At 33.1% G+C, this 48,720-nt stretch carries 45 protein-coding genes (1 of these 45 running past the window's edge); 19 read left to right on the forward strand and 26 right to left on the reverse strand.

Annotated features, from left to right (window positions below; all coding sequences use genetic code 11):
- From AC3WQX_RS07545 to AC3WQX_RS07555, 3 genes are all read right to left on the reverse strand, one after another.
- Nucleotides 1-285, reverse strand: the 5' end (the start) of a protein-coding gene (locus AC3WQX_RS07545; protein ID WP_002432695.1) for an amino acid ABC transporter permease. The gene continues 435 nt to the left of window position 1, outside the view; the window shows 285 of its 720 coding nt (coding positions 1-285); the start codon lies at nt 283-285; the stop codon falls past the left edge of the window.
- Nucleotides 266-1,057 carry a transporter substrate-binding domain-containing protein gene (locus tag AC3WQX_RS07550; RefSeq protein ID WP_023351194.1) on the reverse strand — a complete coding sequence of 264 codons (792 nt, stop codon included), beginning with the start codon at nt 1,055-1,057 and terminating at the stop codon, nt 266-268. The genes AC3WQX_RS07545 and AC3WQX_RS07550 overlap by 20 nt, the downstream gene beginning before the upstream one ends.
- A 129-nt stretch (nt 1,058-1,186) precedes the next feature.
- Nucleotides 1,187-2,629 (reverse strand): MDR family MFS transporter, encoded by a 1,443-nt coding sequence (locus tag AC3WQX_RS07555; RefSeq protein ID WP_002432632.1) that lies wholly within the window; start codon nt 2,627-2,629, stop codon nt 1,187-1,189.
- Nucleotides 2,630-2,823: 194 nt separating this feature from the next.
- On the opposite strand from AC3WQX_RS07555, the gene AC3WQX_RS07560 reads away from it, so the two are divergent.
- Complete coding sequence (locus AC3WQX_RS07560) at nt 2,824-2,928, forward strand: putative metal homeostasis protein (RefSeq protein ID WP_000762708.1); 105 nt, start codon at nt 2,824-2,826, stop codon at nt 2,926-2,928.
- A gap of 185 nt (nt 2,929-3,113) precedes the next feature.
- Here AC3WQX_RS07560 and AC3WQX_RS07565 read toward each other — a convergent pair whose 3' ends face one another.
- Complete coding sequence (locus AC3WQX_RS07565; RefSeq protein ID WP_002432310.1) at nt 3,114-3,800, reverse strand: 2,3-diphosphoglycerate-dependent phosphoglycerate mutase; 687 nt, start codon at nt 3,798-3,800, stop codon at nt 3,114-3,116.
- 407 nt (nt 3,801-4,207) lie between these two features.
- Here AC3WQX_RS07565 and AC3WQX_RS07570 point away from each other — a divergent pair, with 407 nt between their 5' ends.
- Entirely contained in the window at nt 4,208-4,618 is a 411-nt protein-coding gene (locus AC3WQX_RS07570) for an aggregation-promoting factor C-terminal-like domain-containing protein (RefSeq protein ID WP_002432800.1), read from the forward strand.
- 201 nt (nt 4,619-4,819) lie between these two features.
- Here the strand turns inward: AC3WQX_RS07570 and AC3WQX_RS07575 are convergent, their stop codons facing one another.
- The 3 genes from AC3WQX_RS07575 to AC3WQX_RS07585 form a co-directional block, all read right to left on the reverse strand.
- Nucleotides 4,820-5,713 carry a cation diffusion facilitator family transporter gene (locus tag AC3WQX_RS07575; RefSeq protein WP_064212210.1) on the reverse strand — a complete coding sequence of 298 codons (894 nt, stop codon included), beginning with the start codon at nt 5,711-5,713 and terminating at the stop codon, nt 4,820-4,822.
- A 232-nt stretch (nt 5,714-5,945) separates the two neighbouring features.
- Nucleotides 5,946-6,326 carry a GtrA family protein gene (locus AC3WQX_RS07580; RefSeq protein WP_023351191.1) on the reverse strand — a complete coding sequence of 127 codons (381 nt, stop codon included), beginning with the start codon at nt 6,324-6,326 and terminating at the stop codon, nt 5,946-5,948.
- Nucleotides 6,327-6,342: 16 nt separating this feature from the next.
- Nucleotides 6,343-7,830 carry a DUF6056 family protein gene (locus AC3WQX_RS07585; protein ID WP_049428419.1) on the reverse strand — a complete coding sequence of 496 codons (1,488 nt, stop codon included), beginning with the start codon at nt 7,828-7,830 and terminating at the stop codon, nt 6,343-6,345.
- A gap of 179 nt (nt 7,831-8,009) precedes the next feature.
- Between AC3WQX_RS07585 and AC3WQX_RS07590 the strand changes: the two genes are divergently transcribed.
- From AC3WQX_RS07590 to tcaB, 3 genes are all read left to right on the forward strand, one after another.
- Entirely contained in the window at nt 8,010-9,167 is a 1,158-nt protein-coding gene (locus AC3WQX_RS07590) for a glycerate kinase (protein WP_193626843.1), read from the forward strand.
- Nucleotides 9,168-9,200: 33 nt separating this feature from the next.
- The gene (locus tag AC3WQX_RS07595) at nt 9,201-9,899 is read left to right on the forward strand and encodes a hypothetical protein (protein ID WP_030063335.1); all 699 of its coding nucleotides are present in this window, start codon (nt 9,201-9,203) and stop codon (nt 9,897-9,899) included.
- Between the two features lie 143 nt (nt 9,900-10,042).
- Nucleotides 10,043-11,251: a putative multidrug effflux MFS transporter TcaB gene (tcaB, locus tag AC3WQX_RS07600; RefSeq protein ID WP_049428424.1), complete on the forward strand. Its 1,209-nt coding sequence runs from the start codon at nt 10,043-10,045 to the stop codon at nt 11,249-11,251.
- A gap of 46 nt (nt 11,252-11,297) precedes the next feature.
- Here tcaB and AC3WQX_RS07605 read toward each other — a convergent pair whose 3' ends face one another.
- Nucleotides 11,298-11,765 carry a GyrI-like domain-containing protein gene (locus AC3WQX_RS07605; RefSeq protein ID WP_037579301.1) on the reverse strand — a complete coding sequence of 156 codons (468 nt, stop codon included), beginning with the start codon at nt 11,763-11,765 and terminating at the stop codon, nt 11,298-11,300.
- A 157-nt stretch (nt 11,766-11,922) separates the two neighbouring features.
- Here AC3WQX_RS07605 and AC3WQX_RS07610 point away from each other — a divergent pair, with 157 nt between their 5' ends.
- Nucleotides 11,923-12,534, forward strand: a complete 612-nt coding sequence (locus AC3WQX_RS07610; protein ID WP_037550332.1) for a C39 family peptidase — start codon at nt 11,923-11,925, stop codon at nt 12,532-12,534.
- A gap of 64 nt (nt 12,535-12,598) precedes the next feature.
- Here the strand turns inward: AC3WQX_RS07610 and AC3WQX_RS07615 are convergent, their stop codons facing one another.
- Nucleotides 12,599-13,408: a metallophosphoesterase gene (locus AC3WQX_RS07615; RefSeq protein WP_492740010.1), complete on the reverse strand. Its 810-nt coding sequence runs from the start codon at nt 13,406-13,408 to the stop codon at nt 12,599-12,601.
- A gap of 336 nt (nt 13,409-13,744) precedes the next feature.
- On the opposite strand from AC3WQX_RS07615, the gene AC3WQX_RS07620 reads away from it, so the two are divergent.
- The gene (locus AC3WQX_RS07620) at nt 13,745-15,148 is read left to right on the forward strand and encodes an amino acid permease (RefSeq protein ID WP_002432511.1); all 1,404 of its coding nucleotides are present in this window, start codon (nt 13,745-13,747) and stop codon (nt 15,146-15,148) included.
- Nucleotides 15,149-15,396: 248 nt separating this feature from the next.
- Nucleotides 15,397-17,604, forward strand: a complete 2,208-nt coding sequence (locus AC3WQX_RS07625; protein ID WP_492740011.1) for a cation:proton antiporter domain-containing protein — start codon at nt 15,397-15,399, stop codon at nt 17,602-17,604.
- 126 nt (nt 17,605-17,730) lie between these two features.
- On the opposite strand, the gene AC3WQX_RS07630 is transcribed toward AC3WQX_RS07625, so the two are convergent.
- Complete coding sequence (locus tag AC3WQX_RS07630; protein ID WP_002432693.1) at nt 17,731-19,560, reverse strand: APC family permease; 1,830 nt, start codon at nt 19,558-19,560, stop codon at nt 17,731-17,733.
- 290 nt (nt 19,561-19,850) lie between these two features.
- Here AC3WQX_RS07630 and AC3WQX_RS07635 point away from each other — a divergent pair, with 290 nt between their 5' ends.
- Nucleotides 19,851-21,350, forward strand: coding sequence for a serine hydrolase domain-containing protein (locus AC3WQX_RS07635; RefSeq protein ID WP_492740013.1), 1,500 nt, complete (start codon nt 19,851-19,853; stop codon nt 21,348-21,350).
- Nucleotides 21,351-21,530: 180 nt separating this feature from the next.
- Complete coding sequence (gene yidC, locus AC3WQX_RS07640; RefSeq protein WP_002432847.1) at nt 21,531-22,352, forward strand: membrane protein insertase YidC; 822 nt, start codon at nt 21,531-21,533, stop codon at nt 22,350-22,352.
- A gap of 95 nt (nt 22,353-22,447) precedes the next feature.
- Here the strand turns inward: yidC and AC3WQX_RS07645 are convergent, their stop codons facing one another.
- The 4 genes from AC3WQX_RS07645 to AC3WQX_RS07660 form a co-directional block, all read right to left on the reverse strand.
- Nucleotides 22,448-23,299 carry an NAD-dependent epimerase/dehydratase family protein gene (locus AC3WQX_RS07645; protein WP_023351181.1) on the reverse strand — a complete coding sequence of 284 codons (852 nt, stop codon included), beginning with the start codon at nt 23,297-23,299 and terminating at the stop codon, nt 22,448-22,450.
- Nucleotides 23,300-23,348: 49 nt separating this feature from the next.
- Complete coding sequence (locus AC3WQX_RS07650) at nt 23,349-23,822, reverse strand: DUF1440 domain-containing protein (protein WP_037550344.1); 474 nt, start codon at nt 23,820-23,822, stop codon at nt 23,349-23,351.
- 140 nt (nt 23,823-23,962) lie between these two features.
- Nucleotides 23,963-24,895, reverse strand: coding sequence for a 2-dehydropantoate 2-reductase (locus AC3WQX_RS07655; protein WP_070597675.1), 933 nt, complete (start codon nt 24,893-24,895; stop codon nt 23,963-23,965).
- Nucleotides 24,896-25,038: 143 nt separating this feature from the next.
- Nucleotides 25,039-26,439: an MFS transporter gene (locus tag AC3WQX_RS07660; RefSeq protein WP_037550348.1), complete on the reverse strand. Its 1,401-nt coding sequence runs from the start codon at nt 26,437-26,439 to the stop codon at nt 25,039-25,041.
- Nucleotides 26,440-26,941: 502 nt separating this feature from the next.
- Here AC3WQX_RS07660 and lrgA point away from each other — a divergent pair.
- On the forward strand, nt 26,942-27,388 hold the full coding sequence (lrgA, locus tag AC3WQX_RS07665) for an antiholin-like murein hydrolase modulator LrgA (RefSeq protein ID WP_002432718.1): 447 nt from the start codon (nt 26,942-26,944) through the stop codon (nt 27,386-27,388).
- A gap of 3 nt (nt 27,389-27,391) precedes the next feature.
- On the forward strand, nt 27,392-28,093 hold the full coding sequence (gene lrgB / locus AC3WQX_RS07670) for an antiholin-like protein LrgB (RefSeq protein ID WP_070597676.1): 702 nt from the start codon (nt 27,392-27,394) through the stop codon (nt 28,091-28,093).
- A gap of 103 nt (nt 28,094-28,196) precedes the next feature.
- On the opposite strand, the gene AC3WQX_RS07675 is transcribed toward lrgB, so the two are convergent.
- From AC3WQX_RS07675 to AC3WQX_RS07690, 4 genes are read right to left on the reverse strand one after another with little or no spacing between them, the layout of a single operon-like run.
- On the reverse strand, nt 28,197-28,886 hold the full coding sequence (locus tag AC3WQX_RS07675) for an ABC transporter permease (protein WP_049428444.1): 690 nt from the start codon (nt 28,884-28,886) through the stop codon (nt 28,197-28,199).
- A complete protein-coding gene (locus AC3WQX_RS07680; protein ID WP_037550997.1) occupies nt 28,886-29,818 on the reverse strand; it encodes an osmoprotectant ABC transporter substrate-binding protein in 933 nt (310 codons plus the stop codon). The genes AC3WQX_RS07675 and AC3WQX_RS07680 overlap by 1 nt, the downstream gene beginning before the upstream one ends.
- A gap of 33 nt (nt 29,819-29,851) precedes the next feature.
- A complete protein-coding gene (locus AC3WQX_RS07685) occupies nt 29,852-30,487 on the reverse strand; it encodes an ABC transporter permease (protein WP_002432732.1) in 636 nt (211 codons plus the stop codon).
- Complete coding sequence (locus AC3WQX_RS07690) at nt 30,487-31,758, reverse strand: betaine/proline/choline family ABC transporter ATP-binding protein (RefSeq protein WP_002432604.1); 1,272 nt, start codon at nt 31,756-31,758, stop codon at nt 30,487-30,489. Before AC3WQX_RS07690 ends, AC3WQX_RS07685 begins: the two co-directional genes overlap by 1 nt.
- 526 nt (nt 31,759-32,284) lie before the next feature.
- Here AC3WQX_RS07690 and AC3WQX_RS07695 point away from each other — a divergent pair.
- A complete protein-coding gene (locus AC3WQX_RS07695; protein ID WP_002432347.1) occupies nt 32,285-33,337 on the forward strand; it encodes a 2,3-butanediol dehydrogenase in 1,053 nt (350 codons plus the stop codon).
- Nucleotides 33,338-33,476: 139 nt separating this feature from the next.
- Here AC3WQX_RS07695 and AC3WQX_RS07700 read toward each other — a convergent pair whose 3' ends face one another.
- Nucleotides 33,477-34,076: a YdeI/OmpD-associated family protein gene (locus AC3WQX_RS07700; RefSeq protein WP_037550357.1), complete on the reverse strand. Its 600-nt coding sequence runs from the start codon at nt 34,074-34,076 to the stop codon at nt 33,477-33,479.
- A 185-nt stretch (nt 34,077-34,261) separates the two neighbouring features.
- Between AC3WQX_RS07700 and AC3WQX_RS07705 the strand changes: the two genes are divergently transcribed.
- A complete protein-coding gene (locus tag AC3WQX_RS07705; protein ID WP_002469890.1) occupies nt 34,262-35,941 on the forward strand; it encodes an APC family permease in 1,680 nt (559 codons plus the stop codon).
- A gap of 88 nt (nt 35,942-36,029) precedes the next feature.
- Nucleotides 36,030-37,382: a carboxylesterase family protein gene (locus tag AC3WQX_RS07710; protein WP_070597677.1), complete on the forward strand. Its 1,353-nt coding sequence runs from the start codon at nt 36,030-36,032 to the stop codon at nt 37,380-37,382.
- A 39-nt stretch (nt 37,383-37,421) separates the two neighbouring features.
- Here AC3WQX_RS07710 and AC3WQX_RS07715 read toward each other — a convergent pair whose 3' ends face one another.
- From AC3WQX_RS07715 to lnsB, 5 genes are all read right to left on the reverse strand, one after another.
- Entirely contained in the window at nt 37,422-38,597 is a 1,176-nt protein-coding gene (locus tag AC3WQX_RS07715) for an MFS transporter (protein WP_049428449.1), read from the reverse strand.
- A 139-nt stretch (nt 38,598-38,736) separates the two neighbouring features.
- A complete protein-coding gene (locus AC3WQX_RS07720; protein ID WP_049428451.1) occupies nt 38,737-39,513 on the reverse strand; it encodes an ABC transporter permease in 777 nt (258 codons plus the stop codon).
- A complete protein-coding gene (locus AC3WQX_RS07725) occupies nt 39,506-40,168 on the reverse strand; it encodes an ABC transporter ATP-binding protein (protein WP_049428452.1) in 663 nt (220 codons plus the stop codon). The genes AC3WQX_RS07720 and AC3WQX_RS07725 overlap by 8 nt, the downstream gene beginning before the upstream one ends.
- A 151-nt stretch (nt 40,169-40,319) precedes the next feature.
- Nucleotides 40,320-41,111 carry a CPBP family intramembrane glutamic endopeptidase gene (locus AC3WQX_RS07730; protein WP_049428454.1) on the reverse strand — a complete coding sequence of 264 codons (792 nt, stop codon included), beginning with the start codon at nt 41,109-41,111 and terminating at the stop codon, nt 40,320-40,322.
- A 24-nt stretch (nt 41,112-41,135) separates the two neighbouring features.
- Entirely contained in the window at nt 41,136-41,918 is a 783-nt protein-coding gene (lnsB, locus tag AC3WQX_RS07735; RefSeq protein ID WP_049428456.1) for a CPBP family lipoprotein N-acylation protein LnsB, read from the reverse strand.
- A gap of 158 nt (nt 41,919-42,076) precedes the next feature.
- Here lnsB and AC3WQX_RS07740 point away from each other — a divergent pair, with 158 nt between their 5' ends.
- Complete coding sequence (locus AC3WQX_RS07740; protein ID WP_367140405.1) at nt 42,077-43,654, forward strand: FMN-binding glutamate synthase family protein; 1,578 nt, start codon at nt 42,077-42,079, stop codon at nt 43,652-43,654.
- Nucleotides 43,655-43,727: 73 nt separating this feature from the next.
- Here AC3WQX_RS07740 and AC3WQX_RS07745 read toward each other — a convergent pair whose 3' ends face one another.
- On the reverse strand, nt 43,728-44,192 hold the full coding sequence (locus AC3WQX_RS07745) for a YehR family lipoprotein (RefSeq protein WP_492740078.1): 465 nt from the start codon (nt 44,190-44,192) through the stop codon (nt 43,728-43,730).
- A gap of 189 nt (nt 44,193-44,381) precedes the next feature.
- On the opposite strand from AC3WQX_RS07745, the gene AC3WQX_RS07750 reads away from it, so the two are divergent.
- Both AC3WQX_RS07750 and AC3WQX_RS07755 read left to right on the forward strand, forming a co-directional pair.
- A complete protein-coding gene (locus tag AC3WQX_RS07750; RefSeq protein WP_023351164.1) occupies nt 44,382-45,458 on the forward strand; it encodes a M42 family metallopeptidase in 1,077 nt (358 codons plus the stop codon).
- 22 nt (nt 45,459-45,480) lie between these two features.
- Nucleotides 45,481-45,672 (forward strand): hypothetical protein, encoded by a 192-nt coding sequence (locus tag AC3WQX_RS07755; RefSeq protein ID WP_037550375.1) that lies wholly within the window; start codon nt 45,481-45,483, stop codon nt 45,670-45,672.
- A gap of 94 nt (nt 45,673-45,766) precedes the next feature.
- Here the strand turns inward: AC3WQX_RS07755 and AC3WQX_RS07760 are convergent, their stop codons facing one another.
- Nucleotides 45,767-46,585: an SDR family oxidoreductase gene (locus tag AC3WQX_RS07760; protein ID WP_049428460.1), complete on the reverse strand. Its 819-nt coding sequence runs from the start codon at nt 46,583-46,585 to the stop codon at nt 45,767-45,769.
- 281 nt (nt 46,586-46,866) lie between these two features.
- Between AC3WQX_RS07760 and AC3WQX_RS07765 the strand changes: the two genes are divergently transcribed.
- Complete coding sequence (locus AC3WQX_RS07765) at nt 46,867-48,402, forward strand: AbgT family transporter (RefSeq protein WP_049428462.1); 1,536 nt, start codon at nt 46,867-46,869, stop codon at nt 48,400-48,402.
- The last annotated feature ends 318 nt before the right edge of the window (nt 48,403-48,720 follow it).

Raw genomic sequence — 48,720 nt, forward strand, 5'->3', positions numbered from 1 at the left:
CGTAATGAGTCTTCCTAATTCTGGAATACCATAAAATATAATAAATAATTGAACAATCATCGGTGTTCCACGAATAATTGATACATATACGCGTGCAATGCCTCTTAAAATTTTACTTGTTGAAATACGCATTAATGCAGTAAACAAAGCAATAACAAGGCCTAGAATAAATGTAACTATAGTAATAGGGATTGAATATTTCACCAATCCCTCTAACATTGGACCAAATGCTTGCTTAGCCGCATCTAAAGCGTGTTGCTGTTCATTATTTAGACTTAGAAACATCTTGACCAAACCATTTCTTACCTATTTTAGCTAATTCACCATTATCTCTGATTTTCTTAAGACCATCATTGAATTTTTTAATTGTTTTATCATCTACTTTCTTAGAAAATGCGAAAGCTGATTTATTTTGTTCAGCGTTACCTTTAATAGCTTTGATCTTAGCATTAGGTTTTTGTTTCTTATAATCTAAATAAGATAAACTATCATTAAACGTAGCATCCACACGTTTAGAAAGTAATAAATCCATTGATTGGTTGAAACCATCAACTTTAGTGATTTCGGCACCTTTATCTTTTGCTAATTTACCGTAGTTAGAAGTGAATGTTTGTGCTAATTTTTTACCTTTAACATCATTAAATGATTTAATATTTTTCTCATTATCACGTACAACTAATACTGCGCTTGAATAAGTGTAAGGATTAGAGAATTTATATTTCTTCTCTCTATCTTTATTGATACCAACTTGGTTTGCAATGACATCAAAGCGCCCTGCATCTAAACCTGCAAACATAGAATCCCATGATGTTTCATTGAATTTTAATTTGAGGTTTTCTGCTTTCGCTACAGCTTTAATAACATCAATATCGTAACCAGTTAATTTATCTTGTTTATTGTGGAAAGTGAATGGTGCGTAAGTACCTTCAGTACCTACTCGTAATGTATTATCATCTTTACTACTTGATTTGCTATCTTTATCACTTGATGAATCGTTATTACCACATGCTGCCAATACAAATACTAAAGCGATAATGCAAAATAAAAGTCTCTTCATTTAGTTAAACTCCTTAATCTTATTATTCTAATCGGAATAAAAATATTTTATCCCTTTAGAGTGTAATAGTCAATAAGAAGTTCCCTTATATCAAGTGTTCAGAAAGTTCTAATATATTTTTTATACCGTTCATGATGTTTGTTCTTTTTCTTTTTTAGTACGTTTTTTAAGCATAAATGTGCATAAGAAACTGATCACCGTAATTATCACTGCAAATAAAAATCCTGCATGATAGCCATGCAACATCGTATCTATTTTAATTTGACTGACCATTTCTTGTTTATTCATACCTTTATAATCACTCATTTTAGGTGAAAAATGTTGACTCGCTTGACTTAAAATAGTAATTAATCCAGCTGTTCCAATTGAACCTGCCACTTGTTGTACGGTGTTAGTCATAGACGAGCCATGCGCATTCATTTCAGGAGTTAATTGGTTCATGGTATGTGTCATTACTGGCATTAATCCTAATGCTATACCAATCATACGAATCGCGTAAACTGTAGCTAACATTACTGTTGAGGTATGTTCATCCATCACCACAAAATACGAAGTTGTTATGATTACAATTAACATTCCGATGATAGCTAAAGGCTTAGCACCAAACTTTTCATACATTGCTCCTGAAGTCATTGACATGATAGCCATCACGATTGCTCCAGGTAATAAAATGAGTCCTGAGTCTAATGCGGGCTTATTTAATAAATTTTGAACAAACATTGGTAATACTGTTTCTGAACCGATCATAGAAATCATTGTTACTGCCATAATAAGTAAACCAATTGCAAATTGTTTATTTTTAAAGACACCAAAATTGAGTAAAGGCGTATCCAAGCGTGATTGTCTCCAAATGAATAACACCACTAAAATAATACCGCCGATAATCGTAGACAAGACTATTGGATCGTCCCAACCATCATGTGAAATGGAGCTCGTACCATAAAGTAAACCACCGAATCCTAATATAGATAATATAATTGAGATTACATCAATAGGAACTTTAATATTTTGTCCTACATTCTTAACAGTGAATAAGGCGATAATAAATGTGATTGCTGCTATAGGAGCAACAACATGGAATAAAGATCTCCAATTAAAATATTCAACTAAATAACCAGATAATGTCGGACCAATCGCAGGTGCTAAACCAATCACAAGTCCGAAGAATCCCATATATTTACCGCGTTCATGAGGTTCAAAGATATCTAGAATCGACGTCATCATTAAAGGCATCATAATACCTGAACCTAAAGCTTGAACGATTCTTGCAAATAATAACGTAGTAAAATTGGGACTAAAACCTCCAACAATTGTACCTACAAAGAAGATTAAAATTCCTGTTAGGAAAACTTGTCTTGTAGTAAATCGTTGTATAACTAATGCTGATAATGGAATAACCACTCCATTGGTAAGTAAAAACGCTGTTGTTAACCATTGAACTTGAGAATACTGAATGTGAAAATCTTTCATTATACTTGGTAAAGCTGTTGTTAATAATGTCTCATTTAACAAACCAAAAAATCCACCAAGTAACATAGTGATAATCATGACTAACTTTGTTTTTAAAGACATGACCTTCCCCCCTTTTATAACATCAAACAGATATTTGCCTATTATACATATTTTGAATAAGTTAATCATTTAGTTGGCTCACTTTTGTTTCTAAAAAATACTACGACTTATGTAATTCTGTTAAATCGTAATAATTACTATTTACAAAAGCATTATTTTCTTCCATAATATAGATACACAAGGAGGAAGATAAAATGAAATTAGATTTACAAACTGCTAGACGCAATTTGAATAGTCCAAATATAAAAACAAGAAAACGTGCTCTGAAAATAATAAAACAACATAAAAGAGCGAAATAAAATCTTTTAAATTCTAACACTTATATTTAAACATCTAAATTTGATATGTTAATCATTTACCCGAAATGAGTAAGACATATTTCCCAGACAATTTCCTTATTATTCTTTCAACTTATAACTTCACATAATAAAAGCCATTAAATGATTTAAACTTATCATTTAATGGCTTACTCTATTCTGGTCTATTATAAATAGTATTTATCTTTCACTTCCAAATCATCAGTTAATTCATAAACAAGTGGCGCACCTGTTTTTATTTCATAACCAACAATCTCTTCACTAGATAAATTTTCAAGGTATTTAATTAATGCTCTAATGGAGTTACCATGTGCAGACACAAGTACAGTTTCACCATCTAATAGATGTTGTGAAATTCGATCAGTCCAAATAGGCACAACGCGATCTAATGTATCCTTTAAACTTTCAGAATATGGCATCATTCTTTTATCTAAATGTCTATATCTACGATTGTTTAAATATTCTTCACGTTGTTCTTCACTTTCTGCTGGTGGTTGCACATCATAAGAACGTCTCCATTGATGAACTTGTTCTTCTCCCCATTTTTCACGTGCATCATCTTTATTTAAACCTTGTAATCCACCATAGTGACGTTCATTTAATCGCCAACTTTTATGCACTGGAATCCACTGTTGATTAGAACCTGCTAAAATATATTGTGTTGTTTCTAAAGCTCTAGTTAATAACGATGTATAGGCAACATCAATTTCTAATTTATTATCTGCTACTTTTTCACCTGCAGTTTTAGCTTCTTCAATTCCTTGTTCAGACAACTTCACATCTGCCCAACCGGTAAATAAGTTTTTAGCATTCCATTCACTTTGTCCGTGACGACATAATATTAATTTTGGCATAAAAAAACACCTTCCTAATTTAAAATTACGTAATCAACCACTACACAATCTCAAAACATGAGCGTAAATATAACAATGAGATTGCTAACATGACTTTATGATTACATGAATAACTGACCTCATTTTTCTCTCTCACTACTATTATTATAGACCGTTAAAACTTATTTTCCCAAGTAATTGTATGGCTATTTTCGTAATATATTGTCACAAGACATTGATATATTGAAATGTTTGTTTTATGAATAAAATATCTGACTTTGTATTTTTACTTTGATGTAACCTATGAAAACAATTGCGATGATATAGTGTATTTACAACTTTAGAAAGACACAAATCAAAATAGATCTGTGATATTTGCATCATGAACTGCATTTTCAGACAGATTCTAGTTAAAGGAGTTATTAATTATGAAAAAATCAATACTAGCAATTCTAGCTACAGTTTCAATAGGCGCTACAGGTTTAGAAGCCGGTAATGCACATGCTGCTGAAAATACTAATCAAAATTATAATTCTACAGCTACTCAAACATCATCTAGCCATAGCTCAAATGCAAGTAGTGAGTCAACAAGCGAAGTATATCAAGAATTCATAAAAGCTGGAGGTACAAAAGCACTTTGGGAAAAAATCGTACTTCCTGAATCAGGCGGAGACCCAAATGCATCTAATGGACAATATCATGGATTAGGTCAAACTAATCAATCATGGGGATATGGTTCAGTCGCTACTCAAACTAAAGGTATGATTAATTATGCCAAAGAACGTTATGGTTCTATAGATGATGCTATTTCTTTCCGCGAAGCTAACGGGTATTGGTAATTTATAATTAGGTTAAACCTATAAAAATATAATGATTGTTTAAGATACGATCTACTATTAACTAAAGCTATATTTCAACTATTATCTTAATAATTCAACATCTCTCTACGTATTAATATAGCCAAAACCCCTAAATGAACTTTTTAAAATCAATTCATTTAGGGGTTTATTTTAAATCATTTTCTCACTCTAATTATGTTTTTACTCTTTAATCGTTTTATTATTATCTTCTTGATTATAAGGTTCAGGATGAACATATACTGAAGAAATACCTTTTTCATGTAAATGATGCTCTACTCTATCACAAATTTGATGAGCTTCATACAATGACAGATTCGGTTTCACGACGATAGTTACATCAAGAAAAATACTACTTCCATGATAACGCCCTTTAATATTATTAACGTCGATAACATCTTTTACTTCTAATATATCATTACGATAGTCTTCTAGATCTCTTTCATTAAATCCGTCACTTAAAGTAAAGATTGACTCTTTAAAAATCCCAAACCCGGTATAAATAATTAATAAACCTAGAAGTGTCGCTAAAATAATATCTACAATTGGAAATCCTATTTGCGTGAATATAAGACCTATAGCTGTACCGATACTGACTAAACTATCGGATAAGTTATCTTTTGCTGCAGACCGTAACGAACTGCTATTAGTTTTTTTAGCGAGTCTGTGATTAACATAAAATACACCTAACATAATCACACCACTGACTACACTGACAATAATTGTAATTACATTAGGTACATGTCTATCTTGTGTAATAAGTCTTGGTGCATTTTCCGTTACAACCTGTATCCCGACGAACATAATAATAAAAGATACAAGTAATGTCGAAATATTCTCAGATTTTAAATGACCGTATGGATGATTTTTATCTGCAGGTTTAATAGAAATTTTTAGTCCGACAATAACTGCAATTGAGACGATAATATCTGTCATATTATTTAACGCATCTGCTCGAACCGCTGCAGATTGGTATATATATCCAGTAACATATTTGGCTATTGAAAGAATAATATACACGACTAAACTAAGATAGGCACCACGTTGAGCAATCTTCAAATTTTCACTTTGAGACATGCTTATTTACCACCTTAATATGCTTTAATAACTTTAGTATGAAACAATAACTGAGGTATTACAACGTTTTTTTATTTCTATATTTTTTATGAAAATAAACTAATGAAATTTTTAGATTTGCCTAATTTATAATTTATATTTATTCAAATTTAATCACAATCTCAAATCTCTTTTTAAAAAAAGCAACCCACTCAGTACAACGTACTTAGTCGGTTGCTTTATCTAAACTCAATTAATCTCGTAAGATCCACTTAGACAAAATAAATGTTACCGGTATCGTAATAATTAATCCTACAAATGGGGCTATCTCTGAAGGGAAATGAAACCACTGCACAAATATGTATAAAAGTAATGTTTGCATTCCCATATTAACCACCTGTGTAAGTGGAAAACTTAAAAACTTTTTTAGCGTTGGTTTTACCCTATAAACAAAATAACAATTTAAGTAATAAGAAATGATGAAACTCACAATAAATCCCGTGATATGACTGACCAAGTAATTAACACCTAATAACTTTAGAAGTAATAAATATACAATATAGTAATTTAAAGTATTGATTCCACCCACTATTACAAATTTGATAATTTCAAAATGTGTCTGGGTTAATCTCATTCTCTATCTCCTTTAATTATTCTCCATCATAACCAAATGGTACTACTTTAAACTTTAGATCTTTTGGCAAATCATAATATGCTTTAAAGTCATTGAAATCCGTCTTCGTTGACGGTGTTGTTAAATGCGTATATTTTTCGAAAGGTAATCTCTCTAATATAATACTTTGATGACGCTTACCATTTTTTAATTGTTCTTCAACATTTTCAATTCTATTGACACTACTTTGATAAATCAAGCTAAATCCTATAACTAATATCAAACTATGAGCACATGCAATTGCCTTAACGATAGTCGTTACTTTATTGATATTTCCATCAAATTGCTTTACAAAACTAAGTAAAAATATTAACCACAGCACGTATATGAAATAAAAGTTTCTATTTCCTATTGGAGCCACAACCAATAATGGTAGCGTCGATAACACGATTGAAATTAAACATCCTAAAGCGATGGCTCTTAAATATTTTTCTGATATTAATATGACTGTACTATATATCAAGACCGCAAAGAAAACTGCACAAATCAAGAAGTTTAATAAAGCTATTGAAAATGATTTTGTATATATTTCAAAATGGAATTGATCATAGATGAGTAATTTATAAAACGGTAAACTGTACAAACCATACATAATTGCAAATTTAATAACAACATGTTGGTTTACAAAAATTGTATTACGAACCAAAAGTATTGTAATGATAACCGAAATAACTACGAGTATTAAATATTGATTAAGAAATATATACTTAGGAAAGTCCATTAATAAAGTCGTTCCTATTTTATGTAAAATGCCTACTTTATCTGAAATAGAATGGTAGATTGTTTTACCATCGATGATTTTAAAGTAAATAGGATTTAAAAACATAATGATTGCGCCAATGCAACTTAGCATAAAGCCCACAATTAAATAGTAGTTTAGCTTTTTATGTTGGATGCCATATATACTAGCACCAATTAAAATGATAAGACTATTGTATATAGTGATATTTTCAATAAATAACTGCCCAAACAAACAAGCTGTGAGAAACAGCCAAAGATGATTAATACTAGCCTCTTCATCTCCATAAAGAATATAAATGATAGTATATAAGATGAATAATGAGATTATTGATGAAGGAATATAATTGTAGAATCCTGCTATCCATCCATAAGTTTCACTATAAACTCCACTTGGAATCATTATTAAAAATGTAAAACATATCAAAATATATATAAACTTTTTATTTACATTCACTATCATTGAACAAAAGTAAATCATTAAACACGATAAAGCAGTATAACTTAAATATTTGAAAATAGCGCTATGCATCGCGAGAATCTCTAAAAAATTCCCGAGATATCTTCCATTCGTTTTCATTAAATCTTGCCCAAGTGAACTTATGTGTGAATTTAAATACCAATGCCAGTCAACAAAAGATAATGGTGTTAGAATAGCCATAATGAAATAAAATAATATAATACCTATATACCAACATAATTGTTCGTGTTGTTTAAGTTGTTTCATAAGATGTCCTCTCTGCATGTTCATGATGTTTTATCGTAAGCTTAATTTATTTAATTTTATTATAGACTTAAAAACATATAAATGACTATCCCTTTCCAAAAGATAATGATAAGTGTGACTTTAGTTGAAGTTTATTTTAAAAAAAATAGCAATAAAACATAATAATAGGAAGTGATTGCGTGTCACAATTTAAAATAGTTATTGCCCCAGATTCGTTTAAAGAGAGTATGACAGCGAAAGAGGCAGCTACTGCAATTCAAAATGGCTTTCAAGAAGTGTTTAATGATCAAGTTACTTACGACCTTATACCTATGGCGGATGGTGGCGAAGGAACAACTGAAGCTTTGAAAGAAGCTTTAAAGGCGACTTCCTATACCGTTCAAGTTAAAGACCCTCTCTTTAGAAATATTGATGCAAGTTATGCAAGAAGTGATCAATATGAAACAGCTATTATAGAAATGGCTGAGGCATCTGGCCTTCATTTATTAACCCATGAGGAGAGAAATCCACTTCAAACTTCCTCCTATGGAACTGGACAACTCATTAATGAAGCACTTAAACATGGTGTAAAGAAAATCATTTTAGGGATAGGAGGAAGCGCGACCAATGACGGTGGCGTGGGTATGTTGCAAGCATTAGGAGTTTCTTTTAAAGATGTTGAGCATAATGAAATTAAACCTGGTGGAGCAGCGTTACACACAATTGATAAGATTGACACCTCTCATCTCAATCCTTTGCTACAAAACGTTGAAATTAAAGTAGCTTGTGACGTTACAAACCCATTATTGGGTAACCAAGGCGCTACTGTAATATATGGACCTCAAAAAGGCGCTACTGAAAAGATGATACCAAAGTTGGATTCCGCATTAAGTCACTATCATGATAAAATTAAAGAAGAATTACAAAAGTCTGTCAAAGATATACCGGGTGCAGGCGCAGCTGGTGGCATGGGTACTGCTTTACTAGCTTTTCTTGATGCTAATTTGCAAGCAGGTATAGATGTAGTTCTAGATGAAACACGTTTTCAAGAGAGAGTGAAAGATGCTCAAATTGTTATTACAGGGGAAGGTAAAATGGATGAGCAAACGATTTATGGTAAAACACCCATAGGCGTTGCGAAAGTTGCAAAGGCATATGACATCCCGGTTATTGCAATTTGTGGTAGCCTCGGTGATCAGTATCAAGAAGTTTACCGCCACGGCATTGACACTGTCTTTAGCATTACTGAGTATCCTTCTGATTTAAAGACCACCCTTGAAAATGGACCACAATTGATGCAAAGAACTGCAACAAATATCGCCCGTCTCATCAAATTGAATTTGAAATTAAAACCATAAAATTGAAGTTTACCATTACAATGAGGTGACATTATGAAAAGAACAGATAAGTATAGAGATTCATACAAATACGATAATCAATATCAAAACCACCGACGTCGAGCTGAAGAAGACGAATTTCGAAATCGAGCTCAATCTCCAAATAAAATGAACGGTCAACGTTCTAATCAACGAGAATTTGATGATGAACCAGAACGTTACTATAATGGTCGTGATTATCGTCGTGAACAACAACTTGAAGAGGAAAATGAAAAATCAGGTCGAACTAAAAAATGGCTTATTGCTATCATAGTTATTTTACTTATTATAGTAGCCATTTTTGTTACCCGTGCCATCATGAATCACAATGATGATAAAGTAAATAATGATCCTAATGTGTCTCAAAATTATAAAAAACAAGTTGAAAGTCAAAATGATGATATCAACAAACAAGTTGACTCGGCGAAAAGTGATATTAAAAATAATAAAAATAGTGAATCTCAAATTAGCAAATTACAAAATGAAATTGATAAATTAAAACAAAAAGAAGAAAATAATGCTGATTCTAAATTCACACAATTTTATCAAAAACAACTTGATAAACTAAAAAATGCTAATAACGCACAACAAAACAATGAAAATCAAAGTAAAATTAATAGTATGCTTGAAGATATCAACACTAAATTTGATAGCATTAAATCAAAATTAGAAAGTATATTAAACGGTTCAAGCTCTGATGGACAAAGTAATTAATCACACTAACCTAGCAAGGTCGTTTAGGGTAACGACTTTGCTAGGTTTTTATGTATACACAAATTAGTATTTAAGTTTAGTACTTACAAACACATGTAAAACGTATATAATTGATGTTGTAATTTGTTCAAAGGAGATTATTTATGACTCATTCAAGTGCCAAACACTTTTCAATGATATTAATCATTATCTTAGGTGTCATGACAGCATTCGGTCCACTTACGATCGATACATATACACCTTCTTTACCTAAAGTACAACATGATTTTGGAACTACAACTTCAGAAATCCAATTGACACTATCCTTTGCAATGATTGGACTCGCGCTTGGGCAATTCTTATTTGGACCTATTTCAGATGTCTTTGGTCGTAAACGAATTGCCACGATATTAATGATGATATATTTAGTAGCCACTTTTTTATCTATATTTACCGGTCACTTAACGTTATTTTTAATTCTACGATTGATACAAGGTTTAACAAGTGGCGGTGCTATCGTCATCGCCAAAGCGTCTGTTGGAGATAAATACCATGGTAATGAATTAGCTAAATTTTTAGCCTCATTAATGGTAGTTAACGGTATTATTTCCATATTATCACCATTGCTAGGCGGTTTTGTATTATCTATATCTAACTGGAGAATGATATTTGCATTTTTAACGCTTATCGCTTTTATAGTTTTAATTGGTATTTTCTTAAAAATGCCAGCCCATACTCAAACAATGCAAACACGTCTTCAATTTAAAGATATACTTAAAGATTTCTTGTATTTACTTAAAAAACCGACATTCGTTATTCCTATGTTGCTACAAGGTTTAACCTATGTGATGTTATTTAGTTATTCATCAGCATCTCCTTTTATTACTCAAAAAATTTATCACATGAGTGCGCCTCAATTCAGCGTGATGCTTGCTATTAACGGTGTAGGATTAATCATAGTTAGCCAAATTGTTGCACTACTAGTAGAAAAAATTAGTCGTCAAAAATTATTAATTTATTTAACGATTGTGCAAATTGTAGGCGTAATATTACTTATTGCGACGTTAGCTTTACATCTTCCTTTATATGTATTACTCATCGCATTTTTCATTAATATTTCGCCAGTTACTTCAATTGCGCCATTAGGCTTTTCAATGGCAATGGAAGAGCGAACAGGAGGTAGTGGTAATGCCTCTAGCTTGCTAGGTTTGTTCCAGTTTATATTAGGAGGGATTATCTCGCCATTAGTTGGTTTAAATGGTGAACATGATATGACTCCCTACTTACTTATAATTAGTGTTACTGCTATCTTACTAGTTTTACTACAATTCATTTATTTTAAGCTTTATTCAAAAAACACTATATCTCATTAAAAAGTAAAGCCTCACTTCAAAATGTAGAAGTGAGGTTTCATTATAATTATTGAATTGGCATCCATATCTCAGTGACGTAAGATTCACTTTGTGTATCACCTGGTCCGTATAGCTCAAAGAATGGAGCTTGTTTTATTTCAATATTTTCTCTAGGAATAAGTTCATGATGTATATCATTCATTGTTTGCTGAACACTTTTAGGGACAGGTCCTTTAGCTTCGACAACTAAATACTTTCCACCTTCTAAGTTGAATGTCTCTAAACCATCATGAGGATCTTCTGTACTTGTCACACCTATAGCGTAATCCATTGTTCTATCTTCTTTAGGCAGACAAACACCTAACAAACCGTTCAATTGGTTATCGCTTTTTTGCAATAATCGTTCATCTAATTTCATAGTATGCACATCTTCCCAGAAATCCGGAATATTACTTTGAGCGTGTCCTCCGCTTTTATAATGTCTATAAGCGCCTATGACTTTTGTGCTCTCAATATTTTCTATTCTGTAGTCCATGTTCATCTCCCCCATTTTAATTTTACTCAATTATCTTATAACCCATTTTCAAAATAATAACCTCATCAAATAGAACAAACATTTTAATATACTAAATGAATGGCACGTTATATAATATTAAATATTAAATGAATACCAGTTTGTTGAGGAAGAAATTATGAAGAAAACCATTTTACCAGTTAAACCTATAAGTCAATTATTTCCAATCCCTATGGTTATGGGATGTGAAGGCGTATCGGCAGCAATGTTACTACAATTTAATCATCATTCAATTAAAGCAACGGAAATTATGAGCAAATGGCCTAAACATCCTAACAATCCATATAAAGGTTACGTAGGCCACCCACTGTTAGTGAAGTTAGGTTACCACCAAACCATCTTTCCTGCTGCATTCGTTCCTTTCCTCAAGCAATATGACAATCGTGTTAAAGATGGTTCAGGTTCTAGCTTAAAACAACTTGAACGCATAATTGATCAAGGACAACCTGTCATTATATATCATACAAGTTTAGGTGCTAGACCCTTCCACCGCGTGTTCCGTCTTGATAATAAACCTACTAGACTTGTATCGAACATTCATGTCACATTATTAATAGGTTATGATGATACTTATTACTATTATATTGATCCTTTGTGGACACAACTAACTAAAGGAATTGTCATACCTTCAATCATTCCAAATCAAAAACAGATAATCAGAATTAAAAAACAAAAATTAGAATGTAGTTATAACGCACCAGGCCAAATGTGTGTATTCGTTCAACCATAATAAAAAGTAAAATCTCGAGACAAAGCGTTGTTGTCTCGAGATATTTTTTAATTACAATTAAATTTTAAATATGGAAATCTATTAACGCATGATTGATTTCTTTAGCTAAATCAGACGTTCTCCATTGTCTTTGATAACCTAGACACGGGCACATATAAACTGTATCACTATCTCTTAGTTCTTTTCGAAAATGAACATGCCCCATAATACTATATTTAATAGGATATTTCTCATAAATATAATCAAAATCTTGCGTCCCAATAAATGCATTAAAAAAATCAAAAATTCGATGTGGTGTAGGTACAACAAATTGTGGATGTGTAACCACATGTGTCATTAAAATAATATTACGGTCATCAACGTTCTTGATATCTTCATCTACCATTTGGGCAGCCACTTTTGACAACTGTTGGTCTGACGTAGTCCAGTCAATTCTTACTTTATCTTGCCATGTCGCCCCGTAATGTTTGCCTTTTTTAATTTTGTCTAATGAAAATCGCTTATCTGCATAACTATAATCATACCAACCTGTATGACCAACGATGGCCCACTCATCATTAACAATCAATGGACGTCCTATTAAACATTCTTCTTGTGTTTTATAAAATTCTAAAATCTCAGTTGATGATTTATCCGAGCCATCGGACCACAAGTCGTGATTCCCAGGTATAAAATAAGTTGAAATTTGTATCATGGCTTTTAAATGGACAATAAACTGATAACTCATTTTATAATCATTAGAAATATCTCCGGCAATCAATAATATATCCAATTTCCTCTCATTAACTACCTCTGCCAAAATATTGAGATAGCTTTCCGGTTTGAGTTTTGGGTGGCGATCAATATGTAAATCTGAAATTGTACCTATTTTCATGATTTGACCCTTCTTACATTAGATTACAATAATTTTTATTATTACATATCCAGAAATTAAAGTTAATTAATCAGTTTAGTAATATTACTTGCTATTTACAAAAATAAGATTATAATTAAGTATATTTTTTAGCTTTACTGAATTTTTATAGATACAAATAATATCAATCTAATTTTTTGATTATTCTAAAAAATCATAAGTATTTATTATCATAAACACTCTTATAAATGTATTTACTTATATTTCTGTAAATCATTGCTTTATCAAAATTGTTTCTATAATATTAGACGAAAGAAAACGCTTTCATAAACATTTGTTTTTCTGAGGAGGAAGTCTATGGCTAGACAATTGCATAGGGAGTTAAATAATAGGCATATCCAATTAATTGCTATTGGTGGTGCTATTGGAACTGGATTATTTCTAGGTTCTGGGCAAACTATTTCTTTAACTGGACCGTCACTATTATTTACTTATATGATTATTGGGATTATTTTATTCGCATTTATGCGTGCTTTGGGAGAATTGTTATTAAGTAACTCTAAATTTAATTCATTTGTAGATATCGCAAATGAATATTTAGGACCTTTTGGAGGATTCGTAATAGGTTGGACTTATTGGATTTGTTGGGTCGTTTCGAGTATGTCAGATTTAACAGCCATGGGGCAATATTTCGCATTTTGGTACCCTCAGGTCCCTCATTGGTTAACTGTGTTATTTATTGTACTGATTTTAATTTCATTTAATTTATTAGGCGCCCGTTTATTTGGAGAACTTGAATTTTGGTTCTCAATTATTAAAGTTGTAACTATTGTAGCGATGGTAATTGTTGGGTTGGTTTTAATTTTCCTATCATTTAAAACGCATTATGGTCATGCTTCATTCACCAATTTAGTTAAGCACGGAGGCATGTTCCCACATGGTCCTTTCGGATTCTTAATGTCATTTCAAATAGCAGTCTATTCCTTTATTGGTATTGAGCTTATCGGTGTAACAGCTGGTGAAACGAAAGATCCTGAAAAGACCATCCCTAAGGCTATTAATAACGTTCCTATTAGAATTTTACTCTTCTACATCGGTGGTTTATTAGTCATCATGTCAGTCATTCCATGGGATAACATTGACCCAGATAGTAGTCCTTTCGTAAAGCTATTTAGTATTATTGGCATACCTTTTGCGGCTGGTATAGTGAACTTTGTTGTCCTAACTGCAGCCGCTTCAGCTACAAATAGCGGTATTTACTCAAATAGTCGTATCTTGTTTGGTTTAGCTAAACAAGGTTTGGGACCTAAAGTATTAACTAAAACAAATTCTAACGGCGTGCCCTACCTTTCAATGTTCGTGTCATCGATTACTTTACTTGTAGCAGCGTTGTTAAATTTTATCTTCCCAGATGCAATCAAACTATTTATATATGTTACGACTTTATCAACTGTACTCTTTTTAGTAGTTTGGGCAATGATTATCGTGTCATATATAGTTTATGTTAGAAAGGACCCTGAAGCACATAGAAATAGTAAATTTAAATTATTCGGTGGTCAAGGCGTCGCGTTTGTCGTATTAGCTTTCTTCTTCTTTGTATTTATATTATTATTCTTTAGTGCTGATACACGTGCAGCAATCTTTATTTCGCCAATCTGGTTCATATTCTTATTCTTCTACTATAAAAAATATAAATCAAATGCCAAAGCATTAGCTGAAAAACAACATTTAAGCAATCAAAAGCAAACTAAAAACATATAAATGTTCTCTTTAAAAACATCTTAAAGAATATAATTTGTTATTCTTGCGCTTATATAAGATGTCTTCAATTATTACTCTTTGAGTGGCGGAACTATGAAAGAATTATAAACAATTCTTTTTGTTCCGCTTTCTTTTTTTGGGGTAATAATTAATACAAATTAAAGTTAAATTCTGCTAAAAGTTGTGTATATGTGATTTACATTTTTAAATGGTAAAATATATGTTATTGATTTATAGAGGAGAATCATATGGAATTATTAGAAGCTTTTTTAATTTTTATATTTGCAGTCATTGTAAGTTCTGTCTTACATAATATGTTTCCTAAAATTCCAACTGCATTTATTCAGATTGGTTTAGGTGTTGTCATCTTTACTCTACCTATTCCAATGCATTTCGAATTTGATTCAGAAGTATTTATGATGGCCGTTATTGCCCCATTATTATTTGTTGAAGGAACGCATGTGTCTCGTTCTAAATTATTGGAATACCGTAAACCCGTCATTTTAATGGCAATGGCCTTAGTTTTTACAACGGTTATTGGCGTCGGTTACTTTATACATTGGATTTGGACCGATTTACCAATGCCAGCTGCTTTCGCGATAGCTGCGATTTTATGTCCTACTGATGCTGTGGCCGTATCAGCCATTACAAATGGGAAAGTTTTACCTAAAGGATCAATGTCTATTCTAGAAGGGGAATCATTGCTGAATGACGCAGCAGGTATCATCTCATTTAAAATTGCGGTCACTGCGCTTGTCACTGGTGCATTTTCAGCAATTAACGCTATCGAACAATTTATTATTTCGACAATCATCGGAATATTAGTCGGTGCCATCTTCGGTATTATTGTCGTGAGAATACGTATCTACCTTACAGCGAACAAAGGATTAAAAGATAAAAACACATTAACATTTATCCAATTATTGACACCCTTCGCTATTTACTATATAGCTGAAACATTGCATGCATCAGGTATTATAGCTGTAGTAGTAGCAGGTTTAATTCATGGTTTAGAACGTGATAGATTAATCCGTGCACAAACAGAATTACAAATGAACTTTACACAAATTTGGAATACGTTTAGTTATGCACTGAATGGCTTTGTCTTTGTTGTACTTGGATTCATCGTACCTGAGGTTGTTATGGAAATTGTTAAAGATGAACCTGAAAATATTAAATTCTTAATTATGATTACCCTACTCATTGCGCTTGCTATTTATGTATTTCGTTTTATTTGGGTATTTGTATGGTATAAAGACTTTTATTTCCCGAAAAATATTCAATATTACATGGATAACTCAGATGAAGAAGAAACACCTCCCAATCGAGCACACTATGCTTTTATAATGACAATGTGTGGGATTCACGGAACGATTTCACTATCTATGGCATTGACCTTGCCGTATGTAATTAGTAATGGACATCGTTTTGAATATCGCAACGATTTATTATTTATTGCATCATTGATGGTATTAATCAGCTTAATATTAGCTCAAGTCATTTTACCGCTCATTACGCCTTCTGAAGAAGTATCTCATTTCAAAGGCATGAGTTACCAAGAAGCGAAAATATTTATCGTTCAGAATGTGATAGATCATTTTAAAAATGAATCTAAAAACAATCCTTCCATAGATTATAGACAAGTGATGAACCAATACTTTCAAGAATTAGGATTTCTATTAAATATTGAACCTGATAGTAAAAATACAAAAGAGTTGCGACGATTAGAAGATATTGCAGAAGATGTGGAAACAAATACGTTACAAAAGCTTATCGATAATGGGAAAATTGATGCTACAAATGTTCGAGACTATCGTAATGTCATGGATGCTACTCAAGCTTATAATGAGAAAACGTTTGTAGAGAAATTTACTCGACTCTTTAAAATGATTTACTTGCGTTTTAAAGCTAGAAAAAATCGTAAAAAAGAAGAACGTTTAGTTCATAAACAAGAGCATGCTAGACTTAGAGCATCACACCAATCAACAAGTAACAATAAAGCTAGAATTCGTGAGCAACGTGAAGCATACAAAAATTCAAGACAAGAATTAAAAGAAGAACGTAAATTGAGAAAGCAGCAGTTCCATGATAGTTACAAACAAGTTCAAAAAATCTTGCGCATCGTTAACCACCATATCGTGTTGAGATTACGAGAGGAACAAGATAGCTCGAATGTTTTAGAGGTAAGTTTAGTAATCAATCAATATTATTCATTATTACGTATGTTACGTAGTCGTTCACGCAAAGACTTTAAATCCACTAAATCCCAAACACAAAGTAAAAATGACCTTGTTCCGGAAAATTTAAGAAAGTTAAAATTAGAAGGTTTATATAAACAAAGAACTATTCTGGATAAGTTAATCCAACGTAATAAAATAACGAATGATGTTGCAACACAAATTCGTGAAAATATTAATTACAATGAAATTGTTTTATCTCACGAATTAAAAGAATAAGGCGTATCATTTCAAAAATATGACTTTTAAATAGCTATGTATATAAAAAGGCTCAGAAAGAAGATTGTGATCAATCTTTCTGAGCCTTATTTAGTATGGTTACTTGTTCTCTCATACTGTCTCACATTATTTAGTTAATTTAAATGGAATGGTACATAATATAACGTTTTTTTGATAGATCAAATGCATTTTCAATCTGAAGCTTGTTTGATTGTGAAGTAGATTGTGCCATGGTTTTTTGGGAATGAATTCTGGCACAACTACTGTGATTAAATAGTTTTGATCATTCGCTTTTTTACGAATTTTGTCGATAAATCTTGAGATTGGACGAATGATACTTCTATATTCTGAATGTAAAATAACTAATCTTACATCTGGGAAGTGTCGTTTCCATTTCTCCATTAATGCTTTATCATCTTCATCTCCAAAAGTGACATGGACTGCGATAACATCATTATCAGCTAACATTTGAGCATAATAAATTGACTTATCAACCGCCGTCGTAATACTAGGTATTGGCACAATAGCTAAATTACGATCTACAACAGGGATGTCATGTACATCGATATCGGAGCGTAATTGTTGAGCTATATTTTTATAATGCGTATTAATTCTCATAAATACAGATACTACAAATGGTAAGAAGAATAATATTGGCCATACTTGAGTAAATTTAGTGATTAGAAGAATCATAAATACGATAAAAGTAATTGTTCCACCCACTAAGTTAAATGATAGTTTAATACCCCAACCTTTAGGACGTTCTTTTACCCACTTCAAGACCATACCAAATTGTGCTAATGTAAATGGAATAAACACACCTACAGCATATAATGGAATTAGATTTTCAGTCATTCCGTTAAACACAATAATTAATATAATCGCCAAGACACCTAAAACAATAATTGAATTTGAATATCCTAAACGATCACCACGAACTATGAACATACGTGGCATATACTTATCTTTAGACATTGATGCAGCCAACATTGGAAATGCAGTAAATCCAGTATTGGCAGCTAATACTAATATCATTACTGTTGTTGCTTGAACGAAATAGAATGCAACGTTATTACCAAATATTTTTGAGGCCAGTTGAGATAACACAGTAGTCTCTGTTTGAGGCATTACACCATAAACGTAAGAGAGCCCCACGATTCCTACAAGTAAAACTGCTAGAATAGTCCCCATAGTTACTAATGTTTTGACTGCATTTTTCGGAGCAGGATCCTTAAAGTTGGTGACAGCATTAGAAATAGCTTCCACACCTGTTAAAGAAGAAGCTCCAGAAGAGAAAGCCTTTAACAGTAAGAATAATGTTACCCCCGGTACTGCAGTGCCAACAGTTGAATGCATATGTGGTTGCACGTCTCCTATAGCAACACGATATGTTCCTACAATAATTAATACAATTAATCCTATTATGAATAAATAGACTGGATAAGAAAGTACAGTGGCTGATTCTGTAAGCCCTCTTAAATTCATAATTAAAATGAACAAAACTAATAAACAAGCAATTAACACTTTAAAATGGTATAAGCTTGGAAAAGCAGCGACAAACGCATCTGCACCTGATGAAATACTAACTGCAACTGTTAGAATATAGTCTACTAATAGTGAACCACCTGCGAGCAATCCCCATTTCTCACCGAGGTTCGTTTTAGAAACCATATACGCACCTCCACCTTTAGGATATGCGTATATAACTTGTCTGTATGACATGATTAAAGCTGCAAGTAAGATAAGAACTGCACCAGCGATTGGTAAAGTATACCATGAAGCAACAGCACCAATTACTGATAAAGTGATCAATATTTGCTCTGGTCCATAGGCAACAGATGATAAAGCATCGGAAGACAGGATTGCTAAACCTTTAAATTTAGTAATTTTTTCATCCTTTAAGTCTCTATTTTTCTTTGGACGCCCGATTAAAAGTCTTTTAAATTGATTAAACATAACGCTTACCTCTTTAACTCTTTATCAATGGCTAAACTATACTCCCATCTCTATAAAATGTATAGGTTTTCAAGTCATCTTTTAATATATCATTTACTCCATTAGTGTTAAAGTACACTTATTTTTAGTTGCGTTTTACAAAATTTTTTAACTATACAAAAGATTGATAGCAATGTAACGAGTCTTTTTATGAAGTATTTTTCAAGAAAGCTGGTATAATAATAAACACTTATCGCATTTGGGTTGTACACAATCGAATGTAAATACCAAGATTAATTGAGGAAAGCGCAATGAAAAAGAAACAGTTTATCATCACTATTGTAGCCATGATGATTCTTATATTAAGTGGTATATTAACAAAACATTATACCGCTCATAGTAAAACGGAGAGTATGCTTACCCATCATTCACAGAAACAAATCGATCATATCGTTCACTCAGCAATGAATAATGGTAAGATACCTGGTGTCTCCGTGCTTATTGTTAAAGATAATAAAGTCTTTTTAAACAAAGGTTATGGTTATGCCAATGTGGATCAAAAAATGAAAGTGACCCCTCAAACAAAATTTGAAATTGCTTCAAATACGAAAGCTTTTACTGGATATGGGATTCTTCAACTTGCTGAAGAAGGTAAATTAAATTTAAATGATAAAGTATCAAAGTACATTCCAGACTTTTATATGACATATAACGATGAGAAAAAAGATATCACTATTAAACAATTGCTAGGACATACAAGTGGCATACCGAGTGATATTACTGAAGAGGATCATTATTCGGAAGATTATAATAGTCTGAAACATATCGTTGAATATGCTAAAGGGAAAGAATTGAATAATGCGCCTGGTGACAGCTTCGAATATTCAAATATGAATTATGATATCCTAGGTTTAATTATTCAAAACGTCTCACATCAATCTTATCAATCATATATTAAAGAACATATATTAGAGCCGTTACACATGCGACATACTAGTTTCAAAACTACAAGTAAAAAAGGTAAAAACGAAGCTACTGGCTATGAATTAGTAAGTGGTGAAGCTATAAAGACTACACCTGAATTTAATATTGGTGATACCCCATCAGCTTTTATGATGACGAGCACCAAAGACTTAGAAAATTGGGTTAAACAACAATTAAAACCTTCATCTAAAATGAATTCTATAATCAAACACTCACATCAAAAGATTTCAGAAACTGAAAATCAATCAGACGATGATGGTTATGCTGCAGGTTGGTTTATTAATTCGAGCAGCCACATTATTTCTCATCCAGGTACTCTTAATAATTTCTCGTCAGAAATTTTACTCAATCCTACTAAATCTTACGGAATTGTCGTGTTAGGAAATATGAATTCATCTCAAGTGGCAAATCTAGCTAAAAACTTAAGTTCACAAATTTTAAATAATGATCACTATACAACTATTGAACAAAAAATTGATGAGTCTAAAAGTTTTAATCATACGATAACTATTATAACCGGTCTTGGGGCATTTGTGTTTTTACTTCTGAATTTAATACGACTTAATCACTTAAAACACCAACGTGTAATCTATGATAAAAGGAAAGTTCCATTTATAACATTCCTCCTGATCGTCACATTATTTGTCATATTGAGTATTGTTATTTATTTACTTCCTTTGTTTATATTAGGAAATGTAAGTTGGACATTTGTATTATCATGGTTACCTGCACATGCGAAGTGGCTGTTAACGAGTGTTTACCTTTTCTTGTTAATGATGATGATATGGTTAGCCATTAATGTTTTGACACGTCATCCCAAAAGTTAAATATCAGATTTTAACACTTAAGCAATGAATCTTTACATTTAAGAATGATTGCACATTCTAAAGTTTCAATTTTGATACTTTTAGAGTGTGCAATTTTTTATATCTATAAATACTTTGTACGTAATTTTTTGTTAAAATTCAATTATATTGTTAGAGATAGAGATAAAAAGGAAGATGACTATGCACAAACGACTTGCTTTAATATTGTTAAGTTTAATAATATTTTTAGCCGGCTGTGATTACTCGAAAAAAGAGAATCAAACAGGCTTTTTCTATAATTTATTTGTTAAACCAATGGACAGCTTACTTCACTTTTTAGGTAGATTATTTAATGACAATTATGGTTTAGCTATAATTGTTATTGTTCTTATTGTACGATTTATATTACTACCTTTAATGGTAATTCAAGTGAAAAATATGCATATGATGCGTGAGAAAACGAATGTGGTAAAACCAGAATTAGATGCGATTAGAGAGAAAATCAAAAAGGCTGACACTCAAGAAGAACGTAATGCGGCTAATCAATTATTAATGAAGAAATATAAATCATATGGAATTAACCCTTTTAAAAACATGATTGGATGCTTTCCGGTAATTATTCAAATACCAATACTAATGGGGTTATACATGAGTTTGAAATATCCAACAAGTGATGGAATCACTAAGTATCCTCATTTCTTGTGGTTTAACTTAACTGAACCAAATTTAATTATGACAATTATCGCAGCTAGTATGTACTTTATTCAACCATTAGTCAATTCAATTCATTACCCTAAAGATCAAAGAAAAACATATTATGTAATTATGGTAGTTTCGCCGATATTCATTACATATGCTTCTTTAACTTCCGCTTCAGCACTTGGTCTATACTGGAGTATCAGTGCAGCATTCCTAATAGTTCAAATGCATCTTGCACACTCTTATTATGGGAAACAAGCTAAAAAAGAAGCAGCCAAACTTAAAGATCAATTAGAACTAAACCAAGCTAATAAAACAGAGTAATAATTTGAATTAATAAACCATATAAATAGCACTATTTAGAGCGTGAAGACATCTATACAGAAGACGAACTAAACACTCTAAATAGTGCATTTCTTTTATTCTATAGGATTCATACCATCTTTCCACGTTGAATAGATGAGTTTACCACCTTGTGCTTTGAATTTGTCATTCGTCACACCTCGTTCAAATGGTTGTGCGGGTTGTATTGTTATTTTTGGATTAACCTGTAATTGATTCTTATACCATTCAGCAAAATCAGAACCTTTTACAGGTTCATCGTCTGCTACATTGTAAATACCATTATCAAAATTAATCGCTTGAATAGACGTTTCTACAGCATCATCAAGATGCACAAATGATGTAACACCATCGCTTAATGTAACATCGCCGTCGATAAATTGGTTATAAATCATGCCATCTTTGCCATACCAAGTTCCTGGTCCATATAACCAACCAAAACGTAAAACAACATATTCTCCTAGACGTTTAGTTTCATTTTCAAGACCTTCTACGCCATCGACTGTGACTTTTCTATCTCCGGTAGAATTATAGTCTAAAGGCGTTTCTTCTGTAGCTAATCCTTCACCAGCTTCATAGGTAAAAGCAATGCTCTGCGCGATTACTTTTCTAACGTTATGCTTAATTGCAGCATCCATTAAATTTTTAGAACCATCAATTCTCACTTTAGTATTCGCACTCATATCTACATTTTTTAAATCAGTAATTTGATTGATAATGATTTCAGGTTTAAAAGCTTCTATAGCTGCATCAATTGTGTCGGCTTTAAGAATATCACCGACATAAGGTTGCACACCTGCATTTTCCAATTTCTGTTTACCATGTTCTGATGTAGTAAAACCTGCGACTTCATGTCCCTCTTCTTTAAGACGTTTTACTAATTTCGTGCCAATTAAACCTGTTGCTCCTGTTACAAATATTTTAGTCATTTTATTCACCTTTTCTTTCTATTTTTTAAAATGAATTTCCTCAATAGCTTTATTTTAAAGCTGATCTAACGTAATCAATAGTATTCATCCAAACAATATGACCTAGTAATTCAGAAATACGTTCTTCTTTAGGTAACTCATCAATTTCAGGAGTTAAACCTACACGAGGTAACAAGTATTCATGAAATGCAATATTTATAGCTATGCCAAATAAACTCCCTCTTAAAACAGTTACTTTGGAATATCTTTCAGCAAGAATCGCATATGCGAACGCATGTGCAATTGAAAAGCCATAATGAATGCCCATCACAGCTATTGGTATTTCATTTTGATTGTAGTTATAAGTAGCATGTTTAACCTTCTCAGGTAAGCCTAATTGATTTAATAATGTCATAGGTGGCGGCTCTTCTTCACGTTCAGGAGTTCTCGGCGGTACTAACGCTTCCCATCCCATTTTAATAGCGCCTCCAATGAAGCCTCCAACAAGGCCTGTAACCATGATTCTTTTACATGTACTAGACATCATAACATCTCCTTTTTTACTCAGTTTTGTGTTTACCCTTTTCAAAAAAGCTAAAGCATATTGTAAAAAAAGAAGTAGCACATCGATTAACTTCTTCATCATCTTATAAAAAAGTTAAAACAAATGTCCTACTTCATTATTTATTGTGCGTTTAACTGACTTTCCTTTGAATGAATCAGATTTGTCACAAATTCATTCACTGGAGCGGGTATATGATTTTCTTTGCCTAATCGTGCAACTGCACCATTAATATAGTCAATTTCAGTTTTACGATGATCTTTGATTAAATCTTGATACATAGAAGGATAGTGCGGACCTACCTTTTCATTCAAGTCTATTAGATATTCAAAAACTTCATCAACATTAAGGTGAACATGATCAGATGTTGCAACATGAACAATTTCTTGTGTTAATTTATAAATTAAATTTTTGGCATAGCTACTTTCATTTAAAGTGGCTAAGTTACACTCCAAGATACTGCACAATGCATTCGCTGTGCCGTTAACACAAATCTTCTTCCAAATTGATTGATGTAAATCTTCGCTTACGACTCCATTTAATTCACTTTGATTGAGGATATCTACGATAATTTTTACGTTATCGATCCCCTCTGGAACAAGACAACCAACTTCTACGGGACCGCTTCCCATAAGGTGAGTATGACCCGGAACGTCTATACCGGCTGTCCATGTAGTGACACCACGAACAATACGGACATCTTCTACATAATTGCGAATGAGTCGTTCATGTTTTAACCCATTCATCGTACAAACCACAATGGTTTCTTTATGAATATGAGGTTTGATTGCATCTAACACTGACTCTAATTGCATAGATTTAGGAAATAAAAATATAACATCGTAAAGTTCATTTGACGGAATTTGTGAAAGACAATGCATAGGAATGTCAAAATGATATCCCTCACCATTAATATCAATATGTAAGCCTTCCTGTTGAATAGATGTGACTTGGGGTTCCCAACCATCTATAAGAGATACGTCATAACCATTTTGAAACAGTTTGGCTCCAAACCCACTTCCAAGTGCGCCAGAACCCGCAATTGCTATTTTCATTCCTTACATCCCCTTTATTAAATGATATTATTTTTAAACTACTACTTAAAAGATAAAGCGTCAATGCACATTCGCTCTTTTTTCTAAATTTTCTGTTAATTTTTATTTTAGAAAATGGATGGCCAATACGCCATCCATGATTTTTATAAATTTGATTGTTTTTTCGGAACTAAGAACAAGATAGCTACTAGAGCGAGGAGTGCTACAATTGCGTTAAATATCACACCCATAAAACCACCGAGTGATAAATTTAATTGCGCAGCAAGCACACTATAAACTGTACTTGAAATAGCGACACCAAAGGCATTCCCTAAAGAAGAAGCCATTTTGTATACACCTGAAGCTACACCTACTTTTTCGTCTGGTGCTTGAGCAACAGCTGTATCTGTTGAAGGCGTCGCATAGATACCTAAACCAGTACCAAATAATAAATACCCTACAACACTCGCTGCGATGTACCATGCGTCAGGTAAAAATGTTAAAGAAAGTAGAATTAAACCTATAACTGTAAAACCACTTCCCATAAGTAGTGGTCGTTTAGGTCCTAATGCTTGTAAAATCTTTTCACCTACACGAATCATAATTAATACCGCTACTAAATATGTAAGTGAAATATAGCCTGTTTGTTGAGAATTAAAATCTAATTGCTGTTGATAATAAGTGTTAACCACAATTAACGTACCACCTGCAACACCATTTAACATAAAGTTTGAAACTGTTGCACCGGTATAGCCTTTATTTTTAAATAAATCAAAGTCAACAAGAGGATGTTTGATTCTATTCTCATACATAACGAATACGATGAGTGAGATAACGAAAACGGCAATTAAACCTAATATAAGTGGAGACATCAAGCCATAATTAGATGTTTGAGTAATAATAACATTAATACTTAACATACAAATCACTAAAATGATTAATCCAATAACATCAAATTTCTTAGGTTCCAGAGGTTTATTGCCGATAGGTTCAGCTTTCGTCTCGGGAGTATGTTTCATTAAAAACATTGCTAATATCGTCAAAATAATAGAGATAATAAAAATAGAACGCCAGCCAAAATTTGTCGCCATTAATCCACCAAATAATGTACAGACGCCACTACCACCCCATGAGCCAATAGACCAATAACTGAGCGCGCGTTGTCTAGCTGTGCCGATGTAATATTCATTAATAATCGCTAACGTCGCGGGCATTATACATGCAGCAGAAAGTCCTTGAACTGCACGACCAATAATTAATAGACTCGGTAATGGTGTAATAATGATAAGAATTGAACCAATGATATTTAATGCTAATCCAATATATGTAAGTTTAACGCGTCCAAATTTATCCGCGATATCACCGGCACCAACAATAAATAAGCCAGAAAATAATGCAGATAAACTCACAGCAATATTTATCGTACCGATATCACTGTTATAAGATGATTGTAACGGGACAACCAAGTTAACCAGTGACTGTGCAAATAACCAAAACGTGATAACTCCTAATATGATCCCTAGTAAAAGGCGGTTATCTCCCCTAAATTCTTTTGAAGTATTCATCTATCATTTATTCCTCCTACTTGAATTAGAAACCCTAAATCTGAAAGACTAACTCACTTTAAATATATTTATTTATCTTAATTAACGAAAATACCCCTGATTATTTTTTCGTAATTTTACATTAAGAAACTTTATCACATTTAAATTTACTTTTTAAATGATACCAACAAATATGGTAAAATTTTTAAATTAAGTCTTATTATGTATAGTACCTTCTATCAAGAAATGACTTCTTATAATTTTTAGAAAATTTGTAAATATAGAAACTTATTCTACACTATTTACTTTAATATTTCCATACTATAATGTTTGAACTTATAGGTTTAAGATATGTAAGGGCTTAATTTATTGATTGAATTCTTGGAACTCACAAAAATAAGTCAAAAAAATATAATTTCCATGACAATTTATTTACGTTTTTAGTATTATTTCAATAGAATTACCCTTAAAAAATAAATACATATTACAATGTGTTTTATAGAAAGCAAAGGAGGAATTAAAGTTGTCAAACTCTAATTCAAATAAGGAAGATAATAAAAACCCCCAAGAGAAAACATATAATGTTTTTCAACAAGCCTTAACACTGGCAGTTATTTTATTAATTTCTAAAATAATCGAATCATTTATCCCGATTCCTATGCCAGCTTCAGTTATTGGTTTAGTATTATTATTCATCGCTCTATGCACTGGCATAGTCAAATTAGGACAAGTTGAATCTGTAGGAACTGCTTTAACTAATAATATTAGTTTCCTTTTCGTTCCAGCTGGTATTTCAGTTATTAACTCATTACCAATCTTAAGTAAGAGTCCTGTTTTAATTATTTTATTAATTATTATTTCAACTATTTTATTACTTATTAGCACTGGTTTTGCTTCACAACTTTTAGTTACGAAATCACTTTTCCCATCTAAAGAAAAAAATGAAGAAACTAGTCAAATCGGAGGTTAAACAATGCTTGATCATTTAGGAATTCACACACCATACTTTGGAATATTACTTTCATTAATTCCTTTCGTAATTGCTACATACCTATATAAAAAAACAAATGGTTTCTTCTTATTGGCACCATTATTTGTCAGTATGGTTGTAGGAATAGTGTTTTTAAAGGTAACTGGCATTAGCTATCAAAATTACAAAATTGGTGGTAATATCATTAACTTCTTTTTAGAACCGGCTACTATTAGTTTTGCGATACCTTTATATAAAAAACGTGATGTATTAAAAAAATACTGGATTCAAATATTTGGTGGAATTGCCATAGGTACTGTCGTAGCACTTATTTTGATATACCTAGTTGCTAGATTATTCCAATTTGGTTCTCAGATTACAGCATCAATGCTACCTCAAGCAGCAACAACAGCAATCGCTTTACCTGTATCTGAAGGTATTGGCGGAGTAAAAGAATTAACTTCCTTGGCGGTTATTTTAAATGCAGTAGTTATTTCTGCACTAGGTGCTAAAATAGTTAAAATGTTTAGAATTTCAAACCCCATTGCGAGAGGATTAGCTTTAGGTACTAGTGGCCACACTCTGGGTGTAGCTGCTGCTAAAGATTTAGGTGAAACAGAAGAATCTATGGGAAGTATCGCCGTTGTTATTGTAGGCGTAATTGTCGTAGCTGTTGTACCTATTCTCGCACCAATCTTATTATAAATTTTTAAACTTTATAATATAAAAATAGAGCTACATTTCCTTATACTTTTAATAGGAAATGTAGCTCTTTATTATTAACAATTACAAATCACTGAATATTATCCTAATTTTTGAACTTGGTCTTCTTGTGACTGAGTTTTTTATTTTTGCGAGTTGGATCTAAACGCTTCTCTAAAAAGCGTAATCCAATGTCAATAATTATAGCGATTAATGCAATAGGAATGGCACCAGCTAAAATGAATGTTGTTCCATCTGTAGAATTTGTACCACGAATGATAATATCCCCAAGTGTTGGCGCACCTATAAATGAACCAATCGCTACAATACCAATTGCTACTACAAGTGCGATTCTTATACCTCCAATAATCACAGATAATGATAAAGGAAGCTCAATCATTCTTAAAATTTGGTTGCCCGTCATGCCCATACCTTTACCCGCATCTTTAATGTTATCATCAACTTCTACGATACCTGTGTACGTATTTTTAATAATTGGTAGTAAAGAATATAAGAACACGGTCACAACAACAGTAGTTGGTCCTAGACCCATAGCTAACATTAGAATCGCTAGCATCGCAATGGCAGGTACTGTTTGGATAATGTTAGCAATCGTAATGATTGGCCATGATAAGCGTTTATATTTCGCTATAAAAATCCCAATGGGTATACCAATGATACAAGCGAATAACACTCCATAAACAGACATAAGTAAGTGTTTAAAGAAAAGTTCTAAAAGGAAGGCCCAGTTGAGTGAATAATACTCTAGGATTGAATGCAATAAATTGCCTTTCATTATTTTTGCCCTCCTTTCTCATCATCAAAATAATGATGTTTCTTCAAGTACTCTTCCGCAATCACGGCAGGTTCTTTGCCTTTACCATCCGCTTCATAATTTAATTTTTGCATTTCTTTAGTATTAATTTTACCTTGTAGTTTTTTCAATGCTTTATCAATTTTAGGATTATCTTTAATTAATTTCTCCGTAGCTAGAGGACTGCCATCATATGGTGGGAAGAATTTACGATCATCTTTTAAGATTTTTAAATCATAGGCTGCAATACGCCCATCTGTAGAATATCCTACTGCTACATCTAATTTTTTATTTTTAAGTGCATCATAAACTAAACCAATTTGCATTGGACGAGCACTATCAAATTTAAAGCCATAATCCTTAACGAATGCAGGATAGCCATCTCCTGCACGATTCATCCATTGCGTATCCATACCTAAACGCAATTTATCTTTATACTTTTTAAGATCTGATACTTTTTCTAAATGATATTTCTTAGCTGTTTCTTTAGTAACCATAAAAGCGTATGTGTTAGCAAACCCTAGAGAATCATAATATTTTTGATCATATTTCTTTTTAAATAAGCGTTGCGTTTCTGACATCGCCTTTTTAGGGTCCTTCGTCGGTTTAGCATCAAGTACACTTGTTAGTTCCGTACCTGTGTATCGAACTGACGACATATTCACATCTCCGCGTTGTAACGCATTATGCTGAATAATACTTGATCCTAAGTTACCAATTAAAGTTGGTTTGATTTTGCCATTTGTTTCATGCTCAATCATTAATTTTTCCATATTACCAATAATTTTTGTTTCACTTGTTTCAGTCGTCGTAATTTTTACATCATCTTTTGCATTGCCATCACCAAGGCCTGGCAAACTACACCCAGATAATACTAAGAGGGACAATGCAATGAGAATGACTGTATATTTCATATGTTTCTTCAAAGACGTTTCCTCCCTTTTTAATTATCTAGATACTTTGAGACCTTTAGGCACTGCCCACTTTTCAACTAATGAAAGTAAGAAGTCAACAATTAACGCTAAAAGTGTTACTAAAATAGCTGCACTTATAATCATAGGTGGTTGATAAAGATTTAAACCGTTAAATACCAAGTCACCTAATCCGCCAGCTCCGACATAACTTGCAAGAGTTGCCCAACTAATAACATACACACTTGAAAGTCGGATACCACTAATGATAAGAGGTAATGCAAGTGGTAATTCAACATCTTTCATTAATTGCATCTTCGTCATCCCCATACTTTGACCTGCTTGAATAACATTTTTATCAATATTTTTTACACCTAATACTGTATTATTCAAAATCGGTAGTAAAACATAGATAAATAAAGCTACAATAGCCGGTGTCTTGCCTACACCAAAGATAGGAATCATAATTGCTAATACTGCAAGTGTTGGTATTGTTTGGAGTACACCTGCAATGGTTAATACAACATTAGCTGTGCGAGTCGTTTTAGAAAGTAAAATACCCAGTGGCACCGCTACAACAATTGCTATTAGTAAAGCAATAATTGAAATATAGAAATGCTCAATTGTTTTCGATATGAGTTGACCGCCGTATTCTTGAAAGAATGCTCTCATTATTGATCAACTCCCGTTTTCTGAGTATCATCAGGCTCATTAGCTCCTTTATGTGAGTCAGACTCTTGAGCTACGTTAGCCTCTTGCTCCTCTTGAACACGGTTGTGGGTAGGATGATTATTTAAATGAGATGAGTCATTCCTTAAGCCCTCATCACTCTCACCCCAAATTGAATCGTAAACAATGTCCACTAAGTTTGCACGAGTAATTAAACCAATTAATTCATTATCATCACCCACTACCGGTACGTTTCTTACATTACGTTTAAGAATCGTACGCACTGAATCTTGTAATTTTGAATCAATATGTACCTTATAAATATCACGTTGCATCGTATCAATTAATTCTTTTTTTGCTCTTAAACCTTGATTGATATCTTCAATATCTAAGAAACCTAATAATTTATTATGATTATTCACGACAAAGATGGTATCCACTCGACGTTCTCTCATAATATTAACTGCATCATTTAATGAATCATCCGCCTGTACTGTTACAGGTTTAATCATCGCACCTTCTACCGTCTTCATATTCGGACGATCTTGTATTAAACGATTTTGACCGATAAAGTCTTTAACGAAGTCATTCGCAGGATTTCTTAATATATTATCTGGTGTATCATACTGCACAACTTGCCCTTTAGACATGATACAAATTTTATCTGCCAGCTTAATCGCCTCATCCATATCATGTGTAACGAAAATAAATGTTTTACCAAGCTTTTGTTGTAACTCTTTAACTAAGTCTTGTAACGTATCTCGAGTTATAGGATCAAGTGCGCCAAATGGTTCATCCATTAAAATGATATCCTGTTCAGCAGCAAGTGCACGCACTACTCCAATACGTTGTTGTTGCCCACCTGACAATTCAGCTGGATAGCGATCTAAGTATTCTTCAGGTAAATCGACTAATTTAATTAATTCTTTTGCCTTACTATCTTTCTTCTCTTTAGACCATTTTAAAAGTTTAGGTACTAAAACAATGTTCTCTCGAATGGTCATATGTGGCATTAAACCGATTTGTTGAATGACGTAACCTATGCTACGGCGTAATTCTACTGGATTCATATTACGTACATCCTTACCATTCATCGTAATCTGACCGTCAGTCGCTTCAATCATACGATTAATCATACGTAATGCGGTCGTTTTACCACTACCACTTGTCCCAATAAAGGCGATAAATTCACCAGATTCAATATCCAAGGAAATATTATCAACTGCTTTTTTATTCCCTGAATAAATTTTGGTTAAGTTTTTAATACTTAACATAGTTTTGTTCCCCTTTCCAATAGTTAAAGTGACGAAGTTTCCTCAAATTTCAAAAAATAAAAGGCCTCAAGAGCAGTTGTTAAACAAATAGGTTCATAAGTTAAACAAGAGCACAGAGGCCTTTGCTTTTAAAATTTTGAATATGTAATATTTCACATAATTATGTTAGCAATCTGAATATCATACTAACACTAATATGTGCACACGTGAACTTCGGCAGTTATATAAGTCTATACCCTATATTAATTTATTAAACATCAGTCAACTTACAAAGTCATATTTTTCTATGTTAACTTTTTTATAAAATAGAGCCTAAATAAATATTTACCATCTAAAAGTTAAATTTCGATGAAAAAATAAATCAAACCGCAAAAATTCGTGAATTTTTTCACATAAATTTGCTTTAACCTATTGAAAACCTACCATAATAGTATTATTCTCAAAGTGTGATAAGAATTATTACACCAAATGAAAGACTAAAGATGTAGTTTCGATGTCAAATAAACAATTGAGGGGTTGTTAAATTATGAAAGCAGCAGTCTGGTATGGACAAAAAGATGTTCGTGTAGAGGACCGCGATCCAAAAGTATTAAAAGATGATGAAGTTCAAGTGAAAGTCTCATGGACAGGTATTTGTGGTACAGATTTACATGAATATTTAGAAGGACCTATTTTCATTTCAACAGACAAACCTGATCCGTTGTTAGGTCAAAAAGCACCTGTAACATTGGGTCATGAGTTTTCTGGCGTAGTTGAAAACGTTGGTAAAGATGTCACACGTTTCAAAAAAGGTGATCGAGTTGTCGTAAACCCAACTGTTTCTAAACGTGAAAAAGAAGAAAATGTTGATTTATATGATGGTTATTCATTTATAGGTTTAGGTTCAGATGGAGGGTTTGCAGAGTTTACTAACGCACCTGAAACAAACGTGTATCATTTACCTGACAATGTATCAGCACGTGAAGGCGCACTTGTTGAACCTACAGCTGTAGCTGTTCAAGCTGTTAAGGAAGGCGAATTATTATTCGGTGACACAGTTGCGGTATTTGGAGCTGGCCCTATTGGTTTACTAACTGTTATAGCAGCTAAAGCAGCTGGTGCAAGTAAAATCTTTGTCTTCGATCTATCTGAAGAACGCTTAGAAAAAGCAAGAAGCGTTGGAGCAACTCATACCTTTAACTCTGGAAATGTAGACCCAGTAAAAGCTGTATATGATAACACTGAAAATGGTGTAGATGTTTCATTCGAAGTAGCTGGTGTTGGTATTACATTACAACAATCTATTGAAGTGACACGTCCACGTGGTACTTCAGTTATCGTAGCTATTTTCGGTCACCCAGTAGAATTTAATCCTCTTCTTCAAATGAATAGAGGGGTTAAATTAACTACTACAATTGCCTATACACCAACAACTTTCCAACAAACAATCGATTTAATCGCTAATGGCAGTTTAAATGTTAAAGATGTAGTTACCGATGAAATTGAATTAGAAAATATAGTCGAAAGTGGTTTCAATCAACTTGTTAATGATAAATCGCAAGCTAAAATTTTAGTCCGTTTAAATGGTGATCAAAAATAATTCAACAATTAGAGTGAAATAAATAAGCGAACAGGGTGGAATCTGTTCGCTTTAAAGCTGTCGGCATGGTCTCTGACGATGTCGACAGTTTTTTATTTATGCTTAGAGAATAAAATCATGCGCCTGCTCTTTCTTTTCATCACTTATCTTGCATGCCTTTTCCATTTAAAATATGCTCATAATACTTTTCAATGCGATTAATTCTAGTTTGACTACGTTTCGCTTGTGAAATGTGATATATGTACTGATGCTGACGACCTGGAGTCAGATTATCAAACGCCTCTTTAAATTGTGGATTTTCTGAGAATTTTTCCTCTAACTCTTCAGGCACTTCATAATCTTTAGTTTTCTTCATTTCAACTTTCTTACCTGCTTTTTCAGTTTGAATGGCTTCATTTATATAGAATAAAATCTCATCTTTTCGTTCTTTAATTTCGTCTAAACTTTCAAAACGCAATTGACGGGCTGCTTGAACTTTCTCAGTTTGTTGCACTAACGTATGATATTTATCCTCTAAGATAGCCCCTTTATGAAATAGTAGTGCTACATAATGTTTAAAACCATGAATAAGCACTACATTCTTATTATTTAATGTGTAACATGGGTGCATCCATTTATATGTTTCTTCAAGTTCAGTTTCTTCAAAAATTAACTTTCTCAAATATTTATAACACGCCTGCCATTGACTATCTTTTTGTAAAAATTGTTCAACCTTTTCATTTTTTTGTTTATTCATCATTAGCTACCCCCTTCAATCCTTTTATTAAATATTATTAGCTATTGTATAATTAATTTTCAGAAAAATCTAATTATGTAACGTTAATTAAAATTTTACAAAAACACAATTTGACTATTAATTAAACTCGCGTATAATTGTACCAGTAATTTGTTGAAAAATCTTTCAGCACATAAGAAGGAGTAAATATGGAAAATAAAAATAAATCAAAAAGTAGTAAGATTAACCTCTCGCAACTCGTCTTACTAGGGCTTGGTTCATTAATCGGTTCTGGTTGGTTATTCGGAGCATGGGAGGCATCTTCTATCGCTGGTCCAGCCGCCATTATTTCATGGATCATCGGTTTCATAGTTATTGGAACGATAGCTTATAACTATATTGAAATTGGGACAATGTTCCCACAATCAGGTGGCATGAGTAATTATGCTCAATACACACATGGTTCACTACTTGGATTCATAGCGGCATGGGCTAACTGGGTTTCACTCGTAACAATTATTCCAATTGAAGCTGTTTCAGCTGTACAATATATGAGTTCGTGGCCTTGGGAATGGGCTAAACCTATGGGAGCTTTAATGAAAGACGGCTCAATCAGTACAATTGGTTTATTCGCCGTTTACGTTATTATCGCAATATTCTCCCTTTTAAACTACTGGTCTGTCAAACTATTAACTTCTTTCACTAGTTTAATTTCAGTATTTAAATTAGGAGTACCTTTATTAACTATTATTATGTTAATGATTTCTGGATTTGATACAAATAACTATGGTCACTCAGCAAGTGCATTTATGCCATATGGTAGTGCACCAATCTTCGCTGCAACGACTACATCAGGTATCATTTTCTCATTTAACGCATTCCAAACTATCATTAATATGGGATCTGAGATTAAAAATCCCGAGAAAAATATCGCTCGAGGTATTGCGATTTCACTTACATTAAGTGCAATCTTATACATTGTACTTCAAAGTACGTTCATTACATCAATGCCAAGTTCAATGATTCATGAACATGGTTGGAATGGAATTAATTTCAATTCACCTTTCGCAGATATGGCAATTTTATTAGGTATCAATTGGTTAGCAATTTTACTTTATGTTGAGGCTGTTGTTTCACCATTTGGTACAGGTGTATCATTCGTAGCTGTTACTGGCCGTGTGTTACGCGCTATGGAAAAGAATGGTCATATTCCTAAATTCTTAGGTAAAATGAATGAACAATATAATATTCCACGTGTAGCAATTGCATTTAACGCAATCATCAGTATGATTATGGTTACACTTTTCCGTGACTGGGGTACATTAGCAGCGGTTATTTCTACAGCAACATTAGTAGCATATTTAACAGGCCCAACAACAGTTATTTCATTACGTAAAATGGCACCAAAAATGACACGTCCATTTAAAGCAAATATCTTAAAATTTATGGCGCCATTATCATTCGTACTTGCGTCACTAGCAATTTATTGGGCTATGTGGCCTACGACTGCAGAAGTTATTTTCATTATCATTTTAGGTTTACCAATTTATTTCTTCTATGAATATAAGATGAATTGGAAAAACACTAAAAAACAAATCGGCGGTAGTTTATGGATTATTATTTACTTAGTCGTACTCGCATTCTTATCATTCATCGGAAGTAAAGAATTCAAGGGTATGAACTGGATTCATTACCCATGGGATTTCTTAGTTATCGCAATTGTAGCTTTAATCTTCTATCAATTAGGTACAACAAGTTACTTCGAAAGTATTTACTTCAAACGTGCCAATAAATTAAACAAGAAGATGGGCGATAAATTAAGAAAACGTCGCAGAAAAGCAAGACGTAAAGACTGGAAAGAAAGAGATCGTCAAGAACAAAATAACTAACGCATAACTTATAGCGCTCGAGATAAATATCTCGAGCGTTTTTTTAATGGTATAGTTTAAATTAAGAGATTGATAAGGAGATGGGAATATGGTTAAAGTAAATATCAATGAAGGAACAGTTCTTGGAACAAGTGACGGTGATATCGATACATTTCTAGGTATACCTTATGCCCAATCATTTAATTCTAAGACACGTTTTCAACATTCACAGTTATACAACATTGTCGATGAGATGATTGATGCCAAGAAAGCTAAACCTATCCCTCCCCAACCCTATAATTCACTTGAAGATTTCTTCTCAAATGGCGTTCAGACGTTTGAAACTTTTAAACAAGATGAGAATTGTCTTTATCTTAATATTTGGCGAGCAAGTAATACCCAAAATTTAAAACCCGTGGTTATTTATTTCTATGGAGGAGGATTTACTCAAGGGCACGGAACAGCAGATTTATACAATCCCTATCATCTCGTAGAACAAGAAGATACTATTGTTATTACCTTCAATTATCGTTTAGGTGCTTTAGGTTATTTAGACTGGTCTTATTTCAATAATCATTATGATTACAATAATGGTATGTCTGATCAAATCAACCTTTTAAAATGGGTACACCATCATATTGCCTACTTTGGTGGTAATCCTCAAAACATAACGTTGATGGGTCAATCTGCGGGAAGTATGAGCATAATGGCACTCATGCAAATACCAGAATTAGACCAGTATTATCACAAAGTGATGTTGCTCAGTGGCACATTACATAGTGATTCTCCTCTAACTGCAAATAAGAAGGCGCAACAATTTGAATCTTTAGTTCACAAGCATTATCCTGATAAATCAATTGAATCATTAACTAGTAATGAAATTTTAGATTTAATGAGATTACATAAAGTAGAACGAGGGCCATCGAGAAGTCTTGATTTGATTTATCAACCTATCCAAAGCCCTGAAATGACACGATCTGTAACTGCATTTTCAAAACCAGTATTCGTTGGTTTCACGAATTCTGAGGGAGATATTTATATAGAGAATGATTCACGGAAACTGTCACCATTGCGCTTTAAAGAAATCATGCGCTTATTCGATATTCCCATTTTAGAAGAAGTTCAAAGTGCACAACAACAAAGAGAAGTAATAACGACATCTTATTTTAAAAATATGGCATTGAACTTTCTACAATCTACACATTCTCAACATAAATGGTTAGCACGTTTCGACTGGTGTAAACCTAAAAGCATTCATTTTAAATCTGCTTACCATATTCTCGATATGATATTTTGGTTTGGCAACTTAAATATTTTATCAGCAAATAACTATCATTATACGCAATCAGATATTCAATTAAGTCATGACATGATGGCAGATTTAGGTCACTTTGTAAGATACAATAGAATGCCTTGGTCTAAATACCATGAAGATACTGAATACTTTCATATATATAAATAAACCTGAAACGCTCATCCACTAACATGAGCGATTCAGGTTTTAATTTTTAGCGTAATGAATGTTCTTTAAAGTTAAAACAACAATAAGTCCGAGTAAGCCAATTATAGCACTTGTATAGGTTATGGCTTGAACATTAATATGAGATATCACTAACCCTCCAACAATGCCACCAAAACCAATACCGGCGTTCAGACATGACATATTCCAACTCATTACTTGGCTTGTATCACCTTCAACGTGTTCAATAATCCCACTTTGAATCGCAGGGTTCGTACTCCACTGCATAATATTCCATACAAACAATCCAATGAGTAGAATAACTGTTCCTGCAAGTAATTGGTTTAACACAAGCATCATGATAATGAAGATTGATACTGATATCATCAACCAACGCTTACTTGTAATTTTATCTGCAAAGACTCCCCCAAGTGATGTTCCGATTACTCCAGCAACACCGTTGATTAACAATGCTAGAGATACAAAAGATAACTCGTGTCCCTTAGATAAAATTAATGGGTTAATATACACAAAAGTGACTGAGTTTGCTACTAAAACTAAGAAAGTAATAATTAAATATTTTACGATTTCCATAGGACGTAAGATACGTGAAGGTATTTCGGAATCATTGTCCGATGAATGATTAGAACGATTGGCATGTGCTAATTCGCTTTCTTTAGGAAGATAGATAATCATCAATATACCTACTAGAACACTAACTGCCATAATAAATAGAAATGTAAAGCGCCAACCAACCCAATCACCTATCATTGTTCCAATAGGGACACCAAATACGTTAGCACCACTAAATCCTGTATACACAACACCTATCATCTTACCTCTATTCTTCGGTTTCGTTAACATTGCAGTTAGGGCTAAGACCTTAACAATGATTAATGATGCTGCAGCTGACGATAGTATACGTCCTATAACTAAAATAGTGAAATTCGGTGCAATTGCGATGATTCCGTTACCAATGATAAAGGTGAATAACGTCCATAATAAAACTGGTCGTACAGCAAATCGATTCGTTAATTTAACTAAAATCGGACCACAAATTGCAAATGTTAATGCGTACATTGTAACCAGCTGACCTATAATCGCTTCGGAAACATTAAGATCATGGCTCATTAAATTCATAATACCAGCTACCATCATCTCTACCATTCCCACGATAAACACACTCAATATAAAAGTGGCAATACGCACGATAGACATAAATAAACTCCTTTCTTTTAAAACTAAATTGTATCGCAAAGGTTTGTAGCAAAAATAAAACAGCTACAAACGCTGAAATGTTCATAACTGTTTCATTATATAATAAGAAATTATGTTTTGTGTAGAATGGATTTAGGTATTATTCATCCCCTACTACATCTGAGTTTCGCGCTACCAACTGATGTCTAGCGTTGAAGAATTGGCCATAACTCATGTAAGTTGCAATTAATGCTGACATAATCGTTGCTGTCGTATGAATAAAGACTACTAATAGTTGGAATTTAATGGCTTGTAATGGAGGTACCCCACCAATAATTAAGCCAGTCATCATCCCAGGAATAGATACAAGTCCATACGTTTTCACAGAGTCAATAGTTGGTACAATGGCCAAACGGATACTCTCTCTAATAGAAGACTTTGATGCCATCTTCGGAGTTGCCGATAGCGTTAATTTAGATTCAATACCTGAAATGTCTTGAACAAATGACCGATCTAAGTTTTGATAAGCTAAGTTAATGGCAATCAAGCCATTATTCGCCAACATCCCGCCAATTGGAATAACTTCATTCGCAGTAAATTTTATCGCTCCGGTAGCTAAAGTGCCTGCTAATGGTAATGCTGTACCGATAAATATAGCTACGAATGAAATCCAGAATACATGATGCATCACTGGTGAAGCACGACTTATAGTATTCCATGATGCATTAATAATAATCACTAGCACACATAGCATGAGTAGCCATTTTTCATTAATTTTAAAAATGTAATGTAGCAAGAATCCTAAAATAAGTAATTGTATTGCTGCTCGTATCGTTGCAACTACTAAATCTTTAATGATATGTAAACCTTCTTTATATGAAATAAAGATTGGAATCAATAATAGTAGTGCTGTTAAACATAATGCTGTATTACTCATCACTATTCAACTCCTCGTCCTTAGTGATTTTACCGTCAGTAATGGTGATTCTTCTTTTAAAATGTCTCATACTCTGATCATCACTATGAGTAATCCAAAGAATGGCTACGCCTTTTTTAGCAAAATCAAAGATAATATTTTCAATATTTTCTTTGTTCTTAGTATCTAGTGCACTTGTCGATTCATCCAATAGTAACACTTCTGGCTCATACATTAATTGACGTGCAATCGTAATTCTTTGACGTTCCCCACCAGACATATGTTCAATTTCAGCATCTAAGTCATAATCTCCCAGTCCGACTTGTTTAATAAGTTGTTTTGCTTTTTCCTTATCAAACTTATCCCCTCTTGCCTCACAAGGGAATTTCATATTATGTTCAATCGTTGAACCTATTAAGCCACTTTGTTGCATAAGATAACTTACACGTGATCTTAATTCTTCTGGCGAATAGTCATTGTAATTTTTGCCATCTAGATATAGCTCACCTTCAGTAGGACTAATTAAATTATTAAGTTGCTTAAATAAGGTGCTCTTTCCACTTCCAGATGGCCCTATAACTGCTATGGTATCCCCTTTTTCAATATTTAAATTGATGTTGTTTAATATTGTACGTTTATCCGCTTCATATGTAAGATTCTCAACTTTTAATAGCAAGACTAACGCTCCTTTCTATGAAACTATTGTTGTTTATATTCCCTATTTTAAGTTTTATATTAACATTAAATAAATATTTATATTTTCTGAATATTATATTTATCATTACACAAAAAATGAGTACACACTCACAAATGTGTACTCATTTACATTATAAACCCATTACCATTATTAGAAATGAAACAGCATTGTTTATAGTATGCATCGTAATGGTAGCTGCTAAATTTCTACCAGTTTTGTGATAAACAAAAACGATCATGGACGCGATGATAATATAGGGTCCTATTTCAAATGGTGATTTAGCACCCACACAATGTAAGCTAGCAAATATAAGTATCGAGACTATATACATGAGCCCGTAAGTTAATTTTTTACCTAATTCATGAATAATCAAATGTCTAAATATTAACTCTTCAACAAAAGGTGTGAGTATAACAATATCTAGAAAAAGAAATGGTACTAACCATCCATGTGTAAACATTTTCGCTATATCTTTATTATTTTCAGTATCATTAAATTGAAACTTTTCCGGTAAAAACTGCATTAAAATCTGATAAAAAGATTCAAATACATAAATCATGATGATAGATCCTATAATTAATATAATATGTTTCTTAAGTGCTTTGAATCGTGATATAGCTATAGGTTTAATGTTGTTTTTATGCATGAGATAAAACACAATTAGTAAAATGAATGCTCCAATTACACTTCCAATGGTTGCAGCATTCATATAATAATCTTCAAATATTTTCTTTGACATGTTACCTACTATTGCATAACCAATGTAGGCACCAATAATTCCACATATAATAGGTATCGCTGTTAAGTTTAATATATAAATTGGAATTAACCAGAAGTCTCTCTTCACTATTTTCTTCGAATCAAATTCGTTCATAACTGGTGTATTTGTTTGTTGATGTATTTCATGTGATTCGTTGCTCATTGAATACTCCTTTATTTAATAACTTTAAAAGATATACACTTTACTCAATATCTCTAAAAATATGAAGCATTGCACACCTACTTGGTAAAGATAGGCTACTGCTAAATTTTGACCTGTTCTAATGTATAAATAAGTTGCACCACTCGCAATAAGTAAATACGGAATTATTTCGAAAATAGAAGCCATGTCATACGTATGTACTATAGATTCGATAACAATTGATATCACAATCATTATTTTCTTGTTCCATTTCTTACCTAACTCATGAATAATGATGTGTCTATAGATAAGTTGTTCAATCATAGGGCGTAAAATTACCATTGATATAAACGTAAAGCATAAGGCGATTGGGTGTAGAAATAATCCTTCCACTCGCCGTTCATATTGTGTTACACCAAATCTTAATGAGGCAGGTAGCCACTGAACAAGCCACTCAATAAGTAACATTAGCACAAATGTAATTATAACTACAATAAGTATTTGACGTACATACTTTTTAGCGTTTTTAAACTGTCTCCTTGCGACACTGGCAATATAAAACTTATGTAAGGTAAAAAACAGCATGAGCACTAAACCTTGTGCCAGAACAAAGCTTATACTTAATGAAAGGTTGTAAAACCAGTCAGGTGGTGCATGCTGTGTAATCATTGCAGTAATACCTAGTGTTCCAAAGACTACGATGATAGGTATTATACTTTGACAAAATATGTATGCTGGTATAAGTAGAATGTCTTTTTTAACAACCTTTTTACTGTTCCATAAAGGAATATGTCGTTTTCTCTCTATTGATTGTGTCTCTCTATTCATAGCTCACCTCTTATTACCTATCACTTAAACATTATCACTAAAGTACGTAAATGTAATAATTTAATTGAAATTTTAAAATTAATTTTATACGCTTTCATTGTAAAACGCATACATTAATGTATCATAATAATGAAGAAACTAGTTTAGGGGGAATGTTTATGTCTATATTGACAACGATGCAATTTATAGTCAATATCATCATAATGATTGTGCTATTAGGTATTGTTATCATGAGTTTAATTTGGCTATTTAAAGATAAAGGTCAAGATCAACATAGTGTACTTAGAAATTTTCCAGTTTTAGGACGTATCCGTTATATCTCTGAAAAAATAGGCCCCGAACTTCGTCAGTACTTCTTCGCTGATGATAATGAAGGTAAACCATTTTCAAGAAATGATTATAAACATATTGTTCTTGCAGGTAAATATAACTCTCGCATGACGAGTTACGGTACTCAAAGAGAATATAAAGATGGGTTTTACATACAAAACACAATGTTTCCATTACAAGCCTCAGAATTACATGTCGATAATTCAGATTTAATCTCAACATTTTTATATCAAATTGAAAACGAACGATTATTTAGTCGTGATGAACATAGAAAAAGATCTCAAATCGATCCTTTCTTCTTATCAGATGAACATGCAGTTGTCCTAGGACCTGAACTTAAACATCCATATAAAGTAAAACGTTTAGTAGGACAATCAGGTATGAGTTATGGTGCACTCGGTAGAAATGCTATAACTGCTTTATCAAAAGGGTTATCTAAAGCAGGCACTTGGATGAATACAGGTGAAGGTGGGCTATCAGATTACCATCTTAAGGGTGATGGTGATATCATTTTCCAAATTGGCCCAGGACTTTTTGGCGTGAGAGATAAAGAAGGACACTTTAATAAAGACATGTTTTTACAATTGGCTGATCGTGAAAATATTCGCGCATTTGAATTAAAGTTAGCTCAAGGCGCTAAAACACGTGGTGGTCATATGGAAGGCAATAAAGTTACAGAAGAAATTGCTAAAATTCGTAATGTTAAACCCCATGAAACAATTAATTCACCAAACCGTTTTGACTTTATTAAAAATCCAGAAGACTTACTCAAATTTGTTGATCAAATTAAGAATCTAGGTCAAAAACCTGTAGGATTTAAAATCGTAGTAAGTAAAGTTGATGAAATCGAAAAACTAGTAAAAACAATGGTTCAACTCGATACTTATCCAAGTTTTATCACTGTCGATGGCGGTGAAGGTGGCACGGGGGCTACTTTCCAAGAACTTGAAGATGGCGTCGGATTACCTTTACTTACCGCACTACCCATCGTCTCAGGTATGTTAGAAAAATATGGTGTCAGAGATACAATTAAAATATTTGCATCTGGTAAACTCATCACTCCCGATAAAATTGCCATTGCGTTAGGTTTAGGTGCTGATTTAGTAAATATTGCTAGAGGTATGATGATTAGTGTTGGTTGCATCATGAGTCAACAATGTCACTTAAATACATGTCCAGTTGGTGTCGCTACAACTGATCCTAAAAAAGAAAAAGCGCTCATCGTTGATGAGAAACAATACCGTGTGACAAATTATGTAACTAGTTTACATGAAGGTCTATTTAATATCGCAGCGGCTGTTGGTGTTAATAGTCCGACTGAAATCACATCAGAACATATTATTTATAGAGAGCTTGATGGAGCTACTCAAAAAATTAAAGATTATAAACTTAAATTAATTTCATAACTAAAAAAAGAGTGCGAGATTCACGTCCCGCACTCTTCATCATCTAAAATAATTGTTCAATCAACTTCAACAATTATTCATCATTCATTTTGCTTTTCTCTTTCAAACCATTACGTTTCAATTGTTTAATTAATTTCTTCATACTTACATAATCTTTTTTCTTAGCTTTAGCAGACTCGAAACCTAAATTCTTTTTCAATTTATCTACGTCTACTTCTTTATAATCGACATCTATATGCTCGACAGCTTTTTGATCTTTGTAATCGACTTTATACGTTACACCTTTAACGCCTTTAAAAGCTTTCTCATCTTTTTTTAACATTTCTTTAGCTTGTGATTGATCAATTCCTAAATCATCATATTTAACCGTTCCAATGGTAGATTGCTTAAGTACTTCGTCATCCTTATATGTTAATGACGTAATGACATTCTTACCATTAACGTCTCCCTCATATGTCTTCGTTTGTTCCTTACTACACGCAGAAAGTGCAGCCACACTTAGAACTAACACTGCTATAAGAGAAATCACTTTTTTCATTGTTGTCGCCTTCTCTCGTCTTTTTTTCAAATAAATTATACCACCATCGATACAAATATGTTACTCATATTACTTTCCACTATTTGATTTTATTTCTTGAAAATGAACTCAAAAGCTACTGCCACATCATAAAGAATGTCACATGCATGTTATACTAAAATTGAAAACTTATTATTGGAGGAGATAGCTATGTCTGACTCAAAGGAACTACTTAAATCATTAACAGACGTTAACGGCATTGCTGGACATGAAAAAAATGTTAAATCACTAATGAAAGATTACTTAACTCCTGTAAGTGACGAGATCGTTGAAGATAATTTGGGAGGCATTTTCGGGAAAAAGCGTGCCCAAAATGGTTCAAAATCATTAATGATTTCAGGTCATCTTGATGAAATCGGATTTATCGTGACTCAAATCGATAAAGACGGCTATATTTATTTCACACCTATCGGGGGCTGGTGGAACCAAGTGATGTTATCTCAGAAAGTAACAATCACTACTGAAAATGGTAAAGAAATTAGAGGTATTATCGGTTCAAAACCTCCTCATGCGCTCTCACAGGAAGAACGTAAGAAACCAGTTGAAATTAAACATATGTATATTGATATAGGTGTAGCAAACAAAGAAGAAGCTGAAGCTGCGGGAGTAGAGCTTGGAAATATGATTACACCATATAGTGAATTTGAAACACTTGCAAATGATAAATATTTAACTGCGAAGGCGTTTGATAATCGGTATGGTTGCGCATTAGCTATTGATGTCCTCAACCGTTTAAAAGATGACAGTATTGATATCAACTTATTCGCTGGTGCCACAGTTCAAGAAGAAGTCGGTTTACGTGGTGCTAAAGTCGCAGCTAATCTTATCAAACCAGATCTTGCAATAGCAGTAGATGTCGGCGTGGCATATGATGTTCCAGGTATGAGTAGTGAGAAGAATCAAGGCAACTTAGGTGATGGCCCTCTTGTTATCATGATGGATGCAACAAGTATTGCACATGATGGTTTCCGTAAACATATTAAAGAGGTTGCAGAAGCTCATCATATTCCTGTTCAATGGGCTACAACTCCTGGAGGCGGTACTGATGCTGGTAGCATTCATGTAGCCAATGAAGGAATTCCGACAATCACTATTGGTGTAGCATTAAGATATATGCATTCTAATGTTTCAGTCATGCACACAGATGATTATGAAAATTCTGTTCAACTGATTACTGAGATCGTACGCTCGTTAAATGACGACAGCTATCAATCATTAATGTGGTAACAAAAAGACAAGGAGGCAAATCATGTTTTCTAAAAATGATGATAAAAAGACAACTATTTTTGGAGCAATGAAATGTTCTAATTGTGGCAAAGAAATCAATAAAGATGAAAATCTTACAATACAAGTTAAAGCGAAAGACTTAAAAGGTTATACCCATCTAGCAAATTGGGCTGATTCGCAATATAAATTATGTGAAAACTGCGCCCAACAATAGAATAAATGCCTAAATCTGAAACGCATATAACCCCCAGTTCCTCATTTATGGAAACTGGGGGTTTGTGATTATATCATATATGATATGGTCATCATTATTTCGTTGAATTCTTCCAACTATCGTCACTTAACATTTCACCAGGCCATGTATATGCCATCACACCACCATCGATACGAATCGTTTCACCTGTAATAAATGAACTATCATCAGAAGCAAGGAATGTCACTAGTTTACCTACTTCATCAGGCGTACCCAAACGACCTAAAGGTGTAACCCATTTTTGATTTTCACGGAATGTTTTACCCGCTTCATCTTCAGAGGTACCTGCTAAATTATCAACTAATGGTGTTTCGATTGTACCAGGTGCTATCGCGTTTGCGCGAATATTTTCACGACCATATTCAATGGCAATAGATTTTGTAAAGTTAATCACGCCACCTTTAGCAGCGTTGTAACCAGAACGATACAAGTCAGCTGCTTGACCTGAGAATGATGCCGTATTAATGATAGAGCCACCATGATCCATCATTAAAGGTAATAAGAACTTAGTTACTAAGAAAGTTCCTCTCATATCTACAGCCATAATTTTATCGAAGACCTCTACTGGATATTCATGAATACGACCCGCACCATGATCTACACCTGCATTATTAAATATCACGTCGATACGACCATATTTATCTTTAGCTTTCTCGGCAAATTGTTCTACTTGATGTTCATCGGAAATATCTACTTTATAGGCTGTAGCTTGACCACCAGCCTCATTAATTTCCTTCACTGTGTCATCTAACTTATCAGAAATGTCTAATGCTAAGACATGTGCACCTTCATTGGCTAAGACCTTTGCAGAACCTTGGCCTATACCTGTACTTGCGCCGGTTACTACTACAATTTTGTTTTCTAAACGTTTCATCGCTCGTCACTCTCCCGATTTTTTAATTCCTTCATAAAACTTTCTTCATTATTTACAATATATATCTTCCACTTTTAAATTCTTCTTAAACGCTGTTATATCAATGATATCGCTTTAGTTTATGATATTTATTTTCCGGAAAATGAACTTTAATATTATAGATAGCGTTTACATATATGTATTTATCATGTAAGCTTAGTTTTAAATTTCAGAAAATTCTTACCTAAAGATGGTATTGGTGGGTATAGATTCAATAATGAATCAAAGGGGGCAAATGACTAATGGGGGCAAATGCAAAGGAGAAAAAGTCTTTCGTAAGTAAATTTTTAAATGGAGTCGAATTTGTGGGGAATAAATTACCAGATCCTGCGGTACTCTTCTTCTTTATGTGTGTAGGACTCGCAATCATTACTTGGTTTGTATCATTATTCAACGTATCCGTAAAACATCCTGGTGATGGGAAAGTCATACATATTAAGAGCATATTAAGCCATGACGGCTTCGCTTATATCATGAATAACGCGATTAAGAACTTTTCAGAATTTCCCGCACTAGGTTTAGTATTAGGCGTGATGATTGGAATTGGCGCTGCTGAAAAGTCTGGCTACTTCGACAAATTAATGATTTCAGTCGTGAACAAAGCACCAAAAAAGTTAATTGTTCCAACGATTATATTAATTGGCATATTAGGAAGTACTGCTGGAGACGCGGCAACAATTATCTTACCACCACTTGCAGCAATGTTATTTATTAAGATTGGCTACCATCCTATCGCTGGTTTAGCCATGGCCTACGCTTCAGCAGTTGGAGGTTTTGCTGCAAATTTAGTAGTAGGTATGCAAGATGCACTCGTCTATTCTTTCACAGACCCAGCAGCACGTATTGTTTCTAAAGACATTAAGACAAACGTGGCTATGAACTGGTACTTTATCGCAGCAAGTGTTGTTGTCTTATTACCAACAATCCATTTGGTTACGACAAAACTCATTATTCCTAGATTAGGACGTTATGATGAAAGTCAGGCCCATGAAGACACAGAAGAAACATCTTCTCATATCACACCACAAGAGAATAAAGCACTCTTTTGGGCAAACATAAGCTTTGTAGTACTCATCGTTTTACTCATTATATGCGCAATACCAGAACATAGTTTCTTAAGAAATGCGAAGACTGGAAGTCTACTCGACGATGCACCGTTAATTAATGGTGTCGGATTAATTATTTTAGTTGTGTTCTTAGTACCAGGCACAATTTATGGAATATTAAGTGGAGAAATTAAAAATACTAAAGACTTAGGCAGTATGATCGCAGAATCATTAGGTTCTATGGGGTCATTTATTGTCATCGTATTCTTCGCATCACAATTACTTGCCTTTTTAGAATGGAGTAACTTAGGTGTCATTGCAGCCGTTAAAGGTGCTAAATTATTACAACATCAAAATGGAATAGTTTTAATTATAGGAATTATTTTACTAAGTGCTTTAGTCAATATGTTGGTCGGTAGCGCTTCTGCCAAATGGGGTATTCTAGCACCTATCTTTGTACCAATGCTCATCTTAGTTGGATTCCATCCAGCATTTACACAAGCAATTTATCGTGTAGGTGATTCAATTACAAACCCTATCACACCGATGATGCCATATCTACCGTTATTACTTTCATATGCACAAAAGTATGATAAAAATATGAAACTCGGTACACTACTATCAAGTTTGATGCCTTACTCTATCGCCCTCACTATTGTATGGATAGCCTTTACATTAATATGGTTCCTACTTGGTATACCAGTAGGCCCCGGAGGACCAATTAAGGTGTAAAAAAGGTGCGGAAGTGAGCGGTTAGGTTGCGAGCAATTACTAGCATCAAGCGAAAACTGTTCTTTAGTTTTTGCGCGATGCGTATAATTGTTGAGCAATCTGCTCACTGAAGCCCGTCTATCAAGGTGCGGAAGTGAGCGCTTAGGTCATGAGCAATAACTAGCAATGAGCTAAAATTGTTCCTCAAATTTTTGCGAGTTGTGTATTATTGTCGATTGACCTGCTCACTGAAACCCGTTTATCAAGGTGCGGAAGTGAGCGCTTAGGTCATGAGCAATAACTAGCAATGAGCTAAAATTGTTCCTCAAATTTTTGCGA

It is taken from the genome of Staphylococcus sp. FW104-15G4D (genome assembly GCF_058790135.1).

Excerpts from the sequence above, each read along its gene's own strand:
- AC3WQX_RS07685 (WP_002432732.1), bottom strand. The coding sequence starts at position 30,487 with ATGAGAGCATTCTTTCAAGAATACGGCGGTCAACTCATATCGAAAACA.
- AC3WQX_RS07560 (WP_000762708.1), top strand. The coding sequence starts at position 2,824 with ATGAAATTAGATTTACAAACTGCTAGACGCAATTTGAATAGTCCAAAT.
- AC3WQX_RS07565 (WP_002432310.1), bottom strand. The coding sequence starts at position 3,800 with ATGCCAAAATTAATATTATGTCGTCACGGACAAAGTGAATGGAATGCT.
- AC3WQX_RS07585 (WP_049428419.1), bottom strand. The coding sequence starts at position 7,830 with ATGAAACAACTTAAACAACACGAACAATTATGTTGGTATATAGGTATT.
- AC3WQX_RS07730 (WP_049428454.1), bottom strand. The coding sequence starts at position 41,111 with ATGAGCAACGAATCACATGAAATACATCAACAAACAAATACACCAGTT.
- AC3WQX_RS07765 (WP_049428462.1), top strand. The coding sequence starts at position 46,867 with ATGGGGGCAAATGCAAAGGAGAAAAAGTCTTTCGTAAGTAAATTTTTA.
- AC3WQX_RS07695 (WP_002432347.1), top strand. The coding sequence starts at position 32,285 with ATGAAAGCAGCAGTCTGGTATGGACAAAAAGATGTTCGTGTAGAGGAC.
- AC3WQX_RS07745 (WP_492740078.1), bottom strand. The coding sequence starts at position 44,192 with ATGAAAAAAGTGATTTCTCTTATAGCAGTGTTAGTTCTAAGTGTGGCT.
- AC3WQX_RS07700 (WP_037550357.1), bottom strand. The coding sequence starts at position 34,076 with ATGATGAATAAACAAAAAAATGAAAAGGTTGAACAATTTTTACAAAAA.
- AC3WQX_RS07755 (WP_037550375.1), top strand. The coding sequence starts at position 45,481 with ATGTTTTCTAAAAATGATGATAAAAAGACAACTATTTTTGGAGCAATG.
- AC3WQX_RS07615 (WP_492740010.1), bottom strand. The coding sequence starts at position 13,408 with ATGAAAATAGGTACAATTTCAGATTTACATATTGATCGCCACCCAAAA.
- AC3WQX_RS07750 (WP_023351164.1), top strand. The coding sequence starts at position 44,382 with ATGTCTGACTCAAAGGAACTACTTAAATCATTAACAGACGTTAACGGC.
- AC3WQX_RS07570 (WP_002432800.1), top strand. The coding sequence starts at position 4,208 with ATGAAAAAATCAATACTAGCAATTCTAGCTACAGTTTCAATAGGCGCT.
- AC3WQX_RS07710 (WP_070597677.1), top strand. The coding sequence starts at position 36,030 with ATGGTTAAAGTAAATATCAATGAAGGAACAGTTCTTGGAACAAGTGAC.
- AC3WQX_RS07660 (WP_037550348.1), bottom strand. The coding sequence starts at position 26,439 with ATGAATACTTCAAAAGAATTTAGGGGAGATAACCGCCTTTTACTAGGG.
- AC3WQX_RS07550 (WP_023351194.1), bottom strand. The coding sequence starts at position 1,057 with ATGAAGAGACTTTTATTTTGCATTATCGCTTTAGTATTTGTATTGGCA.
- AC3WQX_RS07645 (WP_023351181.1), bottom strand. The coding sequence starts at position 23,299 with ATGACTAAAATATTTGTAACAGGAGCAACAGGTTTAATTGGCACGAAA.
- AC3WQX_RS07610 (WP_037550332.1), top strand. The coding sequence starts at position 11,923 with ATGAAGAAAACCATTTTACCAGTTAAACCTATAAGTCAATTATTTCCA.
- AC3WQX_RS07760 (WP_049428460.1), bottom strand. The coding sequence starts at position 46,585 with ATGAAACGTTTAGAAAACAAAATTGTAGTAGTAACCGGCGCAAGTACA.
- lnsB (WP_049428456.1), bottom strand. The coding sequence starts at position 41,918 with ATGAATAGAGAGACACAATCAATAGAGAGAAAACGACATATTCCTTTA.
- AC3WQX_RS07690 (WP_002432604.1), bottom strand. The coding sequence starts at position 31,758 with ATGTTAAGTATTAAAAACTTAACCAAAATTTATTCAGGGAATAAAAAA.
- AC3WQX_RS07635 (WP_492740013.1), top strand. The coding sequence starts at position 19,851 with ATGAAAAAGAAACAGTTTATCATCACTATTGTAGCCATGATGATTCTT.
- AC3WQX_RS07620 (WP_002432511.1), top strand. The coding sequence starts at position 13,745 with ATGGCTAGACAATTGCATAGGGAGTTAAATAATAGGCATATCCAATTA.
- AC3WQX_RS07655 (WP_070597675.1), bottom strand. The coding sequence starts at position 24,895 with ATGAAAATAGCAATTGCGGGTTCTGGCGCACTTGGAAGTGGGTTTGGA.
- AC3WQX_RS07740 (WP_367140405.1), top strand. The coding sequence starts at position 42,077 with ATGTCTATATTGACAACGATGCAATTTATAGTCAATATCATCATAATG.
- yidC (WP_002432847.1), top strand. The coding sequence starts at position 21,531 with ATGCACAAACGACTTGCTTTAATATTGTTAAGTTTAATAATATTTTTA.
- AC3WQX_RS07605 (WP_037579301.1), bottom strand. The coding sequence starts at position 11,765 with ATGGACTACAGAATAGAAAATATTGAGAGCACAAAAGTCATAGGCGCT.
- AC3WQX_RS07625 (WP_492740011.1), top strand. The coding sequence starts at position 15,397 with ATGGAATTATTAGAAGCTTTTTTAATTTTTATATTTGCAGTCATTGTA.
- AC3WQX_RS07680 (WP_037550997.1), bottom strand. The coding sequence starts at position 29,818 with ATGAAATATACAGTCATTCTCATTGCATTGTCCCTCTTAGTATTATCT.
- AC3WQX_RS07630 (WP_002432693.1), bottom strand. The coding sequence starts at position 19,560 with ATGTTTAATCAATTTAAAAGACTTTTAATCGGGCGTCCAAAGAAAAAT.
- AC3WQX_RS07555 (WP_002432632.1), bottom strand. The coding sequence starts at position 2,629 with ATGTCTTTAAAAACAAAGTTAGTCATGATTATCACTATGTTACTTGGT.
- AC3WQX_RS07705 (WP_002469890.1), top strand. The coding sequence starts at position 34,262 with ATGGAAAATAAAAATAAATCAAAAAGTAGTAAGATTAACCTCTCGCAA.
- AC3WQX_RS07715 (WP_049428449.1), bottom strand. The coding sequence starts at position 38,597 with ATGTCTATCGTGCGTATTGCCACTTTTATATTGAGTGTGTTTATCGTG.
- AC3WQX_RS07575 (WP_064212210.1), bottom strand. The coding sequence starts at position 5,713 with ATGTCTCAAAGTGAAAATTTGAAGATTGCTCAACGTGGTGCCTATCTT.
- lrgB (WP_070597676.1), top strand. The coding sequence starts at position 27,392 with ATGCTTGATCATTTAGGAATTCACACACCATACTTTGGAATATTACTT.
- AC3WQX_RS07720 (WP_049428451.1), bottom strand. The coding sequence starts at position 39,513 with ATGAGTAATACAGCATTATGTTTAACAGCACTACTATTATTGATTCCA.
- AC3WQX_RS07580 (WP_023351191.1), bottom strand. The coding sequence starts at position 6,326 with ATGAGATTAACCCAGACACATTTTGAAATTATCAAATTTGTAATAGTG.
- AC3WQX_RS07650 (WP_037550344.1), bottom strand. The coding sequence starts at position 23,822 with ATGTCTAGTACATGTAAAAGAATCATGGTTACAGGCCTTGTTGGAGGC.
- tcaB (WP_049428424.1), top strand. The coding sequence starts at position 10,043 with ATGACTCATTCAAGTGCCAAACACTTTTCAATGATATTAATCATTATC.
- AC3WQX_RS07595 (WP_030063335.1), top strand. The coding sequence starts at position 9,201 with ATGAAAAGAACAGATAAGTATAGAGATTCATACAAATACGATAATCAA.
- AC3WQX_RS07675 (WP_049428444.1), bottom strand. The coding sequence starts at position 28,886 with ATGAAAGGCAATTTATTGCATTCAATCCTAGAGTATTATTCACTCAAC.